Raw genomic sequence first — 56648 nt, 5'->3', positions numbered from 1 at the left:
CCGGTGCCGTCGTCGCTGACGAGATCGTGCGGCTGATCCGCGCGAACCCGGCCGTCGTCCTCGGCCTCGCCACCGGGTCGACCCCGCTGCCGGTCTACGAGGCGCTGCGCCCCCGCGTCGCCGGCGTCGACATGTCGCGCGTGCGCGGGTTCGCCCTCGACGAGTACGTCGGCATCGATCCGGCGCATCCCGAGAGCTATCGCTCGGTGATCGCGCGCGAGGTGGTGGGGCCGCTGGGTCTCGACCCGGCACTGGTCCGCGTGCCCGACGGATCGCTCGACGGCATCGAGCACGCCGGCGACGACTACGAGCGCGCGATCTCGGAGGCGGGCGGAGTGGATCTCCAGATCCTCGGCATCGGCACCGACGGGCACATCGGATTCAACGAGCCCGGCTCGTCGTTCGCGTCGCTGACCCGGGTGAAGACGCTCACGGAGCAGACGCGAGAGGACAACGCGCGCTTCTTCGACAGCGTCGACGACGTGCCGCGGCACTGCATCACGCAGGGACTCGGCACGATCATGCGCGCCCGGCACCTCGTGCTGCTGGCGTTCGGCGCGGGCAAGGCCGAAGCCGTCGCGGGTGCCGTGGAGGGTCCGCTGACGGCGTCCCTGCCCGGCTCGGCGATCCAGCTGCACCCGCACGCGACGGTCGTGGTCGACGAAGCCGCTGCCGCGCGCCTCGAGCACCGCGACTACTACCGCTACACCTTCGCCCACAAGCCGGCCTGGCAGGGCATCTGAGCCGTCCTGGGGGTGGCTAGGATTCGGCCATGACGGATGCCTCGGCCACCGCTGTCCGAGACGCCAGGACCACCTGGCTCGTCGGCGGCTCCCTTCTGATCGCCTACGCGGTGTTCCCGCTGCTCGCCCGAGGCGTCTTCCTGCCCGGCGGGGGATTCGTGAGCTCCCTGCTGTGGGCCGGTGCGCTCCTGGTGTTCGCCGTCGGGATCCGCGGGAGCGGAAGCGTAGTCGGCCGTCGCCCGCTCGGAGTCACGGCGTTCGCCGTGGCGGCGCTCCTTCCGCTCGCCACCACGGCTCTGTGGTCGTTCATCCCGATCGAAGCGTTCCCGTCCGGCGCCGCCGTGATGCTCGGTCAGGGCATCGGCGTCGTCTCCCTCGCCGCCCTCCTCATCGCGACGGTTCAGCTCGCGCGCGGCGGCGCGGTGCCGTCGCGATGGCGCTGGCTGCCCCTGATCCTGCTCGTGGCGTGCGCGCTCACTCAGGCGGCCGTCGAGGCAGCGGTGCTCGCCCAGCCCGACCTGACGCAGGATCCGTATGCGCTGCTCTTCCTCGTCGTGACCCTCGTGCCCACGGCCTCGACGCTGACGCTGGGCATCATGGCGATCATCCTCGCTCCACGGACCGATGCGCGCGCGGCATCCGACAGCGGCGTTCAGGTCTACCCGCCCGCGTCCTGACGAGTCAGCGCGCGAACACCTTTCCGGGATTGAGGATGCCCTGCGGGTCGAACTGGCGCACGATGCGCCGCTGGAGATCCCACTGATCCTCGCCGAGCTCGTCGACCAGCCAGCGCCGCTTGAGCACCCCGACCCCGTGCTCGCCCGTGAGTGTGCCGCCCAGGCGCAGGGCCGCGCGGAACAGGTCGTCGGCGGCATCCCAGATGTGCGCGGGCACGGTGACCGCGCCCGAGGCGCCGGGCTCGGCGTCGAAGATGAAGTTCGGATGGAGATTGCCGTCGCCGGCGTGGGCCACCGTGGGGATGACGAGCCCGTGCGCGCGCTCGACCCGTGCGATCTCGTCGAACATCGCGGGGAGGGCGCTTCGCGGCACGGAGACGTCCTCGATGAGCGCCGTGCCGAGGGCCTCCATGGCGGGGTGCATCGACCGGCGGATCGCGAGAAGGCGCTCGCCTTCCTCCCGGTCGTGCGAGAGCGCGACCGTGCCTCCCGTTGTGCGCAGGATGCCGGCGATCCGCTCGGCCTCGGCCGCGGCGACGGGTCCGTCGGTCTGGATCGTCAGTTGGGCGGTGCCCGGCGCCGGCGGCTCGAGAGCCAGCAGCGCGTGGACGGCGGCGAGGGATGCGGCATCCATCAGCTCCATGATCGCCGGCTGCGCCCCCGAGGCGGTGACCGCGGCGGATGCCTCGGCAGCCGCGCGCACGCCCGCGAAGGTCGCCGCGATCGTGCACACGTCGCCCCGCACGAGGCGGCGGAGCTTGAGCGTCGCCCCGACGATGACGCCGAGCGTGCCCTCCGAGCCGATCACGAGCGAGGTGAGGTCGAGCCCGGTGACACCCTTGACGGTGCGGTGGCCCAGATGCAGCAGGCGCCCGTCGGCGAGCACCAGGTCGACGCCCAGCACCGCGTCGCGGACGACGCCGTACTTGGCGCAGAGCAGCCCGCCCGCCCCAGTGGCGATGTTGCCGCCGACCGTCGAGATCGCGCGACTGGCAGGATCGGGCGCCCACCACAGGCCGTGCTCCGCGAGGGCGGCATTCAGGTCGCCGTTGAGGATGCCGGGCTCGACGACCGCCAGGAGATCGTCGGGGCGGATCTCGAGGACCCGGTCCATGCCGCGCACCGACAGTGCGATCTCGCCCGCACCCGCGTTCGCACCCCCCGCCAGTCCGGTGCCGGCGCCCCGGGTGACGACGGGCGTGCCGGTGGCCGTCGCCACGCGCAGCGTCTCCTGCACGTCCGCGACGGACGCGGCGTGGACCAGGGCGATCGGCGCGCCGGATGCGGCGTGCCCCGACTTGTCGGCGCGTGCGCTCTGCAGCGACTCCGGCGTCAGGTCGACGCGCTCCCCGAGCGCGGCGCGCAGACGCGCGACGACGTCGGGGGCGGTGCTCACGCGAACCGGCGGCGTCCGGCGATCACGCCGACGGTGACGGCGATGATGCCGAAGGCGAGGCCGATCCACGCCTGCCCGAGGCTCCACCACGCGATCGTCGCCGACGCGTAGACGAGGAGCTCCACGAGACCGCGCACGAACGGATGGACCGAGAACACGGCGCGGGGCGACACGAACAGCGCCCAGACCAGGATCGCGAGCACCGGGGCGCCGATCCCCGCGACGATGTTCCAGGGGAAGGGCCACGACGCGAACCCCCAGATCGCCAGGCTCGCGAACGCGAAGAGCTCGCAGACGAAGGCGAGGATGTCGATCGCCGACAGCGGCGCGCGGGTGCCGGGCGCGGGCTCGGCGGGTGACGCGGGGCGAACGGAGTCGGGCATGCGTCAAGTTTAGGCGCCGTCGTCCCCGCTCAGAGCCGGGCCGGGGTCAGAGCAGTTCGCTCAACCGCGCGCTCGACGGCGCTCCTGCGCGGGCGCCGTCGACGTAGCGGACCTCGACGCGGGCGTCGGTCGTGAGCTCCTGGGCGGTGGGCTGGACGACGAGCACCGCCGCGCCGCTCCCGTCGAGCGCGGCCGTCGCTCGCACGACACCGCGGATGCGGAGCTGCACCGTCGCACCGGGGGCGCCGCCGACCGTGATCTCGATTCTGGTCTCCGCACCCGACGTCGACGAGGTGCCCGACACGATCGCGACGCGAGCCTCGGGGATCGACGGGACGGCCGGACCGTTGCCTCCCGCGCTGCTGTTGCCGCTGCCGCTGTTCGCGTTGCCGCTCTGCGGCGTCCCGTTGTTCGCGCCGGTGCCGTCGTTGCCGTTGTTCGTCCCGGGGGTGCCGTTGGCGTTGCCGTTGCCGTTGCCGTTGCCGTTGCCGTTGGCGTTGGCGTTGGCGTTGGCGTTGGCGTTGGCGCCCGCCGCGGCGGTGCCGTTGTTCGTGCTGCCGGCCGCGGACGTGCCGCTGTTCGTGCGACCGGGGCTGGCGCCGCTGTTGGCGGCGCCGGTGCTGCCCGGAGCAGTGCTGCCGTTGCCCGCGGCGACTCCGCTTCCGGTGCTCCCGGGCGTCGGGTCGCCGTTCGTGCCGGTGCCCCGGTTGTCGGAATCGGCATTCTGGCCGTTGTCGGCGGCCGCGCTCCCGTTGCCGGCGTCCGCCGCAGGCTCGTCGCCGTCGATACCGCCGCCCTGCTCGGCGCGTGCCGAGTCCGCGGTCGTGGCGGACCGCTCGGGAAGGACGGGGATGTCGGACGGCGAGGGGCCGCCCGCCTCCGCAATCGGCAGGGTCGCCGCCGCGACCATCTCGAGCGGCGTGATCGGTCCGGGGGTCTCCGCGACGATCCGGGTGGACGATTCGCTCGCACCGGCCAGGTCGGCGGAGGCGGTCGGGATGGCGACGGCAGCGGCGACCGTGCCGGCCACCATGAGCCCTGCCGCAGCGAGCCCGGCGACACCCGCGCCGCTGAGGACGCCCCCGCTCGCGACGGCGGCGGCCGCCGCCGTCGCCACGGCGCCTGCGGCAGTGGTCCCGGCCGCTGCCGCTGCGGTGCCCGTCGCGGCTGCTCCTGCGGTCGCCGCCGACCCTGAGCCCGCGATCGCGGCGGATCCGGCGCCGGCGAGTGCCGACGTGCCGGCGGACGTGCCGCCGATCCCGACCGCCGATCCCGCGGTGCCCGCTCCGGCGCTCACCGCACCCTGCACGACCGACGACGGCATCGCGGCGATCGCGGCGATCGGCACACCGCCGCCCTGCAGCGTGGCGAGGTATCCGGCGGCGCCGGCGACACCGACAGTGAGGGGGATCAGCACGAGCGCAAGACGGCTCGACACCTCTCTGGCCTCGCTGGCGACGATGGCGCAGCGCGCGCAGCCGGCGAGATGCACCTCGAGCCGGGCGCGGTCTCGGCGGCCGAGGTTGTTCCGGGCATAGGCCCCGAGACGCTCGATCGCCCACGCGCAGTCGGAGCCGTCGGCCACCGAGAGCAGGTGCGCCTGGATCCACGCCTCGCGCAGCCCTTCGCGCGCGCGGAAGGTGAGCTGGGCGACCGCCGTCGCCTTCATGCCGAGCAGCGGCGCGATCTCGGACGGCTTCATGCCCTCGATCTCCGAGTACCAGAGCACCTCCTGCCACCGGCTGGGCAGACTGCGGAACGCCTGGTGCGTGAGGCTGCGGTCGAGCGATTCGGCGGTGGCCTGCTCGGTCGTGGCGGGATCCTCCATCGTCTCGAGCACATCGATGGCCGTCTCACGACGGGAGCGTCCCCAGCCGGCCGCGGTGTTGCGGATGCTCGTGAACAGGTAGGCGCGGAAAGAGCCCGTGGGACCGCCGCCTTTGAGGATCGACTGGTAGATCCTCGTGTACGCCTCTTGGACGAGGTCGTCTGCGTCGGTGCCGGGCGAGACATCGCGGGCGACGGCGATGCCCGAGCGGTAGTGGCGTCGCCACAGTTCTCCGAAGGCCCCCCGGTCGCCGGATCGCGTGCGCAGCACGAGGTCGGCGTCGCCGAGTCGGGTCGGCGCTCGGCTCGTTTCGTCGTCCAGATCGGTCACGCGTCTCCCCGGGTGGCTGGGCGGTCGTGATCGCTCCCCAATGGCGACCCAGCATGCGAGCCGTGCGAGAACAGCGCGCAGATCCCATTCTCACCGCCGATCTGGGATTTGACCAGATGCATCGAGGAAATCGGTCGTCCGCATGCGGGTTCGTGCGATCCACGTGCTGCGCGATTTCCTCGAACACGCGTAATAGAACGCCCCCTCCGCCGTCTCATGAGTCAGAGAACGTTGCTCGCCACTCGTGGGGACGCGGCGGGCATCGGCGAAGGGCGGGGTCACCTGTCCGTGTCGCCGGAGGCGGGGCTCGGTGGGAACTCGGGGGAGGGACCACCGGCCCCGCTCTACTCCGGACTGCGCGGCCGCAGCCCGGAGCGGCGATCCTCCTGATGCTCCGTCCGCCGCGCGACACCCCGGGTTGTGCGGCGGACGGCCCACTCTCAGAGCGCGACGCCGTCGATCCACACCCGCTGCACGCGGAGATCCCGGTCGAGCAGCACCGCGTCCGCCGCGGCCCCTGCCGACAGCGTGCCGAGGTCGTCGCGTCCGATCGCGTGCGCCGGTGTCGTGGTCAGGGCGCGCACGGCCGTGGCCAGTGGCGCGCCGCCGGTGACCACGCGGCGCAGCGCCTCGTCCTGGGTGAGGGTCGAGCCCGCGATGGCACCACCGTCGTCGAGCCGCGCGACGCCGTCGGTGACCGTGACGCCGAGACCGCCGAGGTCGTAGCGGCCGTCGTGGGAACCGGCCGCGGCCATGGCATCGGTGACGAGCGCCAGGCGATCGCCCGCGGCGGCGAACAGCACCGCGATCAGCTCATCGTCGACGTGCACGCCGTCGGCGATCACCTCGAGGGTCACGCGTTCGTCGCGAAGCGCCGCCACGACAGGTCCGGGCGCCCGGTGGTGAATGCCCGGCATCGCGTTGAACGCGTGGGTGAGGAGGGTCGCACCGGCCTCGAACGCGCGGCGCGTGGTCGCGGCATCCGCATCGGTGTGTCCCACGGCCACGGCCACGCCCGCGGCCACGAACCGCGCGATCGCGTCGTCGGCGCCGGGGAGTTCGGGGGCGAGGGTGACCTGGCGGATCGTGCCCCGTCCGGCCTCGAGCAGACGGTCGACCGACGCCGCATCGGGCGCCCGCAGGAGCGCGCGCGTGTGCGCGCCCTTGTGCCCCGGGTCGAGGTAGGGCCCCTCGAGGTGCGAGCCGAGGATCGTCGGATCGGACTCCGCGAGCTCGGCGACCATGGCCGCCCGCGCCGCGAGGTCGTCGAGTGACGCAGTCACGAGCGAGACCACCGCGCGGGTCGTGCCGTGGGCGCGGTGGAGCGCGCGAGCCGTGCGGATCGCATCGGGGCCGTCGTCGTAGCTCGCGCCCGCCCCGCCGTGTCCGTGGATGTCGACGAAGCCGGGGGTGAGGCATCCGCCCGCTCCGTCGACGGCCTCGTCGGCGCTCGGTCGCTCGGCGCCGGCGCCCGTGGCGCTCACGCGGCCGGCGTCGAACAGCACCCACGCGTCGTCCGTGATCCGCCCGCCGTCGACGAGCCGGACGGAGTGGACGAGGGTGCTCACTCGGTGACCCAGGGGATCTCGCCGGTCGGGTGGAAGCCGATGCCGAGGCTCGTCCACAGGGGGCCGAGCGCTCCGACACGGACGCGGAACGACTCCCACGTGCGCAGCTCGCTCGCCGTCGTGGCGGGCGACCACCCTGCTTCGGCGGCCGCCGCGATACGGGGGAAGGCCATGGTGTCGATGTCGGCCGCGGTGCGGATGGTCTCGGTCCACATCGGCGCCTCGACGCCGAGGATGTCGGTGTCGTCGATGCCGCGGATGATCGCCGAGGGCTCCCACGAGTAGGCGTCCTCGACGCTGGTCGGGCCGTTCGCCCACGTGAGTCCGAGGTCGGGTCCGGTCGGGTACTGCATGTCGAGGTAGATCGCGTCGGCGGGGGAGAGGATCAGCTGCCCGCCGTTGCGCACGAACTCGCGCGCCTTGCCGTCCATGCCGTCGGTCGGTGTGACGAAGCCCCAGTACTGTCCGACCGTCCCCTCCGCCAGATCCGCGGCCTCGCCGGCTTCGTGCCAGGCGACCGGGGTCTTGCCGAGGTCGGCGATGATCGCGCTGGCGCGGGAGACGAACAGCGCGAAGTCCTCGGGCTTCGTGCCGAGCGCCTCGTCGCCGCCGAGGTGCAGGTACGGGCCGGGAGTCATGCCCGCGAGCTCGCCGAACACATCGGCGACGAAGTCGTAGGTCGCCTCGTCGTGGATCTTCAGCGACGAGAAGCCCACCGCCATGCCGTCGTAGGGCTTGCCCGTCTCGGGCAGCTCGCCGCCGTAGTCGCGGGCGATCTCGATGATGTGGTCGCTCAGCACCGGCTCCTCGACGAGCTCGGGGTAGGCGAGTCCGACCGCGTGCGTGTGGCCGGGCATGTCGATCTCCGGCACGACGATCATGTGACGGGATGCCGCGTACTCGACGATCTCGGCGTAGTCGGCCTTCGTGTAGAAGCCGCCGGGATCGCCGCCGACCGAGGTGCCCGAGGCGAGCTCGGTGAGCTCCGGTCGCGAGTGCAGCTCGATGCGCCAGCCCTGGTCGTCGGCGAGGTGGAGGTGCAGCGCGTTGAACTTCAGACCCGACGCCCGATCGATGTACGCCTTCACCGTCTCGACCGGGTGGAAGTGGCGGGCGACGTCGAGCATCACGCCGCGGTACGCGAAGCGCGGGGCGTCGTCGATCGTGACCGCGGGGATGGTCCAGTCGTCGCCGTCGCGTGCGAGCAGCTGGCCGAGGGTCTGGACTCCGTAGAAGAGTCCGGCCGCGTCGGCGCCCGTGACGACGACGGATGCCTCGTCCGCGGCGAGCGTGTACGACTCGGCGGCGCCGCCCGGCTGGATCGCGAGAGTGACGGTCGCGCCGCCGCCGTCTGCGGCGACCTCGAGCCCGGTGCGGGCCTGGACCAGCGCGACGAGGGCGGCCGCGGCATCCGCGTCGCCCTCGATCCTCGTCGTCTCGGAGAGGCGGAACGGCGCACCCGACGCCTGCTCGAGCGAGGCGGGCGCGGGGACGACGGCGGGAAGCGAAGGCACAGTGTCTCCATTCTGGGCGGCGGGCGTGCAGCCTGCCAGCATCGCCGCGACGAGCGCGGCCAGCGTGATGGTCCGTCCTCGGCGACGATTCATGTAAAGAGTCCTAACAAAAGGGTGTGCCCAGCCTAGCAGGGCGTCATCGACGCCTGCCAGGGGCGACTCATCCGTTATGCTCGGGATGTCGCGACTGGCGTTGAGGTGGTCCACCACCGGGGAGCGGCTGACTACGGCATTCGACCGCACGCCTGGGCCGATGTGAATCCCGGCACCCCGTGCCGTGCACCCCGAAAGCCGTCGTCAAGGAGATCGTCATGACCGATCAGTACTTCAACGCCCCCCTCAGCGAGGTCGACCCCGAGATCGCCCAGGTGCTCGAGCGCGAGCTCGACCGCCAGCGCGGCTACCTCGAGATGATCGCGTCCGAGAACTTCGTCCCCGTATCCGTGCTGCAGTCGCAGGGCTCGGTGCTGACCAACAAGTACGCCGAGGGCTACCCGGGTCGCCGCTACTACGGCGGCTGCGAAGAGGTCGATGTCGCCGAAGAGCTCGCCATCGCCCGCGCCAAATCGCTGTTCGGCGCCGAGTTCGCGAACGTCCAGCCCCACTCCGGCGCCACCGCCAACGCCTCGGTGCTGCACGCCATCGCACGCCCCGGCGACACCCTCCTCGGGCTCTCGCTCGACCAGGGCGGCCACCTGACGCACGGCATGAAGATCAACTTCTCCGGCCGGCTGTTCAACATCGTCGCGTACGGCGTCGACCCCGAGACCTCGCTCATCGACATGGACGAGGTCCGGCGCCTGGCCATCGAGCACCAGCCCAAGGTCATCATCGCCGGCTGGTCGGCGTACCCGCGTCAGCTCGACTTCGCCGCGTTCCGCGCCATCGCCGACGAGGTCGGCGCGCTCCTGTGGGTCGACATGGCGCACTTCGCCGGACTGGTCGCCGCCGGACTGCACCCGAACCCGGTGCCCCACGCCCACGTCGTCTCGTCGACGGTGCACAAGACGATCGGCGGCCCCCGCTCGGGCTTCATCCTCACCAACGACGCCGACATCGCGAAGAAGATCAACTCCGCCGTCTTCCCGGGCCAGCAGGGCGGTCCGCTCATGCACGTGATCGCCGCCAAGGCGACCGCGTTCAAGCTCGCGGCCACGCCCGAGTTCAAGGAGCGCCAGGAGCGCGTCCTCAGCGGTGCGCACATCATCGCCGAGCGCCTCTCGCAGCAGGATGTGAAGGATGCCGGCATCGCGGTCCGCTCGGGCGGCACCGACGTGCACCTCGTGCTCGTCGACCTGCGCGACGCCGCGATCGACGGCAAGCAGGCCGAGGACCTCCTGCACGAGATCCACATCACGGTCAACCGCAACGCGGTCCCGAACGACCCGCGTCCGCCGATGGTCACGTCGGGCCTGCGCATCGGCACGCCCGCGCTCGCCACCCGCGGCTTCGGCGACGCCGAGTTCACCGAGGTCGCCGACGTCATCGCGCTCGCGCTGCTGCCCGGCGCCGACGTCGAGGCGCTGCGCGCGCGCGTCGCCGCGCTGACCGCCGCGTTCCCGCTCTACCCGGGTCTGCAGCAGTAGTGGTCGCGCAGAAGCTCGACGGCCGCGCGGCCGCGGCCGAGATCAAGGAAGAGCTGCGCGAGCGCGTCGCGGCGCTCAAGGAGCGGGGCATCGTCCCGGGCATCGCGACGGTGCTCGTGGGCGCAGACCCGGCGTCGCAGCTGTACGTCGGCATGAAGCACCGCGAGTCGGAGTCGATCGGGATGAACTCGATCCAGCGCGAGCTGCCGGCCGACGCCACGCAGGCCGAGGTCGAGGCGCTGATCGACGACCTCAACGCCGACCCGGCGTGCCACGGCTACATCGTGCAGCTGCCGCTCCCCACGCACGTCGACACCGACGCGATCCTCGAGCGCATCGACCCCGCGAAAGACGCCGACGGCCTGCATCCGACGAATCTCGGTCGTCTCGTGCTCAACGTGAATGCACCCATCACGTCACCCCTGCCGTGCACGCCGCGCGGCGTGATCGAGCTGCTGCTGCGCAACGGCTACGACCTCACCGGCAAGGACGTGGTCGTCGTCGGCCGCGGCGTCACGATCGGTCGCTCGATCGGCCTCCTGCTGACCCGTCGCGAGTACAACGCGACGGTGACTCTCACCCACACCGGCACCGTCGACCTCGCGCACCACCTGCGCCAGGCCGATGTGATCGTCGCGGCGGCGGGTGTCAGGCACATCGTGCGCGCCGAGGACGTCAAGCCCGGTGCGGCCGTGCTCGACGTCGGCGTGACCCGAGGGACCGACCCCGAGACGGGCAGGTCGAAGATCTACGGCGACGTGCACCCCGACGTCGCCGAGGTGGCCGGCTGGCTGTCGCCGAACCCCGGCGGCGTCGGCCCGATGACGGTCGCCCTCCTCATGACGAACGTCGTCGAGGCAGCCGAGCGCCTCTAGCGGAGGCGGTCGGCGTCAGGCCGGCACGAGCGCGTCGCGGTCGCGCGGAGCGACGGACTCGGCATCCGTCGACCCGAACGATGCCATGCCGCGCACCCAGCGCTCGCGGTCGGCGTCGGTGCGGTGGCGCACCTCCGACAGACGCGTGACTCCGCGCACCGTGATGCCGCAGTACTCGAGCGTCGCGTTGCGGAGCTGGCGGATCGCGGCATCCCGGTACACCCAGGCGTTCCACGGCGCGGGGGAGTCCATCGTCATCACGATGCGCGCGGTTCGTCCGGTGAGGAGCTTGTCCCAGAGTCGTCCGGTCGGCCGGTAGCGGTACGCGAAGCCGCTGAGGAATACGCGGTCGATGTACGCCTTCAGCGCGGCCGGGGTGCCGCCCCACCACTGCGGGAAGAAGAACGCGAGGTGGTCGGCCCACGCCACGTCCTCCGTCTGGGCGGCGATGTCGGCGGGGAGGGGCTCGTCGGCCTCGCTCCGCGGGTACTTCAGCTCCGCACGCGCGGAGGGATGCCCCGGCACCGGGTCATGTGCGAGATCGACGATGCGCACGTCGGCGCCGCCGGCGCGGGCGGCGTCCGCGTACGAGTGCGCGAGCGCGTGGGCGAGGCTGTCGGCGATCGGGTGTCCGATCACGACGAGGATGCGGGCGGGCGAGGTCATGGCTTCTCCTGCTGCTGCTGGACGAGGGTGGTCAGGGCGACGAGCTGGCGGTTCAGGCGGGAGGCGTCGATGGGGTCGTCCGCGAGCGCGGGATGGCCGAGCAGATCGGTGAACTCCTGTTCGAGCACTGCGCCGGCATCGCGGACGAGCGCAGCCCCCTTGGAGGTGAGCGAGAGCAGGATGCTGCGTCCCCGGCCGGGCTCGGACGCGATCCACCCGTCGGCGACGAGAGCGGGGACGCGCTTGCTGACGCCGGCCTTGGTGATGCCGAGGCATGCGGCGAGCGCGGTCATGTCGGAGGGCTCCACGTCGGCGAGGATCGCGAGGAACTGGAAGTGGTTGAACGACACCCCGTAGCGCGCGCGGAGCACGGCGTCGGCGTGCGCGTCGACGGCTGAGATCAGTTCGTGGAGCGTGAAGGTGATGCGTTCGGACACAGGTCTGAGTCAACCAGTTGACTCCAGGTAAGTCAACCAGTTGACACAGTGCGTTCTGCCATCGGCCCGACAGACCCCTTGGGCGGCGGCAGCGGCCGCGGTACTGTCGCGGTGTCGCCGGAAGTTCTCGCGGAAGAGGGGCGGTTACGCCATCGCCAGGACCGACGCAGCGCGCTCGCTGCCCACCCCGCGCCGAGTGCAGGGGACCTACTACACGCTCCTGCTCGGGAACACCCTCGCCGCATCGTTCATCTGGGGCATCAACACGCTGTTCCTGCTCGACGCCGGCCTCTCGAATCTCGAGGCCTTCTCGGCGAACGCGTTCTTCACCGCCGGGATGCTGGTCTTCGAGATCCCGACGGGCGTCGTGGCCGATACGGTCGGCCGCAGGGCCTCGTACCTGCTCGGCACGATCACGCTGGCGGTCACGACCGTCCTGTACTGGATGCTCTGGGTCTGGCAGTCCCCGTTCTGGGCGTGGGCGATCGTGTCGGTGCTGCTCGGGCTCGGCTTCACGTTCTTCTCCGGTGCGGTGGACGCGTGGCTCGTCGACGCGCTGAAGGCGACCGGCTACACGGGAAGCCTCGAGACGGTGTTCGGCCGGGCGCAGATCGTCGGCGGCATCGCGATGCTGTCCGGCTCGGTGCTCGGCGGCGTGATAGCGCAGGCGACGAACCTCGGCGTCCCTTTCCTGATCCGCGGCGCCATTCTGCTGGTGATGTTCCTGGTCGCCGTCCTGCTGATGCGCGATCTGGGCTTCACGCCGGACCGCAGCGAGAGCCCGCTGCGTGCGACGCGCACGGTCCTTCGTGCCTCGATCCGCTACGGACTCGGCGACCCGCCGGTGCGCTGGCTGATGCTCACGAGCCCCTTCACCGCAGGCGTCGGCATCTACGTGTTCTACGCGCTGCAGCCCTACCTGCTCGAACTGTGGGGCGACGAGGAGGCCTATTCGGTCGCCGGTCTCGCGGCGGCCCTCCTCGCCGGCGCCTCCATCGTCGGCGGCGCCCTGGCGCCCTGGGCACGCAGGCTGTTCCGCCGTCGCACCTCGACGATCCTTCTCTCGACCGTCGCGAGCGCGCTCGTGCTGATCGGTCTCGGGCTGGTGCGCAACTTCTGGGTCGCCATCGTGCTCGTGGCGCTGTGGGGCATCGCGGCGGCGATCGACGACCCCGTCCACCGGGCCTACCTCAACGACATGATCCCCTCGAAGCAGCGCGCCACGGTGCTCTCGTTCGACTCGCTGATGGGCTCGGGGGGCGGGGTCGTGTTCCAGCCTGTGCTGGGACGGGTGGCGGATGTCGGGGGCTACGGTGCGTCGATGCTCTGGAGCGGCGTGATCTCGGCCGTCGCCATCCCGTTCGTGCTGCTGAGCCGGGCTCAGCGGCCTCCCGCGGACACGGCTCGCGAGGTCGCCGAGCCTGCAGACGCCTGAAGCGGCGCGGGCTCCGGGCGAACGACGCCCTGACGGCCCGGGCCGAGTCGTCGTCGATCACGCTTCGGCCTTCCACCGGATCTCGCGCAGGCCTTGGCATGGAATCCGCCCGCGAGTACACAAGACCTATGACACGCGCGAGCGAATGGCTGAACGGCTACATCACGGCGTGGGCGTCGAAAGACCCGGCAGATGTCCGCGCGATCTTCACCGAGGACGCACAGTACTGGTTCCGACCCGACGACGACGACCCGGTCATCGGCATCGACGCCATCGTGGAGATGTGGGGCGACCCCGAACCGAGCGAGCCGGTCCACGAGCTCGCCGTCCTCATCGAGAACGACGAGATCGGGATCATCAAGGGCACGGTCGACTACCCCGGCGATCAGAGCTATTCGAACCTGTGGGAGGTGCGGTTCGCTCCGGACGGGCGGGCGACGTCCTTCGTCGAGTGGTTCATGACACCTCGTACGAAGGACGTATGACGCACAGGGAGAGATCACTCCCGCGGGCGGCACCGCCGTCCCTCTCGCCGAGCTCACCGCCGCAGGCGAACGACTCGCCGCCCATGTCGGCCGGCCGGCGCTCGCACACTCTTCACGGATGCCGCTCCCCGTCACCGGCGAGCGCACGGGCCTCGACGGCGGCCAGCGCCGCCTCCGCCCCCGCGGTCGGTGCGACGGCGACGAGCCCGCGGTAGAGCGTCACCAGCGCGTCGACGTCGAGTTCGCCCGTCCGGGCGCGGTCGCAGTGCACGGCCTGGATGGCCGCCTCCAGCTGGAACCGGCCGAGCGGGCGCCCGAGGGCGGAGGCCCGGCGGAGCAGGGCGGCACCCTCGGCGATGAGGGCGGCGTCCCACAGGGCCGGGTCCTGCTCGTCGAGCGGCGGCCAGGGCGCCGTGGTGCGCGCCGGCGCCCGGGACTGGGCGTAGGTGAGGAGCGCGGCGAGCCCCCAGGCCTCGGGCTCGTCGTCGAGCAGGCTTGCGGCGAGGACGGCCAGCCACCGCGCCTCGTCGGCCAGCGATTCGCGCGGCTCGTCGCCCTGATCGAGCCATCCGATCGCGTAGGCGCCGTAGATCGCCTCGAGCACGGCGGGCAGCCGAGTCGGCATGTCGGCGCGGGTCGGCACGGCGAAGGGGATGCCCGCGTCGCGGATGCGGCGCTTGGCTCGCACGAGCCGCTGCGCCATCGTCGCGGGTGGCACGTCGAACGCGCGGGCCACCTCGGCCGCGTCGAACCCGAGCACGGTCTGCAGCATGAGCGGCGTGCGCACCGCCGGGTCGATCGCCGGATGCGCGCAGGCGAAGAGCAGCTCGAGACGCTTGTCGGGGATCTCGTCGTGGCGTTCGAGCACGACGGCCGCGTCCACGGCACGCTCGTCGGCGAGGGTGGCGGCGATCGCCTCGTCGAGGGCGACGCCGGTGCGGCGCGCGGCCGAGCCGAAGGCATCGCGGAGGCGGTTGCGGGCCACGGTGAGGAGCCACCCTTCGGGGTTGGCGGGGATGCCGTCATCCGGCCACGTCTGCAATGCGCGCTCGAAGGCGTCGGCAAGGGCGTCCTCCGCGAGGGCGACGTCGTGCGTGCCCGACGCGACGAGCGCGAGGAGGTGGCCGTACGACGTGCGGGCCGCGCGTTCTGCGGCGGTCCGCACATCGTCGGCTGCGGACATGACTACGCGAACGGGGTCCAGGCGCCGTTCTCGAACCGCGTCGCCGTCGGACGGATCTCGACGGTTCCCCAGCCGATCGACGGCGCCTTCGCCGCCCAGCCGATCGCCGCGTCGAGGTCGTCGACGTCGATCACGAATGTGCCGCCCAGCTGCTCCTTCGTGTCGGCGAACGGGCCGTCCTGCACGCGCAGCGTGCCGTCTGGAGCGGTGACGGTGGTCGTCACGGCGGAGGGCTGGAGCACCTCGGCTGAGCGCAGCACCCCGGCAGCGTCGATCGCCTTGGCGTACTCGTCGAACTCCCGCATGCCCTCGGCCCAGGCATCCGGGCCCATGTCGTCGGGGGTCATCTCGGGGTAGTGGAGGAGGAGCGTGTACCGCATGATGTCGTCCTTTCGTCAGTGCTGCGACACTGCGATGACGATCGAGCGCGCCGCCGATCGACAGCCCGCGAGGTCTTCGTCAGCTCTTTCCGAGCTCGTCGAGCATGCGGCGCTGCTCGTCGGTGAGGCCGTCCTGCAGCTCGCGCCTGCCGGCGGCCGCCTCGGGAGTCGGGATGGCGGGGGCCGAGGCATCCGTCGCCGTCGTCGCCCTGCTGCCGGAGGCCTTGTCGTACAGGGCGCCGGCGTGCGCCTCGACCTTGTCGTCGACGGCATCGTAGATCGCCCAGCCGATCAGCAGGATCACCGGCGGGAGCACATAGCCCCAGAAGGCGCCGAAGAAGCCCCCGCCGATGACGACGCCCGAGAGCCATACGGTGACGATCCACACGAGGAATGCCACGGCGAACGCCAGGAGGAACTCGACGACCTTCTCGCCCGCCTTGGTGCGCTGGTTCGCCGACTTCGCGGCCATCGAGCGGAACCACTTGTGGACGGCGGGCTTGATCCAGATGACGAGCGCCGTCATCACGATGCCCGCCCACAGCGCCGACCAGCCGACCTTCGCCGGGGTCAGGAAGCCGATGACCAGCAGGACGACGATGTTGAAGACCAACAGCGACGCGAAACGCACGATCCACTTCTTCATGGATTCACTGTGCCACGTCCGGCCCGGCCTGCGGGAGGGTGGGGCTCACCAGATGGAGACGAGCTGGGTGACGTCGTCGTCGGGGAGCACGTCGGCGGTCGCGCTGACCTCGACCTGCACCAGGTCGGCGCGGCCGGACGCGACCGTCAGGAACGCCGTGTCGGCGGCATCCCGTCCGGTGGCGATGCGCACGAGGCTCGACCGCGGCGCGAGCGTGGTCGCATCGACGGCGCGCCAGGCGTCGTCGATCCACGCCTCGGCGACCGCGTGGAAGTCCATCGGGTACAGTCCCGGTGCGTACACGGCGACGCTGCGCGCCGGGATGCCGAGCCCTCGCAGCAGCGCCACACACAGGTGCGCATAGTCGCGGCACACGCCCTGACGTGCGAGGAGCGTGCGGGTCGCGCCGTCGGTCGGCAGCGACGAGCCCGACACGTACCGCAGCCGTGTGCCCACCCACGACGAGACGGAGTGGAGCAGCTCGGCGGGGTCGCGGATGCCCGCGAACTCTCCGGACGCGGTCGGAGCGAGGGCGTCGGACTCGGCATAGCGGCTCGGGCGCGTGTAGACGAGGAGGTCTGCTTCGCTGGCGGTGGCGATCGCGCCCTCGCCGTCGATGCGCGCGGCGTACTCGACGACGAGGTGGCCGGTGCCGCTCGTCAGGCGGTGCAGTCTCGTGCCGTGCGCATCGGAGACCACATGCCAGTCGACCGACTCGCCGTCGAGGGCGGCGGTGAAGCTCTCCCACGACGTCTCGTACTGATCCGCCGCGGCGATCGCGAAGATCAGGTCGGCCGGCTCGGTGACGTCCAGGACGATGCGGCTCGTGACGTCACGGTTCATGTTCTCAGCCTGGCATGCGGATGCCGCACGAGGGCCGGGCTTGACAGCGGATGCCTCGCCCCCCGTCGTCGAGCGTTTCGCCGAGCGTTCGTCGAGCGTTTCGCCGAGCGTTTCGCCGAGCGCTTCGCCGAGCGGTCGTCGAGCGTTCGCCGAGCGCTTCGCCGAGCGTTCGTCGAGATGTCGCCGAGGGGGCGCGAACGACGACGTGCCCGACCGTGCGCCGGTCATTCGTGCACTCTCGGCCGGGGCGGGCGGGCGGGGGCGGGGTCAGTAGCTCGGGCGGTCGAGGCGGGCGTTCGGGGCGAAACGCTCGGCCAGAGCCTCGGACCCGCGGGCGAGGAGCGCGACGTCGGCGCCGACGAGGACGAACGACGCGCCCGCGTCGAGGTAGGCCTGCGCCGCAGTGGGATCGAACGCGTTCACGCCGACCGGCTTGCCCGCGCCGCGCACGGCCTCGAAGGCACGCAGCACAGCGGCCACGACATCCGGATGCGTCTGCTGGCCGAGCGCTCCCATCGACGCCGCGAGGTCGCTGGGCCCGACGAAGACGCCGTCGACGCCGTCGACCGCGGCGATCTCGGCCGCGGCCTCGACCCCCTCGACGGTCTCGACCTGCACGAACAGCGAGACGTGGTCTTCGGCGTGGGCGAGGTAGTCGTCGACCCTGTTCCACCGGGCGGAGCGCGCGAGGGCCGATCCGACCCCGCGTCGCCCCCGCGGCGGGTACCGCACGGCCTCGACCATCTCGGCGGCCTGCGCTGCCGACGACACCATCGGAACGAGGATGTTCTGCGCGCCGAGGTCGAGCACCTGCTTGAGCGTCACGACGTCGCCGATCGGCACACGCACGACCGGCGTCACCGGGTACGCGCCGACGGCCTGCAGCTGCGAGAGCACCGACTCCAGACCGTTGGGGGAGTGCTCCATGTCGATCAGCAGCCAGTCGAGCCCGGCGCCCGCGCAGATCTCGGCGACGAGCGGCGATCCCGAGCACACCCACATGCCGGCGAGGGGCCGGTCGGCGGCCGCGAGCGCGTCACGGAAGGTCGGGCTCAAACGAATCGGCACGTGATGTCTCCCATCGGTCCGTAGTCGCAGCGGACGAGATCGCCGCGCGAGACCCACATGGGGCGAGTGAACGACCCCGCGAGGATGATCTCACCCGCCTCGAGGCGCGCGCCATGCTGGTGGAACTTGTTCGCGAGCCACGCGACGCCGGTCGCGGGGTGGCCGAGCACGCCCGCGGCGACACCGGTCTCCTCGATCTCGCCGTTGCGCGAGAGCACGCCGGGCACCCAGCGGAGGTCGATCTCGTCGGGGCGCTTGCGGACGGTGCCGAGCACCATCGCGCCGTAGGCCGCGTTGTCGGAGATCGTGTCGACGATCGTGCGCCCCTCCAGCTCGATGTGCGAGTTGAGCACCTCGAGCGCGGGGACCGCGTAGTCGATCGCCGCCAGGGCGTCGTCGAGGGTGCAGTCGGGTCCTTCGAGCGGATGCTTGAGCACGAACGCCAGCTCGACCTCGATGCGCACGTTCGAGAACAGGTCGACCGGGATCTCGGCGCCGCTCTCGTACACGGTGTCGTCGAACATGACGCCGTAGTCGGGCTCGGTGATGCCGGTCGCCTGCTGCATCGCCTTGGAGGTGAGGCCGATCTTGCGGCCGACCAGCGTGCGACCGGCCGCAAGGTTCGCGTCGCGCCACACCGCCTGGATCGCGTACGAGTCTTCGACCGTCGCCTCCGGATACCGAGCCGTGATCCGGGGGATCACGCCGTGCGTCCGGTCGGCCTCGGCGAGTTCCGCGGCGAGCTCTGCGATCACGTCGGGGTGCAGCATCCGCTCTCTTCTCCTCTTCCGTTGTCGATCATGTCCCACTTCAGCCCGCTTCGCGGGGCTGTATCCGGCACGAAGTGGGACATGAGCCCGGCGAAGTGGGACACAGGCCCGGTGAAGTGGGGCATAGGCCCGGTGAAGTGGGACACAGGGCCGGTGAAGGGGGGCACAGGGGTCAGAGCTGGTGGCCGAGCTTGTACTCGCCCTGCTTCCACGACGGCAGCGCGTCGGCCTCGTCCTCCTTGCGGGTGTACGAGAAGCCGTCGGCGCCGATCGTGACCTCCATCTCGGACGAGTCGGTGCGGGCCACGACCGCCTTCGGGTTGCCGTCGAGATCGAGCACGAGGGATGCCTCGGTGTACCACGACGGCACGACGGGGTTGCCCCACCAGTCGCGTCGCTGGTTGTCGTGGACGTCCCACGTGACGACCGGGTTGTCGGGGTCGCCCGTGTAGTAGTCCTGCGTGTAGATCTCCACGCGGTGGCCGTCGGGGTCGCGGAGGTAGAGGTAGAACGCATTGCTCACGCCATGGCGGCCGGGACCGCGCTCGATGGCGTCGGAGCGGCGGAGCGCGCCGAGCTTGTCGCAGATCGCGATGATGTTGTGCTTCTCGTGCGTGGCGAAGGCGACGTGGTGCATGCGGGGTCCGTCTCCGCCCGTCATCGCGGTGTCGTGCACGGTGGGCTTGCGGCGCATCCATGCGGCGTATACCGTTCCCTCGCCGTCCTGGATGTCCTCCGTCACCCGGAAGCCGAGGTCCTCCATGTACGCGACGGCACGGGGCACGTCGGGTGTCACCTGGTTGAAGTGGTCGAGCCGCACCAGCTCGCCGGGCGTGTGCAGGTCGTAGCGCCACGACAGGCGCTCGACGTGCTCGGTCTGGAAGAAGAACTCGTAGGGGAATCCGAGCGGGTCCTCGACGCGGACCGAATCGCCGATGCCCTTGGTGAAGCCGTCGGTGCGACGCTCGACGCGGCATCCGAGCTCCTCGTAGAACGCGACCGCCCGGTCGAGGTCCTCCGGCGTGCGCACGCGGTACGAGAATGCGGCGACGGCGGCGACAGGCCCCTGGCGCAGCACGAGGTTGTGGTGGATGAACTCCTCCGTCGACCGGAGGTAGACGGCCTCGTCGTCCTCTTCGGTGACGTAGAGCCCGAGCACGTCGACGTAGAACACCCGGGAGGCCGCGAGGTCGGTGACGATGAGCTCCATGTACGCGCAGCGGAGCACGTCGGGGGCCGGGACCGACGGCGTCGGGATGCGGTTGGCCGAGCGGATGGGGTCGTCGGCGGTGACGACGGGCTCGGAGGAGTCGGGGGTGATGGTGGTCATGTCAGCGTCCTTGCTTGAGGTCCGGGCTTGTGGTCCGGTCGGTTTGTGTGGAGTAGGTCGCGTTCTGCGCGGGGGCTGAGCGGCACCTTCTTCACACAAACGGAAAGTGGAAGGGGGAGGGGGAGAGGGAGGGGGTCAGGGGGCGGGGGAGGAGGCCTTGCCGAAGGTGGGGTTGTGGGCCGGGCCGAGCGTGATGTGCACAGCCTGCTGGTCGGTGTAGAAGTCGATCGAGCGGTAGCCGCCCTCGTGGCCGAGGCCGGAGGCCTTCACGCCGCCGAAGGGGGTGCGGAGGTCGCGCACGTTGTTCGAGTTGAGCCACACCATGCCGGCCTCGATGGCCTGCGAGAAGTTGTGCGCGCGGCGCAGGTCGCTCGTCCACACGTAGGCTGCGAGGCCGTACTTCACGCCGTTCGCCAGGGCGAGCGCCTCCTCGTCGGTGTCGAACGGCGTGATCGCCACGACCGGGCCGAAGATCTCCTCCTGGAAGATCCGCGCATCGGGCGCGACATCGGCGAACACGGTCGGGGCGACGTAGTTGCCTGTGGGGAAGCCCTCGGGCCGGCCGCCGCCGGCGACGAGGCGCCCCTCGGTCTTGCCGATCTCGATGTAGCTCATCACCTTGTCGTAGTGCTCGGGATGCACGAGCGCACCGACCTCGGTCGCGGGGTCCTGCGGGTCGCCGACGACCACGCGCGACGCCTGGGCGGCATAGCGCTCGACGAACTCGTCGTACACCTCGCGCTGCACGAGAATGCGCGACCCTGCGGTGCAGCGCTCGCCGTTGAGCGAGAAGACGCCGAAGATCGTGGCGTCGATCGCGGCGTCGAGGTCGGCGTCGGCGAACACGATCGCCGGCGACTTTCCACCGAGCTCCATCGACAGGCCCTTCAGGAAGGGCGCGGCGTTGGCGAAGATCAGCTGCCCGGTGCGGCTCTCGCCGGTGAAGGAGATGAGCGGGACATCGGGATGCTTCACCAGCGCGTCGCCGGCATCCTCGCCGAGTCCGTTCACGAGGTTGAAGACGCCCTTCGGGAGTCCTGCCTCCTCGAAGATCCCGGCCCACAGCGACGCCGACAGCGGCGTGAACTCGGCCGGCTTGAGCACGACGGTGTTGCCCGTCGCCAGCGCCGGGCCGAGCTTCCACGACTCCAGCATGAACGGGGTGTTCCACGGCGTGATCAGCCCGGCGACGCCGATCGGCTTGCGGTTGACGTAGTTGAGCTGGCGTCCTGGCACCTTGAACGCGTCGTCGGTCTGCGCCACGATCAGGTCGGCGAAGAAGCGGAAGTTCTCGGCCGCACGACGCGCCTGGCCGAGCGCCTGCGTGATGGGCAGGCCGGAGTCGAAGGACTCGAGCTCGGCGAGGCGCGCGTCACGCGACTCGACGAGGTCGGCGATGCGGTGGAGGATCCGGGAGCGCTCGCGCGGCAGCATCCGGGGCCACGGCCCTTCGGTGAACGCGCGTCGCGCCGCCGCGACGGCCCGGTCGATGTCGGCCGTCTTGCCGGCTGCGGCCTGCAGGTACGTCTCGTTCGTGACGGGGTCGAGGACGTCGAACGTGTCGCCGTCGACCGAGTCGACGAACTCGCCGTCGATGTAGTGCTGGATGTGCGCGGGCAGGTCGGCGGGCACGTGGCGCTCACCGGCGAGCGTGTCGGTGTCGGTCATGGGGCTCCTTCGGAGGGTCGGGTCAGAACGCCGGGAGGCCGAGGGCCTCGTCGGGGTGCTCGTGGATCATGTACGCGTCGAGGGTGGCTGAGCGATGGCGGCGGGCCGCCTTCTCGATCTCGCCGAGCGGGGCGCCCGTCTCGATGAGCTGCAGGATGTTCTCGTGCTCGCGCACGGACTCCTGCGCGCGGCCGGGGATGAAGCTGAAGGTCGAGTCACGCAGGTGGCCGAGGCGCGCCCATTCGCCGTGCACGAGGTCGAGGATGCGCGGATTGGCGCACTTCTCGAAGAGCGCTGCGTGGAACTCCTGGTTGAGCGCCGTGAAGGCGCGCGGGTCGAAGTGCTCGAGGGTCTCGATCATGAGCTCGTTGATGCGTCGCGCGTTGCGGATGTCGACCTCGGTCAGGCGACGGGCGGCCAGCGCGGTTGCGGCGCCCTCGAGGATCGAGAGCGACTGCATGCTGAAGCGGTACTGGGTGTCGTCGACCATCGACACCCGCGCCCCGACGTTGCGCTCGAACATCACGAGGCCCTCGGCCTCGAGCTGACGGATCGCCTCGCGCACGGGCACGACGCTCATGTCGAGCTCGCCGGCCAGCGAGCCGAGCACCAGGCGGTAGCCGGGCGTGAACTCCTGCGACGCGATGCGCTCCTTGATCCAGCGGTAGGCGCGCTGCGACTTGCTGAGCGTCGCGGCGTCGGCCGAGGCATCCGCTCCGGTCACTTCGATTCCCGCCATGCGCGGTACCTCGCCTTCCAGTCTTCGTTCATGGGGAACAGGCCGTCGATCGGATGCCCCTCCGCGACGCGCTGAGCGATCCAGGCGTCCTCGTCCTCCTGCGCGATCGCCGCGTCGACGACCTGCTCGACGAGCGTGGGCGGGATCACGATCACGCCGTCGGCGTCGCCCACGATGACGTCGCCGGGCTGCACGGTGGTGCCGCCGCATCCGATCGTCACGTCGTGGTCCCACGGCACGTGCCGGCGTCCGAGCACCGCGGGGTGCGCGCCGGCGGTGTACACCGGGATGCCGACGGCGGTCACCGCGTCGGAGTCGCGCACGCCGCCGTCGGTCACGATGCCGGCGGCGCCACGGGCGTGGGCGCGGACGGCGAGGATGTCGCCGAGCGTGCCCGAGCCGGTCTCACCGCGGGCCTCGATGACGATGACCTCGCCCTCGCCGACGGCGTCGAATGCGCGCTTCTGGGCGTTGTAGCCGCCGCCGTGCGAAGCGAAGAGGTCTTCGCGCAGGGGCACGAAGCGGAGGGTGCGCGCGGTGCCGACGAGTTTCGCCGCGGGATGCAGCGGCCGCACGCCGTCGATCGTGACGTCGTTCAGCCCGCGCTTGCGCAGCTGTGCGGAGAGCCCGGCGACGGGGACGGACGCGAGCTTGGCGCGCAGGGCCGGGGAGAGTCCGGACGTGGCCGGCGCCTCCGCGGGAAGCCCGGCCGCATCACGCGAGCCCCACGCCTCGGTGCGCTGCAGATCGTCGACGGCGGGGAGCGAGCCCAGCGCCGGATCGAACTCCGCATCGCCCGAGACGACTGTCGTGACGAGTCGGCCCGAGGTCGGTCCGCCGGGCACGTCGACCTCGACCTCGACGACATCGCCCGGGACGGCGACGGATGAGCCTGCCGGCGTGCCCGTGAGGATCACGTCGCCGGGCTCGAGCGTGAAGTGCTGCGACAGGTCGGCGACGAGTTGGGCGAGCGGGAAGATCAGGCCGCCGGCGCCGTCGTCCTGCACGACAGCTCCGTTGAGCCACGTGCGGACGCGGAGGTCGGCCGGGTCGATCGCCCGGGCGTCGATGAGCGACGGGCCGAGCGGGGTGTATCCGTCGCCGCCCTTCGAGCGGACGTTGGATCCCTTGTCGTTGGCGCGCAGGTCGTAGAGCCCGAAGTCGTTCGCCGCCGTGACCCAGGCGACGTGCCGCCAGGCGTCGCGGAGCGTCACGCGCCGGGCCGATGCGCCGATCACGAGCGCGATCTCGCCCTCGAAGGCGAGGAGCTCCGTGCCGGCGGGGCGCTCGATCGTGCCGGCCGATGCGGCGACCGAGCTCGAGGGCTTGAAGAAGTACGAGGGATGCTGCGGCCGGCGCCCCCGCTGATCGGCGCGGGACGCGTAGCTCAGGTGGATGGCGATGATCTTCCCGGGCCTCACGGGGAGGGCGCGGAAGCGGGGATCGGTGCCTGCGGCGCCGGTGGTCTCATCGGGGTCGGATGCGGCATCCGGGGTGTTCTCGTCCATCAGGAGCGTCCTCACTCTTGCGTCGTATCTGAAATCGTATATCATCGTGTCACATCCGGCAAGCATCCTCCCACGATGGTTCGCCGGTCGACGAAGTCGTCAGCCCAGACACAGGAGTCACCCATGAGCACACCACAGCCCGACCCGGGATTCACCCCCACCGGCACCATCGCCAGCCCCGTCGATCGACGCCGCGTCGTCTTCGCGACCGTGGTCGGAACCACCGTCGAGTGGTACGACTTCTTCATCTACGCGACGGCCGTCGGCCTCGTGTTCGGCCAGCTGTTCTTCGCGCCGCTCGGCCCGAACAGCGCGATCGTGGCCTTCGCCACCGTCGGCGTGAGCTTCCTCTTCCGGCCGCTCGGAGCGTTCCTCGCCGGCCACTTCGGCGACAAGTACGGCCGCAAGGTCGTGCTGATGTGGACGCTGATCCTCATGGGCGCCGCGACGGCGCTCATCGGCGTGCTGCCCACCTATGAGGCCATCGGGGTCTGGGCGCCGATCCTGCTCGTGCTCCTGCGCATCCTTCAGGGCATCTCGGCCGGCGGCGAATGGGGCGGTGCCGTCCTCATGGCCGTCGAGCACGCGCCCAAGAAGCGCCGCGGCGCGTTCGGCGCCTCGCCGCAGATCGGCGTGCCCCTCGGGCTCCTTCTCGCGTCGGGGGTCATGGCGATCATGGCGATGATCGCACCCGGCGACGCCTTCCTCGAGTGGGGCTGGCGCATCCCGTTCCTGCTCAGCGTCGTCCTGATCCTCATCGGCTGGTACGTCCGTCGTCGCGTCGAGGAGAGCCCGGTGTTCACCGAGCTCGCCGCCCGCAAGGAGAAGGCGAAGACGCCGATCATCCAGCTGTTCACCAAGCACGCGCTGCTCGTCTTCATCGCGGCGCTCGTGTTCGCGGGCAACAACGCGGTCGGCTACATGACGACCGGCGGCTACATCCAGGGCTACGCCACGAACCCCGACGGGCCGCTCGTGCTCGAGCGCGGACCGGTGCTGTGGGCGGTGGCGGGCTCGGCCGTGACGTGGCTGCTGTCGACCCTCGCGGCCGGCTTCGTGTCGGACCGCATCGGCCGTCGCACGACGTACATCATCGGCTGGATCCTGCAGCTCGTCGGCGTCTTCCTGCTGTTCCCGCTCGTCAACACCGGCGACATCTGGCTGCTGTTCCTCGGCCTCGCGATCCTGACGGTCGGCCTCGGCTTCACGTACGGCCCGCAGGCGGCGCTGTACTCGGAGCTCTTCCCGGCATCCATCCGCTTCTCGGGCGTCTCGATCTCGTACGCGATCGGCGCGATCCTCGGCGGCGCCTTCGCCCCGACCATCGCCACGGCGCTGGTGCAGGCCACCGGATCGACGCTGTCGGTCACGTGGTACCTCGCCGGCATGACGATCGTCGGCCTGATCGCAACGCTGCTGCTGCGTGATCGGTCGGGCATCCCGCTCGGCCCCGACCACGAGGCCGAGCAGTCGGTGTCGCCGATCCGCGGTCTGTCCAAGGCCTGACCCCGGGTCCGCCCCTCGCACTTCCTCACTCACGCGAGTAGGGAGGGGCGGGGGGCGGATGCTGCGGCTCAGCGGGTGCGCATGCCGTCGAGCACCACGGCCACGACGTCGTGCGCGAGACGCTCGCGGTCGACGGGGCCTCCGGGGCGGTACCACTCGACGATGGAGTTGACCATGCCGAAGATCAGTCGCGTGGCGACGGGGCCGTCGATGTCGCGACGCACCAGCCCGGCGGACTGGGCCTCCTCGACGAGTGCGGTCACGCGATGGTCGAACGCACGGCGCCGCGCCAGCGCGGCCCGCTCGATGTCGCTGTTGCCGCGCACGCGCAGCAGCAGGGTGACGTAGGGGAGGCGGTCGACGAGCACTCGGACGGCGCCGCGCAGCACCGCGCCCAGGCGCTCGGCGGCGGTGCCCGTGCGGGCGTCGGGCTCGTCGAGCACGCCCTCGAGACCGCTCAGCGCCTCGTCGAGAGCGAGGGCGAGCAGCTGCTCCTTCGAGTCGAAGTGGTGGTACAGCGCGGATTTCGTGAGTCCGAGACGGGTGGCCAGATCGGCGACCGAGGTGGCGTCGTAGCCCTGCTCGTTGAAGAGCGCGACGGCGATCTCGAGCACTTGCGCGCGGTCGTAGCCGGGGCGTCCGCGACGCGGCGCGGGGCCGTTCGCGCGGTCGACGTCGATGGCGGGCATGGCACCAGTGTCGCATCGCCGAGCGGCTGCGCCGTCGCCCGCGCCGTGGTAGCGGGGCGCCGGGCCGCACGAAGATTGGATTACTGAACGATCGGTTAGCTATCCTGGATGCCGGGGCCGCATCGACGCGGCCGCGGAAGGATGACGATGTCCGAGGCCTACCTCGTCGGAGGCGTGCGCACGCCGGTCGGCCGCTATGGCGGCGCGCTCGCGGGAGTGCGTCCCGACGACCTCGCCGCCCTCGTCGTGGGCGAGGCCGTCATCCGCGCCGGACTCCCCGCCGCAGCCGTCGAAGAGGTGATCCTCGGCGCGGCGAACCAGGCCGGTGAGGACAACCGCAACGTCGCCCGCATGGCCGCCCTCCTGGCGGGTCTCCCCGACGAGGTCGCGGGCCTCACCGTCAACCGCCTCTGTGCCTCCGGGATGTCCGCCATCGCGCTCGCCGCACAGGCGATCCGCGCGGGCGACGCCGACGCGATGGTAGCCGGCGGCGTCGAATCGATGACCCGCGCGCCATGGGTGCAGGCGAAGCCCGACCGCGCGTGGGGCAAGCCGGGCGAGGCGTTCGACACGTCGATCGGCTGGCGCTTCGTGAATCCGCGCATGGCCGCGCGCGACAAGGCGACGTTCTCGATGCCCGAGACGGCCGAGGAGGTCGCCCGGCTCGACGGGATCTCGCGCGCGGATGCCGATGCCTTCGCGCTCCGCAGCCACGAGCGCGCGATCGCGGCCATCGACGCCGGCCGGTTCGAGGCCGAGATCGTCGCCGTCCCGACCCGCGCCGGCGAGGTCTCCGTCGACGAGGGACCGCGCCGCGACACGTCGCTCGAAGCGCTCGGGCGCCTTCGCCCGGTCGTGACCGGCGGCGAGGTCGTCACCGCCGGCAATTCGAGCTCGCTCAACGACGGTGCATCGGCGATCGTCGTGGCATCGGCCGCGGCGGTCGAGCGTCATGGACTGCACCCCCGCGCGCGGATCGTCGCCACCGCGAACGCCGCCCTCGCCCCCGAGATCATGGGTCTCGGCCCCGTCCCGGCGACCGAGAAGGCGCTCGCGAAGGCCGGGCTGACCGTCGCCGACCTCGGCGCCGTCGAGCTGAACGAGGCGTTCGCGTCGCAGTCGCTCGCCTCGATGCGCCGGCTCGGCCTCGATCCGGAGATCGTCAACGCCGACGGCGGCGCGATCGCGCTCGGGCATCCGCTGGGCTCGAGCGGCAGCCGGCTGATCGTGACGCTCCTCGGACGCATGGAGCGCGACGGCGTCCGGTACGGCCTGGCGACGATGTGCGTCGGCGTGGGGCAGGGCACGGCGATGATCGTGGAGCGGACGGATGCCTGAGCCGCTGCTCGTCGAGAGCTCCGACGACCGCGTCGTGGCGACGCTGTCGCGCCCCGAGGTGCGCAATGCGATCGACCAGGCGATCATCGACCGGCTGCACGAGCTGTGCGCCGAGCTCGAAGAGCAGCCGCGCACACTGATCCTGATCGGCTCGGGGGGCGTGTTCGCATCGGGCGCCGACATCGCGCAGCTGCGCGACCGCCGAGCAGACGATGCCCGCCGGGGCATCAACACCCGCGCGTTCCAGCGGATCCGCGCTCTGCCGATGCCCGTGATCGCGGCGATCGACGGCTACGCTCTGGGCGGCGGCGCCGAGCTCGCGTACGCGGCCGATCTGCGCATCGGCACACCGCGCGTCAAGATCGGCAACCCCGAGACGGGCCTCGGCATCATCGCCGCCGCAGGTGCGACCTGGCGGCTTCCGCAGATCGTCGGCGACGCGCGTGCCGCCGAGCTGCTCCTCACGGGGCGGATCCTCGACGCGGACGATGCGCTGTCGTGGGGTCTCCTGTCGTCGGTGCACGAGCCGGAGGACCTCCTCGCCGCGGCGCACGGCCTCGCCGACCGCATCGCCGCGAACGACCCGCTGGCGACCCGGCACACCAAGACCGCGCTCGCCGCCTCGCCCGACGCCCATCCGGCGATCGAGCTCGAGCTGCAGGCCGAGCTGTTCGAGAGTCCCGAGAAGATCCGTCGCATGACGGCGTTCCTGGAGAGGCGGAAGCGATGAGCGGGTCCGGCACGGAGCCTCGCGTCCCGGCGCGCGTGGGCGTGATCGGCGGCGGCCGCATGGGCGCCGGGATCGCGCACGCGTTCGCACTCGCCGGCGCCGACGTGATCGTGGTCGAGCGCGACGCCGACGCGGCGGCCGCGGCATCCGCTCGTCTCCTCGAGAGTCTTCGCCGATCGGTCGAGCGCGGCACGACGTCGCGGACCTACGACGATCTCGCGGCCGCTGTGTCGACGGCGACGGATGCCTCGGCCCTCGCCGGCTGCGGGCTCGTCGTCGAGGCCGTGCCCGAGGATCGTGAGCTCAAGGTCGCGGCCCTCGCCCGCGCGGAGGGGGTGCTCGAGGCCGGTGCCGCCCTGGCGACGAACACGTCGTCCATCTCGATCGACGACCTCTCCGCGGGCCTCGCACGACCCGACCGGTTCCTGGGCCTGCACTTCTTCAATCCCGTGCCGGCATCGCTGCTGGTCGAGATCGTCGCCGGAGGGGCGACCGACGAGGCCCTGATCGAGGACGCCCGCGCGTGGATCGCCGCGATCGGCAAGACCCCGGTCGTCGTGCGCGATGCTCCCGGCTTCGCGTCGAGCCGCCTCGGCGTCGCGCTCGGCCTCGAAGCGATCCGCATGCTTGAGGAGGGCGTCGCCTCGGCCGCCGACATCGATGCGGCGATGGAGCTCGGGTACCGGCATCCCGTCGGCCCTCTCAAGACGACCGACCTGGTCGGACTGGATGTGCGCCTCGGAATCGCCGAGGAGCTGCACGCGCGCCTGGGCGACCGGTTCGCGCCGCCCGAGCTGCTGCGCCGCATGGTCGCCGATGGGCGCCTCGGACGCAAGAGCGGCCGCGGTTTCTACGAATGGAGCGAGTCATGACCGACGTCCTTCCCAGCTACGTGCTCGGCCGGTGGTGGACTCCGGCCGAGGGCGCGGACGCCGTCACGGTGGCGGATGCCTCCACCGGCGAGCCGGTCGTCCGGATCAGCACCGCGGGGCTCGACCTGGGTGCGGTGCTCGAGTTCGCGCGCACGAAGGGGCAGTCGAGCCTCGGCGCGCTGACGTTCCATCAGCGCGCGCTCCTCCTCAAGCAGTTCGCGATCGCGCTCACCGAGCGCAAGCAGGAGCTGTACGACCTGTCCAAGCGTGCGGGCGCCACCGAGCGGGACTCGCTCAACGACGTCGACGGCGGCATCGGCGTGCTCTTCACGTACTCGTCCAAGGGCCGACGTGAGCTGCCGAACGCCCAGGTCTATCTGGACGGGCCCGTCGAGCAGCTGTCGAAGGACGGTTCATTCCTCGCGCGGCATGTGTACACACGGCTGCCCGGCGTGGCCGTGCAGATCAACGCGTTCAACTTCCCGATGTGGGGTGCGCTCGAGAAGTTCGCGCCCGCGTTCCTCGCCGGGGTGCCGACCGTCGTCAAGCCCGCGACCCCGACGGCCTACGTGGCCGAGGCGTGGGTGCGGATCCTCGTCGAGACCGGGCTTCTGCCCGAAGGCTCGCTGCAGCTCGTGAGCGGCAGCATCCCGGGCATCTTCGACCACCTGCGGCTGGGCGACCTCGTCGGGTTCACCGGGAGCGCTTCGACGGCGGAGCGCCTGCGCTCGCACGAGTGCGTGCAGACCGGAGGCGTGCGGTTCACGAGCGAGACGGACTCGATCAACGCGTCCGTGCTCGGACCGGACGCGGTGCCGGGAACGCCGGAGTTTGACGCGTACGTGAAGCAGCTGCTCGTCGAGCTCACGACCAAGGCGGGGCAGAAGTGCACGGCGATCCGCCGGGCGATCGTGCCGGAGGGCTCGGTCGACGCCGTCGTCGAGGCACTGCGCGCCAAAATCGCCGAGCGCGTCGTGATCGGCGACCCGCACGCCGCGAACGTCACGATGGGACCGCTCGTCTCGCTCGCCCAGCGCGACGAGGTGCTGCGCGCCGTGTCGTCGCTCGAGGCGGCGGGTGGTCGTGTGCTGCTCGGATCGACCGTCGCGCCCGAGATCGTGCGTGCCGACGGCTCCGTCGGCGTGGCCGGCGACGGGGCGTTCGTCGAGCCCGTCCTCATCGGGTTCGCGGATGCCTCGGCCGATGCGGTTCACGAGATCGAGGCCTTCGGCCCGGTCGCCAGCGTCCTGGCCTACCGCACCGTCGACGAGGCGGCCGACCTCGTCGCCCGCGGCGGCGGCTCGCTGGTGACGAGCGTCGCCACGAACGACCCCGTCGTCGCGACGGCCCTCCTCTCTCGCATCGCCGCGTTCAACGGGCGCCTGCTGTTCCTCGACCGCGCCGACGCGCGCACATCGACCGGCCACGGCGCACCGGTGCCGCACCTCGTGCACGGCGGTCCGGGCCGGGCGGGCGGCGGCGAAGAGCTCGGCGGCATCCGGGCCGTGCTGCATCACATGCAGCGGACGGCTGTCCAGGGCTCGCCCGAGATGATGACGGCGCTGACCGGCGTGTGGCACCAGGGCGCGGCATCCCGCAGCGATCGCCACCCGTTCCGCAAGTCGCTCGCCGAACTGGCGATCGGCGACCAGCTCGCCTCTCCGCTCCGCGTCGTGACTCTCGACGACATCGAGACCTTCGCGAACTTCACCGGCGACCTCTTCTACGCGCACATGAACGAGGAGGCGGCCGCCGCCAACCCGTTCTTCCCCGGCAGGGTGGCGCACGGCTACCTGCTCGTGTCGTGGGCCGCCGGACTCTTCGTCGACCCCGATCCGGGTCCGGTGCTCGCGAACTACGGCCTCGAGAACCTCCGGTTCATCACGCCCGTGTCGCCCGGCGACGAGATCCGCGTCGTGCTCACCGCGAAGCAGATCACTCCGCGCGAGACCGACGAGTACGGCGAGGTGCGCTGGGACGCCGTCATCCTGAACCAGGACGACGAGATCGTCGCGACCTACGACGTGCTCACGCTCGTCGCGAAGGAGCTGGATGCCGCGTCCGCCCCGGGTGCGCCGGTGTCGATCGGGGCGGGGAGATGACGGTCCCCACGCCTCCGTCGCACGGTGCCGATGCGCCGCGCGGAGCCTCGGGGCGCGAGGGATCGATCCCCGGCGCCACGCCCCCGCCGGCGGTGACCGCGCCGACGCCCAGCGCGCATCCGGACGAAGGCGGGCCCGGGCACCCCGACCCGTCGACCTGGTTCGCGGGCCAACGACCCATGCTCCAGCGCGACAACGCCTCGGCCGCGCTGGGCATGGTCGTCGAGCGCGACGAGCCCGGCGAGGCGATCGTGTCGATGCGCGTGCGGGACGACATGCTCAACGGCTTCGCGATCACGCACGGCGGACTCGTGTTCGCGCTCGCCGACACGACGTTCGCGATCGCCTGCAACGAGGACGACGGGGTGACCGTCGCGGCGGGGGCCGACATCGCCTTCCTCGCGCCGACGCGCGTCGGTCAGACGCTCACCGCCCACGCGCGCCGCCGGACCCTCGTCGGCCGCGCGGGGCTCTACGACGTGACGGTCACCGACGAGACCGGAGCGGTGGTCGCGGAGTTCCGCGGCCGGTCGCTCGCGACCCGCCGCCCTGCGTCCGGCGCCGCCGGGGAGTGACCGCTCCGCCGCGGTTGTGGGCGCGGCATCCCGAAGCTAAACTTACTGAACGAACGGTCTGTAAATAAGGAGTCGATGATGACCACCGCACCCGACCTCGCCGTGGCTCAGCCCGACGAGGCCGCCGAGCAGGCGACGTTCGACGCGCTCATCGCGGCCGAGCAGCGCATCGAGCCGCGCGACTGGATGCCCGCGGCCTATCGCAAGACGCTGATCCGCCAGATCTCGCAGCACGCGCACTCCGAGATCATCGGCATGCAGCCCGAGGGCAACTGGATCACCCGGGCGCCGAGCCTCAAGCGCAAGGCGATCCTGATGGCGAAGGTGCAGGACGAGGCCGGCCACGGGCTCTACCTCTACTCCGCCGCGCAGACCCTCGGCATCACCCGTGACGAGATGACCGAGCAGCTCATCGAGGGGCGCGCGAAGTACTCGTCGATCTTCAACTACCCGACCCCGTCGTGGGCCGACATGGGCGCGATCGGCTGGCTCGTCGACGGCGCCGCGATCTGCAATCAGGTGCCGCTCTGCCGTGCCTCCTACGGACCTTACGGGCGCGCGATGGTGCGCATCTGCAAGGAGGAGTCGTTCCATCAGCGGCAGGGGTTCGAGATCCTGCTGGCCCTCATGCAGGGCTCGCCCGCGCAGCGCCGGATGGCCCAGGAATCCGTCGACCGCTGGTACTGGCCGAGCCTCATGATGTTCGGCCCGCCCGACGACGAGTCCCCGAACTCCGCGCAGTCGATGGCCTGGAAGATCAAGCGGTTCTCGAACGACGAGCTGCGCCAGCGGTTCATCGGGATGCTGGTGCCCCAGGCCGAGGTGCTGGGCGTGACGCTCCCCGACCCCGAGCTGCGGTGGGACGAAGCTGCGCAGCGCTGGCACACCAGCGAGATCGACTGGACCGAGTTCCACGAGGTGCTGCGCGGCCGCGGGCCGATGAACGCCGAGCGTCTGCGCAACCGTCGCAACGCCCACGAGGACGGCGCGTGGGTGCGTGAAGCGGCGGCGGAGTACGCCCGCAAGGAGGCCGCGCGCGTCGAAGGGAAGGTGGCATGATGACGACCCCCGGCGCATCCCCGCGCGAGACCTGGCCCCTGTGGGAGGTGTTCGTGCGCGCGAACCGCGGACTCAGCCACGTGCACGCCGGATCCCTGCATGCCCCCGATGCCGAGTTCGCGCTGCGCAACGCGCGAGACCTGTACACGCGCCGTGGCGAGGGCACGTCGGTGTGGGTCGTTCCCGCTGACGCGATCACGACGAGCGACCCCGATTCGAAAGGCGCGTTCTTCGAGAGCCCCGCGGGCAAGAACTACCGTCACGCGGTGTACTACACCGCGTCGGAGGGGGTGCCGCACCTGTGAGCGTCATCGACCCCCACGGCGAGGTCACCGTCGACCGCATCGAGCTCTCGGCGGAGCTCGCCGGCGAGGGCGGGCAGGCCGCCACGGCGGACGTCGCCGAATACGCCCTCCGGCTGGGCGACGACGCGCTCATCCTCGCCCAGCAGCTCGGTGCCTGGATCGCCCGCGCGCCCGAGCTCGAGGAGGACGTCGCCCTCGGAAACATCGCCCTCGACCTGCTCGGCCACGCCCGGTCGTTCCTCCGCTACGCGGGCACGTTCGACGGTCGCACCGAGGACGACCTGGCGTACTGGCGCGACGAGCCGGAGTTCCGCTGCGCGTGGCTCTTCGAACAGCCCAACGGCGACTTCGCGCAGACGATCGCCCGCCAGCTGGCGGCATCCGTCTTCCAGTTCGAGCTGTACACCGCGCTGCAGCGGTCGACCGACACGACCTTCGCCGCGATCGCGGCGAAAGCCGTGAAAGAGGTCGACTACCACCGCGACCACGCCGTGCAGTGGACGCTGCGCCTCGCCGGCGGCACCGACGAGTCGCGCGCGCGCATGATCCGCGCGGTCGGCGACGTCTGGCCGTACGTCGACGAGCTCTTCCGCGACGACCCGCTGATCGATCGGCTGGAAGGGGCCGCGGTCCGTCCGTCGTCGTTGCGCGCGGCCTTCGACGCGGTCATCGCCGCGGTGTTCGCGGAGGCCGAGCTGGACGTGCCCGCGGGGTTCGTCTCGTCGGGCGGCGGACGCGATGGCCGTCACTTCGCCACGCTCGGCTTTCTCCTCGCCGAGATGCAGGTGCTCGCACGACAGCACCCGGGGGCGACATGGTGACCCTCGCCGAACGGCAGACCCGCGCAGCGGAGACGGCCACGGCGGCCCGCGCGTGGCGGATCGCCGCCGCCGTGCCGGATCCCGAGGTCCCGGTCCTCAGCATCGAGGACCTCGGTGTGCTGCGCGACGTCGCGGTGGACGGCGACCGCGTGACGGTGACGATCACACCCACGTATTCGGGCTGCCCCGCGATGGACACGATCCGAGACGACGTCGTGCTCGCCCTCACCGACGCCGGGTTCGGGACGGTCGAGGTGCGCCTCACGCTGTCACCCGCATGGACGACGGATTGGATGAGCGACGTCGGCAAGGAGAAGCTCCGCGCGTACGGCATCGCCGCGCCGACCGGTCGGGCCGCGGCATCCGGACCGATCAGACTGCAGCTATCCGTGAAGTGCCCGCGCTGCGGATCGCTCGACACGAAGGAGCTCGCCCGCTTCGGCTCGACCTCGTGCAAGTCGCTCTACGAGTGCCGCGCATGCCTCGAGCCCTTCGACTACTTCAAGGTGCACTGATGGCCGCCGACGCCTCCGCGCCCTCCGCCGAGGGCTCCGTCCGGGAGGCCCCCGAACCGCAGGCGATCGCCGAGGCGCTGCTCGCGAGCGCGGTGGGCGGTCCGTCGACGCCGACCCGGCGCCGTACCCGGTTCCACACGCTCCGTGTCGCCGAGGTGCGGCCGCTGACGGATGCCGCCGTCGAGGTCACGTTCGACGTCCCCGCCGAGCTGCAGGGCGAGTTCGACTACCTCGCCGGGCAGCACGTCGCGCTGCGCGCCGTCGTCGACGGACACGAAGTGCGCCGGTCGTACTCGCTGTGCCGGCCCCCCGTGCCGGGCTCGATGAGCGTCGCGATCAAGCGCGACCTCGGCGGGCGCTTCTCGACCTGGGCCCAGTCCGAGCTCCGCCCCGGCGACGAGATCGACGTGATGAGCCCGCAGGGCACGTTCACCTCCACGCTCGCCGAGCTCGACGGCGCGCACGTCGCGGGCATCGCGGCCGGCTCGGGGATCACGCCGCTCATGGCGCTCGCCGCCACGGTGCTCGCGCGCTCCGAGTCGTCGCGTTTCACGCTCGTCTACACGAACCGCTCCACCAGCGACGTGATGTTCCTCGAAGACCTCGCCGACCTCAAGGACCGCTACCCGTCGCGCCTCGCGCTGCACCACGTGCTCTCGCGCGAGCAGCGTGCGGCACCGCTGCTGTCGGGGCGCATCGACGAGCCGCGGCTGCGCCGGATCCTCGACGCGCTCGTCCTCCCCGACACCGTCGACGAATGGTTCCTCTGCGGCCCGTTCGAGCTGGTCCAGCTGTGTCGCGACACCCTGGCCGACATCGGCGTCGCGCCGGAGCACGTGCGCTACGAGCTGTTCACGACCGGCGAGGGCGGCCGCGTCGAAGCGCCGTCGGGCCGGCCCGTCGAGGTCAGGGCCGATGAGCCGGTGCACCGCATCGAGGTGACGCTCGACGGCCAGTCCGCGTCGGTGGAGAGTCCCGTCGCCGCGCACGAGTCGATCCTCAACGCCGCGCTGCGGGTGCGGCCGGACGCCCCGTTCGCGTGCGCCGGCGGCGTGTGCGGCACGTGTCGTGCGCGCCTCGTCGAGGGGTCGGTCACGATGACCGAGAACTATGCGCTCGAACCCGACGAGCTGGAGCGCGGGTACATCCTCACGTGCCAGTCCCACCCCACGACCGACCGGGTCGTCGTCGACTACGACGTCTAGAGAGGCATCCGTGATCACGCTGAAGGTGGGCGACGACGTCGCCGAGATCGTCCTGAACGCTCCCGAGAAGCTCAACGCCCTCTCGCTCGACGCGATCGGCGAGCTGGATGCCGCGTACGCCGAGGCCGAGGCATCCGGTGTCCGTGCCCTCGTGCTCCGCGGCGAGGGCCGCGCGTTCTGCGCGGGACGCGACATCTCCGGCGTCGATCCCGCGACCGACGACGTCACCGGGTATCTCGGCGCGGTCGAGGCGCTCATGCGGCGCATGGCGGCGTTCCCCGCCCCGACCTTCGCCGCCGTCCAGGGCGCATGCCTCGGGGTCGGGCTCGGCCTCGCGATCGCGACGGACGTCGTCTACGTGTCCGAGACCGCGAAGGTCGGCTCGCCCTTCGTGAACATCGGGGCGATGCTCGACTCGGGTGGCCATGCGCTGCTGTACGAGCGGCTCGGCGCCCACCGCGCCCTCGACCTCATCTACACCGGCGATCTGCTGTCGGGTGCCGAGGCGGTGGCCGCGGGCCTGTTCAGCCGGGCGATGCCGACCGGCGAGCTGCAGGAGTTCACGCGCGAGCGGGCGGCGCGTGCGGCGACCGGTCCGACCCAGGCGTTCCTCGCGTCCAAGCACCTGATCGACCGCCTCCGCGACGAGCGCCTGTGGCGCGTGGTGGCGGAGGAGAACCGCGGCCAGGCCGAGCTGCGCGACACCGCCGACTACCGCGAGGGCTTCGCCGCGTTCCAAGCCAAGCGCACGCCCGGCTTCACGGGTTCCTGACCTCCCCCGGCGGCGGCTTCTCGCAAGGGCGCAGTCTTCTGCGAGGTCCTGGTTCCTGCGCCCTGAACACGCGCCGCCAGTGCGAAACCTGCGCACTCGCGAGCCGGACCGGGCTTGGCCGGGCCGGGCGCTACGAGTTCACGCGGATGATCTCCTCCTGGTACGGGGCCACCACGGTGCCCGAGATGCGGCAGTCGAGGAGGAGGAAGGGGCGGGATGCCGCGTCCTCCGCGGTCCACGACGCCAGGCGCTCGAGGTCGGCCAGGGTTCGCACGACGACGCCCTCAGCGCCGACGCCGGCGGCGAGCGCGGCGAAGTCGACCTCGGGGATGAGCATCGGCGCCTTCGCGAGCCCCTTGAGCCCGTAGAGGTTGACCTCGGCGCCGTAGGCGGCGTCGTTCCAGACCACGGCCATGCCGCGTCCTCCCGCGACGCGCACCGCGGACTCGAGGTCGGCAAGGGCCATGAGCCCGCCGCCGTCGCCCGTCGTCAGCACGACGGTCGCCTCGGGACGGGCCAGAGCGGCGCCCGCCACCGACGGGAACCCGAGGCCGATCGATTGGAACGCCGTGCCGACCATCATCATGCGGTCGGGCGAGGCGACCGGCCAGAACATGTTCGCCCAGCCGATGAAGTGGCCGCCGTCCGACACGACGACACGGTCCTCGGGCAGCAGGGCGCCGATCCGGGCGGCCACGGCGCGCGGGTCGAGGCGTCCGTCCGCCGCGAGCTCGACTCCCTCGTCGTAGCGTCGGGCGCCGGCGACGTCGACCGACTCGCGCCAGCCGGTCGGCTCCGTGCCCCGGTCGCGCAGACCCCGGATCAGCGAGCCTGCGACGGTCGCGGCATCCCCCCGCACGAAGCCGCCGACATGGGGATGCGTCGCCGCCGGAGCGACGTCGATCTGGAACACGCGGGTGCCGGGTGCGAACAGGTCGCCGAAGCGCATCGTGAACTGGTTCAGGGACGCTCCGAACACGACCGCGACGTCGGCCCGGCGGACGAGTTCCATGGCGCCCTCGGCGCCGAACCCGCCGGTCACGCCGAGGTCGAACTCGCCGCGGGGGAACACGCCCCTGCCGAGCGCGGTCGACGCGGTGAGCGCCCCCGTGAGGTCGGCCAGCTCGCCGAGAGCGCCGCTCGCGCCCGAGATCCACGCCCCGCGACCCGCCAGCAGGAACGGGCGCGATGCTCCCGCGAGCGCCGCGGCGATATCCGCGACGGCGCCCTCTGCGAAGGGGCCGGCGGGCGTCAGCGGGCCGGGGATCCGCGGCTCCGGCGCCTCGGGCACCGGGCCTGCGTCGCGCGCCGCGACGTCGTAGGGGATCGCGAGCACCGTCGGCACGCGGTAGGTCAGGGCGTGCTCGATCGCGATGACGGTGGTGGCCGCGGCATCCGCTCGCCCGACCGTGTACGTGCGGGCGCCGACCGCGGAAGCGAGGGCGATCTGGTCGACGTCCCACGGGCGCGGGCCCGATGTCGGCTCGTCGCCGACCACGAGCACGAGCGGGACGTGCGCCTGCACGGCCTCGGCGAGCGCGGTGAGGGTGTTCGTGAAGCCCGCGCCGTACGTCGCGGTGGCCGCGGCGAGTCGGCCCGACGCGCGGTGGAAGGCATCGGCGGCGACGACGCCGCCGGCCTCGTGCCGGACCGCCGTGAAGGCGACGTCGGTGGACCGCTCGAGGGCGTCGAGGAAGTACGCGTTGCCGTTGCCCATGACCCCGAACACATGGTCGATGTGGCGGGCGAGGGTGAGGGCGACGTGCGCGGACACGGTGGGCATGGGGAACTCCTGCGAGACGAACGGATGTGAGGCCGTATGTGTCTCGCGCGTTCGCGCTGCGTGCCCTTTTTTCGAGCACCGACGGGGACGTTCCCGCCGGACGACACGAGTATACGGGCGGCGATCCCGCCCAGCGTGCCCAATCGACGGCCGTTCACACCGCGAATCCGTCATTTGCGCTTCCTCGAGGGCAGTGCCCCATCCACGGCCGGGCAAGATGGACCCATGAGGACCATCCAGCTGCGCCGGTACACGCTCGTCGACGGGGAGTACGACGCCTTCGTGGCGTGGTGGGAGGGCTGCATGCCGCGCGTCCGTCCCGACGCCGGGTTCGCGATCGAGTTCGCCTACGGGCTGCCGGCGACGAACGAGTTCGTGTGGGCCGTCAGCGCCGAGGGAGACGAGGAGGCCTTCCTCGCCCTCGAGAAGGTGTACATGGCGTCGGATGCCCGTGCCGAGGCGTTCGCGGGAGTGCCGCAGCGCGTCGCGGCCTACGACGTCGCGTTCGTGGGGCAGCGGTTCGCCTGATCCCCGGGGCGCTCGCGGACGTCAGTCGCCGAGCGCCAGGCGGATGACCGCGGCGGAGCGCTCCAGCCGCCTCGCGATCTCGGCCGTGTCGTGCCGGCTCGCGAGGTAGACGACGGCGATCGCCGCGGGGCCGCGTCCGCGCACGACGAGGGGCACGGCGACCGATCGCAGGCTGGGGATGACCTCGTCGTGGCTCTCGAACCAGCCGCGGGGAGCGGCATCCGCCACCTCCTCGCGCAGATGCGCATCGGCGCCGTCGGGCCACGACGCTGCGGGCACGAGTGACAGGATCGCCTTGCCGGGGGCCCCGAGAGTGACCGGATGCCGCGTCCCCGGCCGCTGGGCGACGGACGCGACCGCGTGCCGCGGCTCGACGCTCGCGAGCGTGACGCACTCGTCGTGGTCGAGCACGCTGAGGAAGCAGGTCATGCCGAGCTCGTTGGCGACGTCGGTCAGCTCGGGGAGCGCCTCGGCCTGGAGATCGTGCGCGACGCCCGCCGCGAGGGCGGCCATGCGCGCGCCGAGGGCGATGCGGCCGGTGCCGTCGCGCGCGATGAGCCCGTGGTCCTCGAGGGTGCGCAGCAGCCGGTACGCGACGGATCGGTGCACGTCGAGGCGCCGGGCGATCTCGTCGATCGTGAGCGGCTCGCGGGCGTCGGCGAGCACTTCGAGGATCCGGATGCCGCGGCTCAGCGTCTGCGACGCGGGCGCCTTCTGGTCCGCCACGGCAGTCTCCTTCGTGCGCGAGCCCTTGCCGGTGCTCGCGAAGTCGTATACGATCTGTTCAATAGTAGAACGTGGTGTTCGAATATAGAACACGCACCATCTCATCGCAAGCACCGCCGCCGCGAGCACTCGACATCGCCGTCGGAACAGGAGTCAGGGTCATGCAGTTCCACCACCACGGGTACGTCTCCGGAGAGCCGCGCGTGCAGGACGCCGCCGGCACCGGCATCGACCGGCCCGCCGACCTCCCCGACGAGATGGACGTCCTCATCGTCGGATCGGGTCCCGCCGGCATGCTCCTCGCCGCTCAGATGTCGCAGTTCCCAGACGTCACCACCCGCATCATCGAGCGCCGCGACGGCCGGCTCGTTCTCGGGCAGGCCGACGGCATCCAGCCCCGCAGCGTCGAGACGTTCCAGGCATTCGGGTTCGCCGAGCGCATCGTCGCCGAGGCGTACAACATCGCCTACATGAACTTCTGGGGGCCCGACCCCGAGAACCCGGGCGACATCGTCCGCACCGCGCGCACCGAGGACTACGGCCTGAAGATCAGCGAGTTCCCGCACCTCATCGTCAACCAGGCGCGCGTGCTCGACTACTTCGCCGAAGCGGCCGCGCACGGCCCTGCCCGCGTCGCTCCCGACTATGGCGTCGAGTTCGTCGGCCTCACCGTCCACGACGAGGGCGACCACCCGGTCGAGGTCCGCGTGCGGCACACGGCGGGGGAGCGCGCGGGCGAGGAGCGCACCGTTCGGGCGAAGTACGTCGTCGGGTGCGACGGAGCTCGCAGCGGCGTGCGCGCGGCGATCGGCCGCCAGCACGTCGGCGGCATCTCCGCGCACGCCTGGGGGGTCATGGACGTCCTCGTGAACACCGACTTCCCCGACTGGCGCATCAAGTGCGCGATCACCTCGCGGGCCGGCAGCATCCTCCACATTCCGCGCGAGGGCGGCTACCTCAGCCGCATGTACATCGACCTGGGCGCCGTCGCGGCCGACGACGACCACCGTGTGCGCCAGACGCCCATCGAAGAGATCATCCGCCGGGCGAACGACATCCTCCACCCCTACTCGATCGATGTGAAGGAGGTGGCGTGGCACAGCGTGTACGAGGTGGGGCACCGCGTCACCGACGGGTTCGACGACGTCTCCGAGGGGACGGGCCGCGACCCCCGCGTCTTCCTCACCGGTGACGCGTGCCACACGCACAGCGCCAAGGCGGGGCAGGGCATGAACGTCTCGATGCAGGACGGGTTCAACCTGGGCTGGAAGCTCGGCCACGTCCTCACCGGGCTCAGCCCGTCGTCGCTGCTGTCGACCTACTCGGCGGAGCGCATGCCGGTGGCGCAGCAGCTCATCGACTTCGACAAGGAGTGGTCGGCGCTCATGGCACGCAAGCCGGAGGAGATCACCGATGCGCAGGACCTCGCGACGTACTACCTCGCGACGGCGGAGTTCCCGTCGGGATTCATGACGCAGTACGGCCCGTCGACGATCGTGGCGGATGCCGCGCACCAGAGCCTGGCCCCGGGATTCCCACTCGGCAAGCGGTTCACGTCCGTCGAGGTGACCCGTGTCTGCGACGGCAACGCCGTGCACCTCGGGCACCATGCGAAGGCCGACGGGCGGTGGCGCATCTACGCGTTCGCCGACGGGCCGGCGGCCGGCGACGACTCGGCGCTGGCCGCATGGGCGCAGTGGCTGACCTCGGCCGAGTCGCCCGTCGTTCGCTTCACGCCGGCGGGGGCCGACGCCGACGCCGTGTTCGACGTCAAGGCGATCTATCAGCAGCGCTTCGACGACGTCGACATCTCGCTCGTGCCGGCCGCCTTCCTCCCGCGCACCGGGCCGCTCGGTCTCACCGACTGGGAGAAGGTCTACGCGGCCGCGCCCAGCACCTGGGCGCGCGCCGACATCTTCGCCGAGCGCGAGCTCTCGCGCGACGGAGTGGTCGTCGTCGTGCGCCCCGATCAGTACGTCGCCGCGGTCCTGCCGCTCACCGCGACGCAGGAGCTCGCGGACTTCTTCGCCGGATCCCTGATCGATCAGCGAGCGATGGCGGAGCCCGACCGCTGAGAGTATCCGTCGCGGTGATAACCGCCTCGCAGCTGTACATCACGTATATCGGCCGCATCGGCGGCCAGCGGGCAGAATGGCCCCGAAAGCCATCGAGAGAGGGATGCCGCGGGCCGCGGCATCCGACGACGACGAGGGAGTCCCCGTGACCGAGAACCGTGAGACCGAGCTGCTGGCATCCGTCCCGGACGGGCTGTTCATCGGCGGCGAGTGGCGCGCGGCGGCAGGCGACCGCACGCTCAAGGTCTACGACCCGGCGACGGGCGCCACGGTCAAGGAGATCGCGGACGCGTCCGTCGAAGACGGCAAGGCCGCCCTCGACGCGGCGGTCGACGCGTTCCCCGCGTGGGCCGCGACGCCGGCCCGCGAACGCGCCGAGATCCTCCGCCGAGCATTCGACCTGCTGCAGGAGCGCAAGGAGGACTTCGCCCTCCTCATGACCATCGAGATGGGAAAGCCGCTCGCCGAGGCGCGCGGCGAAGTGGCCTACGGCGGCGAGTTCCTCCGCTGGTTCAGCGAGGAGACGGCGCGCGTGCAGGGCCGCTACGGCGCGAACCCCGAGGGCACCGGCCGCATGATCGTGTCGCAGCACCCGGTCGGCCCGTGCTTCCTCATCACGCCGTGGAACTTCCCGCTCGCGATGGCCACCCGCAAGATCGCGCCCGCGCTCGCCGCCGGCTGCACGGTCGTCATCAAGCCCGCTGAGCTCACGCCCCTCACCACCCTCGCCTTCGCGAAGCTGCTCGAGGACGCGGGACTCCCGAAGGGCGTCGTCAACGTCTTCACCACGTCGACGTCGGGCAAGGTCTCCGAGCCGATCATCCGCGACCCGCGCCTGCGCAAGCTGTCGTTCACCGGCTCCACCCAGGTCGGCCAGCGCCTGCTCGAGCAGGCCGCGCAGGGCGTGCTGCGCACCTCGATGGAGCTCGGTGGCAACGCCCCGTTCGTGGTGTTCGACGACGCCGATCTCGACAAGGCCGTCGAAGGTGCGATGCTCGCGAAGTTCCGCAACATCGGTCAGGCGTGCACGGCGGCGAATCGCTTCATCGTGCAGCGCTCGGTCCAAGGCGAGTTCGCGCGCCGTGTCACCGAGCGCGTCCAGTCGATGAAGATCGGCCGCGGCACCGAGGACGGCGTCACCATCGGCCCGCTCATCAACCAGGATGCCGTCGACAAGGCGCGCACGCTGGTCGACGACGCCGTCGAGCGAGGCGCCTCGGTGCAGACCGGCGGAAAGGAGCTCGAAGGCGCCGGCACGTTCTACGAGCCCACGGTCGTCACCGACGTCCGACCCGGCAGCGACATCCTCCGCGAGGAGATCTTCGGGCCGGTGCTCGCGATCATCCCGTTCGACGACGAGGACGACGCCGTGCGCATCGCCAACGACACCGAGTACGGACTGGTCTCGTACGTCTTCACCGAGAGCCTGTCGCGCGGCCAGCGCATGATCGAGCGCCTCGAGACCGGGATGATGGGCCTCAACATGGGCGTCGTCTCGAACGCGGCCGCGCCGTTCGGCGGCTGGAAGATGTCGGGTCTCGGGCGCGAGGGCGGCGCGGAGGGCATCCACGAGTACCTCCAGACGAAGTACACGCTGACGGCGAACCCGTTCGCCTGATCACGCGGGCGTCGGGGGCGCACGGCACAATGGCCTCGTGAGTCCCGCGCAGATCCTCGAACAGCGACTCCGCTCGCATCGTCTGAGCGCCCCCGCCCCCACGATCGCCGACGCCGCCTCGCACATGCTCGCCACCCAGGCGCAGGAGTTCTGGGGCGGGCGCTGGGCGATCGCCCAGCGCACCCGTGGGCGCGCCACGGTGCGCGATGTCGACGCGGCGTTCGACCGCGGCGAGATCGTTCGGTCGTGGACGCAGCGGGGCACCATCCACCTCCTTCCCGCCCGCGACCTCGCCTGGGTGCTGTCGATCACGGGGGAGCGCCAGGCGCGCCAGGTCGCAGCCGTCCGTCGGGCCGAGAGCATCGACGACGCCGAGATGGCGCGGGCCGAGACCCTCGCCCGCGGCGCGCTCCGCGGCGCCAACCGCCTGACCCGAAAAGAGCTGTTCGACGTGTTCGAGGCGGGCGGAGTCAGCACCGCGCGGCAGCGGGGCTATCACCTGCTCGTGTCGCTGTCGCTGCCCGGCGTCATCTGTCAGGGGCCGGTGGTGCCTCGCGAGAGCGGCCCCACACGCGAGCAGTACCTCGTGCTCACCGAGGAGTGGGTGACGGATCCCGTGTGGCCTTCGAATCCCCTCGGCGAGCTGTTCTTCCGCTACATCGCCTCGCACGGCCCGGCCGGGGCGCGCGACTTCGCGTGGTGGACGGGGCTGCCGCTCGGCGTCTCGCGCGCGGCGGCGGACGCGGCATCCGATCGCCTCGTCGTCGTGGACGACGAAGCCGAGCCGCTGTACGTGGCGGCCGGCCCCGCACCGCGGCGCGCCGCGGGGGCTCCCGAGGTGCTCGCGCTGCCGCCGTTCGAGGAGTACTACCTCTCCTACGTCGATCGCTCGGTGCCGTGCGCGCCCGAGTTCCTGAAGGCCATCGGCCCGAGCATGAACGGCATCGTGCGGCCGATCCTGGTCGCCCGCGGCGAGGTCATCGGAGTGTGGACGCACTCGGTCGCCGTCGGACGTCACGCCGATTCGCCGATCCCGGAGCTGTTCTCGACGGATGCCGCGACCGACGCGGAGGTCGCTGCGGCGCTCGACCGCTACCGCGACTTCATCACGGCCTGAGCGGCGACCCCGATTTGGCGGGTCCGCGGGCATCACGTAGACTCGTGGCAACCGAAGACCGCCGGTCATCGACGTGCGCGAAAGCACACGAAGATCGAAGCACTGCATCGCAGGGGCCCGCGCAGGACACGACCGATACGGCGAAAGCCGGATTCCGCCCCGTGCGCTTGCGCCGGGGCGTTTGTTTTGTCGTGGTGAGACCTGATGAGCGGATGTCGAGGCCGACGCCCCGCCATCGCGGAGCGTCTCATCCACACAAGGAGTGACCATGGCGCAGAAGGATGCATCGGTCGCCGAGCTCACGAAGAACTTCGAGAACTCGAACGCCGTTCTGCTGACCGAGTACCGCGGTCTGACGGTTGCCCAGCTCAAGCAGCTGCGCAACACCATCCGTCAGGACGCGGAATACGCCGTGGTGAAGAACACGCTGACCAAGATCGCCGCGAACAACGCGGGGATCACGTCGCTGGACGAGGACCTCAAGGGCCCCTCGGCCATCGCATTCGTGCACGGCGACTTCGTCGCCACTGCGAAGGCCCTGCGTGACTTCGCCAAGGCCAACCCGCTTCTCGTGATCAAGGGCGGCGTGTTCGAGGGCAACTCCCTCGACGCCGACGAGATCAACAAGTACGCCTCGCTCGAGAGCCGTGAGGTTCTGCTTGCGAAGGCCGCGGGCATGATGAAGGCGACGATGGGCAAGGCTGCCGCGACCATCGACGCGCTTCGCGAAAAGCTGGAGACCGCCGAGGCCGCGTAAGCGACCGGCGATCTCCTCCACACAAACCCCCATCTATCTAGGAGATACATCATGGCGAAGCTCACCACTGAGGAGCTGCTCCAGCAGTTCGCCGACCTGACCCTCATCGAGCTCAGCGAGTTCGTGAAGGCGTTCGAGGAGAAGTTCGACGTCACCGCTGCCGCTCCCGTCGCCGTTGCCGGCGCCGGTGGCGCGGGCGCCGAGGCCGCTGTCGAGGAGGAGAAGGACTCGTTCGACGTCATCCTCGAGGCTGCCGGCGACAAGAAGATCCAGGTCATCAAGACGGTCCGCGAGCTCACCTCGCTCGGCCTCGGCGAGGCCAAGGCCGTCGTCGACGGTGCCCCGAAGGCTGTCCTCGAGGGCGCCAACAAGGAGGCCGCAGAGAAGGCCAAGGCCGCTCTCGAAGAGGCCGGCGCGACGGTTACCCTCAAGTAATCACGCTCTTCTCACGAAGGCCCCGGATGCCTGGCATCCGGGGCCTTCGTCTTGCCCGGACGGCGCCGCTCCAGCCTGAGGCTGGCCGATTCGTGAATGCCCTTTCTCGCAGCTCCGTCACGGATCTGGGCTGATTTTCCGGCAGAGTATTGCATCCCGGCATCCGGCCTGTTAGAAAAGAAAGCGCATTCCAGAATGCGCTTTCTCACATCGAAGACGATGAACCGGAGGACACGGTGACGACGACGCACCGCCCCAGAACGCAGCCGCCCGGCCGCGCGCGTGGAGCAGCCGAATGAGCGCCATCAGCGAGCTCGGCAAGCTCAAGACCGCGAAGGCCGACGGCAAGAAGCAGAACAAGGCGGCGTACCTGTTCCTGCTGCCGTGGTTCGTGGGCCTCGTGCTCATCACGATCGGACCGATGGTCGCCTCGTTCGGACTGTCGTTCACGCGGTACAACCTGCTCGCCCCGCCGAAGTGGATCGGCCTGCAGAACTACGCCCGCATGTGGGAGGACGAGCGACTCCACACCGCGCTGCAGGTGACCTTCACCTACGTGTTCGTCTCGCTGCCGCTGCAGCTGGCCGCCGCCCTCGTGCTCGCGTTCGTCCTCGACCGTGGGCTGCGCGGACTCTCGTTCTACCGGTCCGCGTTCTACCTGCCGTCCCTGCTCGGCGGCAGTGTCGCGATCGCGATCCTGTGGCGGCAGATCTTCGGCATCGACGGCCTGGTCAACCAGGTGCTGCGCCTGTTCGGCATCGAGGGGCAGGGATGGATCTCCAACCCCGACACCGCCCTCGGCACCCTCATGATCCTCAACATCTGGACGTTCGGCTCGCCGATGGTGATCTTCCTGGCGGGGCTGCGCCAGATCCCGACCATGTACTACGAGGCCGCCTCGGTCGACGGCGCCAACAAGCGTCAGCAGCTGTTCCGGATCACCATCCCGCTCCTGACGCCGATCATCTTCTTCAACGCCGTCCTTCAGCTGATCGGCACGTTCCAGTCGTTCACGCAGGCGTACATCGTCTCGGGCGGCAGCGGCGGCCCTGTGGACTCGACGCTCTTCTACACGCTGTACCTCTACCAGCAGGGGTTCACCAACTACAACATGGGCTACGCATCGGCGATGGCGTGGCTCCTTCTCGTGATCATCGCCGTGCTCACCGTCCTGATGTTCTGGACCTCGAGGTATTGGGTTTTCTACGATGACCAGGATTGACGACGCCCCCATGGCCGTCCCGCTCGCAACCGAGACGATCGTCACCGGACGACCGCCGACCGGCCGCCGCCGCAACCCGTTCCGCAAGCCGATGACGAGCGTCGTGCGCCACGTGCTCCTCATCGCACTCGCGGCCGGGATGCTCTACCCGGTGATCTGGATGGTCGTCAGCTCGCTGCGACCCAACGAGGAGATCTTCCGCGACCCGGGCATCATCCTCGACAGCTTCGAGGTGTCGAACTACGTCGACGGCTGGAACGCGCTCACCTATCCGTTCAACGTCTACCTGTGGAACTCGGCGCTGATCGTGATCGGGTGCATCATCGGCAACCTGGTGTCGTGCTCGCTGGCGGCCTACGCCTTCGCGCGGCTGCAGTTCTCGGGCAAGCGCTTCTGGTTCGGCGTGATGCTGCTGAGCATCATGCTCCCGATCCACGTGATCATCGTCCCGCAGTACGTGCTCTTCTCCCAGCTGGGCTGGATCAACACGTTCCTGCCCCTCATCGTGCCGAAGATGCTGGCGGTCGATGCGTTCTTCATCTTCCTGATGGTGCAGTTCATCCGCGGCATCCCGAAAGAGCTCGACGAGGCGGCGCGCATCGACGGAGCCGGCCACCCCCGGATTTTCCTGCAGATCATCCTGCCGCTCATGGTCCCCGCACTCGCGACGACGGCGATCTTCACCTTCATCTGGACGTGGAACGACTTCTTCTCGCAGCTCGTGTTCCTGACCAAGCCCGAGCTCTACACCGTCCCGCTCGCGCTGCGCTCGTTCGAGGACTCGCAGGGGACGACCAACTACGCCCAGATGTTCGCGATGAGCGTGGTCTCGCTCATCCCGATCTTCCTGATCTTCCTGTTCGGCCAGAAGTTCCTCATCAAGGGAATCGCGACCACGGGAATCAAGTGACGTCCACGTCACACACCACTTCGCGGGCCCGCCGGGCCCACCCTCATCACACGCACCAATCACACAACCCGACTTCGGTCGAAAGGATGCAAGACATGCGACGCACCAGAACCGCACACCGCTGGTTGCTGTTCACCGCTGTCGGCGCAGCGACGACGCTGGCGCTGACGGCGTGTGCGGGGTCGACGGAGACCCCCAGCACCGCACCCACCCTGTCGGACGAGCCCGTCACGCTCAGCTTCACGTGGTGGGGCAACGACGTCCGTCACGAGATCACCGAGCAGCTCATCGCGGCGTTCGAGGCCGAGCACGAGAACATCACCATCGAGCCGCAGTACACGGACTGGGCCGGCTACTGGGACAAGCTCGCGACCACCGTCGCCGCGGGGGACGCCCCCGACATCATCCAGATGGACGAGAAGCAGCTGTCGACCTACGCCGCCAACGGCGTGCTGCTCGACCTCAGCGAGCTCGGGACGGCCCTGCCGACCGAGGACTTCCCGGCGCCCGTGCTCGGCACGGGCGCGCTGGACGGCGTGCAGTACGGCATCCCGGTCGGCATCAACAGCTACGCGATCATGGCCAACGCGGACCTGCTCGACGAGCTGGGCATCGAGATGCCCGACGACGAGACCTGGTCGTGGGACGACTTCGCCGATATCGCGGTCGAGGTCGGCACCGCGAGCGGCGGAGAGCTCGTGGGCTCGCAGTCGTGGGGCTTCGAGGACGGGGGCCTGAACAACTGGCTGCGTCAGCACGGCGAATCCCTCTACAACGAGGACGGCGAGGTCGCGGCGTCCGAAGACGTCGTCGCCTCGTGGTGGGACTTCCTCCTCGAGATCACCGAGGCGGGTGGGACGCCCGACCCGTCCGCGACGATCGAGCGCGAGGCGGCGGGTCTGGCCGAGTCGTTCACCGCGACCAACACGTCGGCCTTCGGCCCGTGGTGGTCGAACCAGGTGCCGGCCCTGCGCGAGGCCAGCGGCAGCAACCTCGTGCCGCTGATGGTCCCGACGCCCGATGAGGGCGCCGAGGCGAGCGCGTACTACAAGCCGTCGATGTTCTGGTCGGCCTCGGCCAAGACCGAGCACCCGGGCGAGGTCGCGCTGTTCCTCGACTGGCTGTCCAACAGCGAAGAGGCGGCCGACATCCTCCTCGCCGAGCGCGGTGTCCCCGCGAACGAGAAGATCCGCGAGTACATCACGCCGGAGCTCGACGCGACCAACCAGGAGGTCGTGGAGTTCCTCGCAGAGATCGAGCCCCGTGTGGGCGACGCCCCGCCGGCGACGCCCCCGGGCGGCGGCGCCATCGAGACGATCATCGAGCAGCACACCCAGAAGGTGCTCTTCGGCGACATGACGCCCGCCGACGCGGCGGCGAGTTTCCTCGCCGAGCTGCAGCTGGCGCTCGACGACGCAGCCATCTGAGCCGACGCGCGGGTCGGACTCCCCACGGTCCGACCCGCCCGTCACGAAGCCCGTACGGGGCCGGACCGAAGTGATGAGGGGTCCGGCCTCGTGCGGCACCGCCCCGGAAGGGCGCGAATGCGCCCCGCCGTGGTCTGCCACGCCCAGGATTGAGACAGGAAGCACGAGGAGGCCCTGTTGACCGAGGTCACGTCGCGCGCCATCACGATGGCGCAGGTCGCCCAGCACGCCGGCGTCTCGCAGGCGTCGGTGTCGCGCGTGCTCAACGGTGTCGCCACCGTCGACCCCGCCATCGTCGCGAAGGTGAACCGAGCGGTCGCCGCTCTGAACTACTCGCCCAGCGAGGCAGCGCGCAGCCTGGTGCGGGGGAGCAGCCACACGATCGCCCTCCTCGTGCCCGACCTCGAGAACCCCATGTTCCAGGGCGTCCTCAAGGGGCTGACGGTCGCGGCGGCGCGCGACGGCTATCGGGTGCTCGTCGCCGACAGCGCGGAAGCGGTCGGCGTCGAGGCCGAGATCGCGGTCGAGGCGCGGAGCAAGTGCGACGCCCTGGTGCTCGTCTCCCCCCGCATGCCCGATCCCGAGCTGCGGGAGCTCATCCAGCGCACCACGCCCGTGGTCGTCGTGAACCGTCGCGTCGACGACAGCCCCGCAGCCCAGCTCGCGGTGGACTACGGCACCGCCGTGAAGGAGCTCGGCGTCCACCTGCGCGGGTTCGGCCATCGCCGCATCGCCTATCTCGCCGGCCCGCCGCTGAGCTACGCCAACGAGCAGCGGGCGCAGGGGCTCGGTGAGCTCGCGCGCGAGTTCCCCGACCTCGAGTTCATCACGGTCGCCGCCGGCTCGAGCATGGAGGCCGGGTACGACGCGGCCGACGCCGTGCTCGAGACGGGCGCCACGGCCGCCATCGCCTTCAACGACCTCGTCGCCCTCGGCCTGCTGTCCCGCCTGGGAGAGATGGGCGTCGAGGTGCCCGAGCAGCTCTCCGTCGTCGGCATCGACGACATTCCCCAGTCCCGATTCGCCGCCCCGCCGCTCACGACCATGTCGGTCCCGCGGATCGAGATCGGGCGGCAGGCTTGGAATCGCATGCGTCAAGCACTGGAAGGCGAGAACGCCGACCACCCCCTGTTCTACCGTCCCGTCATCGTGGCCCGGCGCAGCTCCGGCCCCGCCTCGCACGCGAGCGGCTGGGTCGGTCCCGCGCGCCCGGTCCTGCGGCTGGGCTCCACCGTGGTGGCCCAGTACGAGGAGGGCACGAGCGTCGACTCGGTCCTCTCGCCGCGGCCGTTCCTCGACAACGTGGTCTCGCGCGGCGGGACTCCGCTGTCGGTGACGGAGCCGACCGACCACCCGCACCACCTCGGCGTGAGCCTCGCGATCCCCGACGTGAACGGCACCTCCTACTGGGGCGGTCGCACCTACGTCCGCGGCGAGGGGTCGATCATGGTGCCCAACCACGGACGACAGCGGCGCGACCACCTCCACATCGACGGGCACTCGCTCGACGAGCGCCTCAGCTGGGTCGACCACACCGGCACCACGCAGCTGGTCGAGGTGCGCGGGCTGCGGTCCGCCGAGCTCGAGAACGGCTGGGCCCTGCGCTGGCGCAGTCACCTCAAGGCGACCATGGCCGCGATCACGTTCGGCTCACCCGCCACCAACGGCCGGGCGGGCGCGGGCTACGGCGGCATCTTCTGGCGGTTCGCTCCCGAGATCGCCCGCGTCTTCAGCCCGGCGGGCGACACCGAACGCGACGTGCACGGTGCGGCGACCCCCTGGCTCGCCTTCACGTTCCCCGAGCGTCGGACGACGGTCGTCCTCGCGCAGGGCGACGATCCGCTGCCGTGGTTCGTCCGTTTCGCGGAGTACCTCGGCGCCGGCCCCGCGATCGCGTGGGACGAACCGCGCACGATCTCCGAGGGCGGCGAGCTCGACCTCGAGCTCACGGCATACGTGCTCGACGAGGAGCTCGACGGTGCAGCCGCCGTCGAGCGGGCGCTCCCCGGGCTCCGCGCACAGGCGGGGCTGTGAGCGCACGGCCGCGGGTCGGGATCGCCGGGGTGCACGGCCATGGCCGCAGCCACGTCGAGGCGGCCCTCGCGCTGGGCGCGGAGGTCGAGCTGGTCGCCGTCGCGGATCCGCGCGGCGGGGGAGAGCTGCCGGCGAGCGTGCGGGTGTTCGCCGACGCGGCCGCGATGCTCGATGCCGCCGAGCTCGACATCGCGATCCTGAGCACCCCCATCCCCACGCACGCGGACCTCGCCGTGCGCGCCCTCGAGTCCGGCGCGCATGTGCTCCTCGAGAAGCCCCCGGTCGTCTCGATCGCCGAGCACCGGAGAGTGGATGCCGCGGCCCGCGCCGCCGGGCGCTCGGTGCAGGTCGGCTTCCAGTCGCTCGCGAGCGCAGGCGTCGCCGGGGCGCGCGACCTCGTGTCGTCGGGGGGGATCGGCGACCTCGAGCACATCGGAGCGGTGGGCCTGTGGTCGAGGTCCGAGGAGTACTGGCGGCGAAGCCCGTGGGCGGGTCGGCGCCGCACGCCGGACGGGGGAGTGGTCGCCGACGGCGCGGTCACCAACCCGCTCGCGCACGCCGTCGCCACGGCCCTCGCGATCGCCGGCGCCCGTGAGCCCGGCGACGTGCGGGGCATCCGGACCGATCTGCGCCGTGCGAACGACATCGAGACCGACGACACGTCGTCGCTCGTGATCGACCTCGAGTCCGGCCCGCGCATCGCCGCAGCGCTGAGCGTCACCGCACCGCGTCGGCACGAGCCGTACGTCCTGCTGCGGGGGTCGCGCGGCCACGCCCTGTACTTCTACACGCTCGACCTGCTCCAGGTGCAGCCTTCCGGAGCCGCCCTCCCCCGGACGTACGAGTTCGCGCGCGTGGGCCTGCTCGCCGATCTCGCGGACCACGCGCGCAGCGGCACGCCGCTCGCCGTCCCTCTCGAGGCGACCGGCGCGTTCACCGCGGTGCTCGAGGCCGTCGTCGCGTCGCCCGAGCCGGCGGTCGTGGCATCCGATCAGGTCACCGTCGCCGTGAGCGGCGAAGAGCGGTTCCGCGTCGTCCGCGGTGTCGAGGAGTGGTCGGAGCGCGTCGCGTGGGAGGCGCGCACCTTCGCGGACCTGGGCGCCCCCTGGTAGGCGGCCCCGCCGCGGTCAGGGGCCGACGCCGATGATGGCGGACGCCGCGTCGTCGACGGCCGCGGTCGAACTGCGGACGATGAGGGGCGACGACTCGTAGATGCGATGGGTCGGCGCGTCGGGATCGTCGAGCTGCCACATCAGCAGCTGCACGGCGGCGCGTCCCTGCTGGTGCGGCTTCTGCTGGAGCGTCGTGAGGGAGAACATCTCGGCGTACGCGTGGTCGTCGATCCCGACGACGCTGAGCTGGTCGGGCACCCGGATGCCGAGGCGCCGCGCGGCGATCACCGTGCCGACGGCGACCTCGTCGCACACGCCGACGATCGCGGTGGGTCGCGTGAGGCGGTCGCCCAGCAGCTCGACCGCCGCGCCGTACCCGCCGGGCATGTTCACCTCGGACGGCGCATGGCGAGCGGATGCCTCGAGCCCCGCGCCGCGCATCGCCACGACGTAGCCGTCGAGCCGCTGACGGTCGCCGTAGCTCGTGCGCCGCCCGTCGGGGTCGCCGCCCACGAACGTGATCGCGCGGTGGCCGAGGCCGAGGAGATGCTCGGTCGCGATGCGCCCTGCCGCACCGTCGTCGATCGACACGGCGTTGGTGCCGACGTCGTACCCGCCGACGCTCACCACGGGCTTGCCGAACGCGACGAGCCGCTCGAGCTCGTGCGCGCTGGGTTCGATCCCGACCGCGATGAGCCCGTCGAACCGCTTGCGCGCGAGGAAGCTGTCGAACATCTCGCGGCGGGCGTCGGACTCCGGGCGCGCTCCGTAGAGCGCGAGATCGTAGCGGCGCTCGAGGAGCGCATCCTGGATGCCCTCGAGAACGTGGGCGAAGAACCATCGGTCGAGCGTCGGCATGATCACCCCGACGGTCTGGGTGCGGCCGGTCACGAGGCTGACCGCGCTCGTCGTCGGAACGTAGCCCAGTGCGGTCGCAGCATCCTGCACCCGCGTGCGCGTCTCGTCGGAGACGTAGCCCGCTCCGGTCAGCGCCCGGCTCGCGGTGGATTTCGACACGCCCGCGGCGCGCGCGACGTCGGCGATTCCCGCCATCGGCCCTCCTCGGCAGTGAGGCGGCTCCTTCGCTCAGCGACAGAAATGTGGAACCGGTTCCATGCACATTGTGCCGCTCGTTCGTCCGCCACGCCAGCCCCAATCCCGTATTTACCGAGTTGTGATGAAGGGCGATTGTGTCGTTACCGCGCATCCCCTAGCGTGAGCATGGAATCGGTTCCCTATGGTCCCAGCGCGGAGTCTCGGCCGATCGCCGGTCCGCGCCACTCAATGAGGAGGACGAATGAAGACAACCAATCGAGGCCGCATCCTCAGCGCTCTCGCGATGACCGGAGCGACCGGTCTCGCACTCGTCGCCTGCACGGGCGGTCCCGGCGTCGACAACGGCGGCGATGAAGGTGGCGACGGCGACAACGTCGTGACGGTCTACGGCACCATCGTCACTCCCGAGCAGGAGCTGCTCGAGGAGTCGTGGGCCGAGTGGGAAGAAGAGAACGACATCGACATCCAGTACGAGGGGTCGAAGGAGTTCGAGGCGCAGATCGCCGTGCGCGCACAGGGCGGCACGCCGCCCGACCTCGCGATCTTCCCGCAGCCTGGACTCCTCGCCGACATGGCCAGCCGCGATCTCGTCCTGCCCGCGCCGGAAGGCGTCGCGGCGAACGTCGCCGAGTACTGGACCGAGGACTGGGCCGGCTACGGCACGGTCGACGACACGCTCTACGGCGCTCCGCTGATGGCGAGCGTCAAGGGGTGGGTCTGGTACTCGCCGTCGCAGTTCGCCGAGAACGACTGGGAAGTGCCCACCGACTGGCAGGGCCTGCTCGACCTGACGGCGCAGATCCAGTCCGACACCGGCGAGCCGCCGTGGTGCATCGGCTTCAACTCCGACGCCGCCACCGGCTGGCCGGGCACCGACTGGGTCGAGGACATCGTCCTGCGCCAGTCCGGCACCGAGGTCTACGACCAGTGGGTGGCCAACGAGGTCGAGTTCACCGCGCCCGAGATCAAGTCCGCCTTCGAGGAGTTCGGCAAGATCGCCCTCAACGAGGACTACGTCAACGCCGGCTTCGGCGGCATCGACACGATCGTGACGACGCCGTTCGGCACCGACCCGGCGGCCGCGCTGGCCGACGGCTCGTGCGCGCTGCACCACCAGGCTTCCTTCTTCGACGGCTTCCTCGTCGATGCGGGTGTCGAGGTGGGCGAGGACGGTGACATCTGGGCGTTCCTGACGCCGCCGTTCACCGCAGGCGGCGAAGCCGCGGTCACGGGCGGCGGCGAGATCGTCGCCGCGTTCGACGACTCCGACGCGACGGTCAAGGTGCAGGAGTACCTGTCCAGCCCCGAGTGGGCCAACAGCCGCGTCTCGCTCGGCGGCGTGATCAGCGCCAACAAGGGTCTCGACCCGGAGAGCGCATCGAGCCCGATCCTGCAGGAGGCCATCTCGATCCTGCAGAGCGACTCGACCACGTTCCGCTTCGACGCATCCGACCTCATGCCGGGCGCGGTCGGCGCCGGAACCTTCTTCAAGGGGATGGTCGACTACGTCAACGGCACCGATCTCGACACGGTGCTGGAGCAGATCGAATCGGGCTGGCCGTCCGAATGATCCGCGGGTGAGCACAGGCGGGGCCGCCGTCGTCGGCGGCCCCGTCTCTCACCCGGGAAACGAACCCGAGTCCGACGCCGCACTCGAAAGGAACCCATGTCCGACTTCCTGAAATGGGTGAGCACGCTCAACCCGTGGCTGGAGATCCTCGTCATCGTCGGGGTCTTCCTGATCGTGGTGGCGCTCATCCTCTTCTTCGTCGAGATCGCCCCTCGCCCGGGCCGGATGTACACCATCATCCGACTGGCGGCCTGCGTGGCGTTCCCCGCCCTCTTCCTCTGGTTCCTGCAGTCCTACCAATGGGCGATCGCCGCGGCTGCCGTCCTCGGACTGATCTTCTTCTTCCTCGACAGACGCGCCAAGGGCGGCGCGGGCTCGCTCTTCCAGCTCTTCGGGTTCATGACGCCGGCGGTCCTTCTGATCGTCATCGGCCTGATCATCCCCACCATCCAGACGTGGTTCCAGGCGTTCATGAACTCTCGGGGGACGACGTTCGTCGGTCTGGACAACTTCGTCTGGATCTTCTCGCAGCCTCAGAACCTGCGCGTCGTCATCAACACCATCGTGTGGGTCCTCGTGGCCCCGCTCGTCTCGACGATCGCCGGCCTCGCCTACGCGTACTTCATCGACAAGACCCGGGGGGAGCGCTATTACAAGATCCTCGTCTTCATGCCGATGGCGATCTCGTTCGTCGGCGCATCGATCATCTGGCGATTCATGTACACGGCCCGCCCGGCCGGCCAGGAGCAGATCGGGTTCCTCAATCAGGTGATCGTCTGGTTCGGCGGCCAGCCGCTCAATTTCCTGGCGGTCGAGCCGTGGAACACGTTCTTCCTGATCGTCGTCCTCATCTGGATCCAGACCGGGTTCGCCATGGTGATCCTCTCGGCGGCGATCAAGGGCGTTCCCACCGAGCAGCTCGAGGCCGCCGAGCTCGACGGCACGAACGGCTGGCAGAAGTTCATCAACGTCATCGTGCCCGGCATCCGCCCGGCGCTCATCGTCGTGCTGACGACGATCTCGATCGCGTCGCTCAAGGTGTTCGACATCGTCCGCACCATGACGGCCGGCGCCAACAACACGTCGGTCATCGCGAACGAGATGTACACGCAGTTCAAGAGCTTCGAGGCGGGGCGGTCGGCGGCGTTCGCCGTGATCCTCTTCCTGCTCGTGATGCCGATCGTGATCTACAACGCCGTGCAGCTCAAGAAGCAGAGGGAGGCGCGCTGATGAGTGCTGTCATGCCGGTCGATCTGCCGCTCGACGACGAAGGCAAGAAAGAGCTCGCGCGAGGGGCCCGCCGGGCCGATCGCGACATGTTCGGCACGTCGAAGAAGCGTCTGACGTCGCGCTGGGCGACGTTCGCGGCGCTCATCATCGCGGTGCTCTGGACGATCCCCACCTTCGGTCTGCTGATCAGCTCGTTCCGCCCGCGGGAGCTCATCCAGACCACCGGCTGGTGGACGATCTTCGAGAACTGGGGCTGGACGCTCGAGAACTACACGACCGCGCTGCAGGCCGGCAACAGCCAGCTGACGATGGCGCAGGCCTTCGTCAACTCGTTCGCGATCACGATCCCCGCGACGATCATCCCGATCTCGATCGCCCTCCTGGCGGCGTACGCGTTCGCCTGGATGGACTTCCGCGGCAAGAACATGCTGTTCGTGCTCGTATTCGCGCTGCAGATCGTGCCGATCCAGATGGCGCTCGTGCCCTTGCTGCAGCTCTTCT

53 protein-coding genes and 1 riboswitch (2 of these 54 only partly in view) are annotated in these 56648 nt (G+C 70.8%); of the genes, 32 read left to right on the top strand and 21 right to left on the bottom strand.

The genetic code is table 11. The annotated features are described in order from the left end of the window. Positions 1-743: the 3' portion of a glucosamine-6-phosphate deaminase gene (locus EER34_RS16925; RefSeq protein WP_127476828.1), read on the top strand. The gene continues 37 nt to the left of window position 1, outside the view; only the last 743 of its 780 coding nucleotides appear in the window; its start codon lies off the left edge, out of view; the stop codon is at positions 741-743. A gap of 29 nt (positions 744-772) precedes the next feature. Then, the gene (locus EER34_RS16920) at positions 773-1420 is read left to right on the top strand and encodes a hypothetical protein (RefSeq protein WP_127476826.1); all 648 of its coding nucleotides are present in this window, start codon (positions 773-775) and stop codon (positions 1418-1420) included. Positions 1421-1424: 4 nt separating this feature from the next. Here the strand turns inward: EER34_RS16920 and EER34_RS16915 are convergent, their stop codons facing one another. The 5 genes from EER34_RS16915 to EER34_RS16895 all read right to left on the bottom strand — a co-directional run bounded on the left by EER34_RS16915 (position 1425) and on the right by EER34_RS16895 (position 8481). Next, on the bottom strand, positions 1425-2816 hold the full coding sequence (locus EER34_RS16915; protein WP_127476824.1) for an FAD-binding oxidoreductase: 1392 nt from the start codon (positions 2814-2816) through the stop codon (positions 1425-1427). Then, positions 2813-3199: a YrdB family protein gene (locus EER34_RS16910; protein WP_127476822.1), complete on the bottom strand. Its 387-nt coding sequence runs from the start codon at positions 3197-3199 to the stop codon at positions 2813-2815. Before EER34_RS16910 ends, EER34_RS16915 begins: the two co-directional genes overlap by 4 nt. A gap of 46 nt (positions 3200-3245) precedes the next feature. Beyond that, positions 3246-5357: a sigma-70 family RNA polymerase sigma factor gene (locus tag EER34_RS16905; protein WP_127476821.1), complete on the bottom strand. Its 2112-nt coding sequence runs from the start codon at positions 5355-5357 to the stop codon at positions 3246-3248. A 440-nt stretch (positions 5358-5797) separates the two neighbouring features. Continuing rightward, complete coding sequence (gene nagA, locus EER34_RS16900) at positions 5798-6925, bottom strand: N-acetylglucosamine-6-phosphate deacetylase (RefSeq protein WP_127476819.1); 1128 nt, start codon at positions 6923-6925, stop codon at positions 5798-5800. Then, positions 6922-8481 carry a beta-N-acetylhexosaminidase gene (locus EER34_RS16895; RefSeq protein ID WP_127477009.1) on the bottom strand — a complete coding sequence of 520 codons (1560 nt, stop codon included), beginning with the start codon at positions 8479-8481 and terminating at the stop codon, positions 6922-6924. The genes nagA and EER34_RS16895 overlap by 4 nt, the downstream gene beginning before the upstream one ends. 131 nt (positions 8482-8612) lie before the next feature. Next, a riboswitch (ZMP/ZTP riboswitch) is annotated at positions 8613-8697 on the top strand. A gap of 53 nt (positions 8698-8750) precedes the next feature. Between EER34_RS16895 and glyA the strand changes: the two genes are divergently transcribed. Continuing rightward, positions 8751-10025 (top strand): serine hydroxymethyltransferase, encoded by a 1275-nt coding sequence (glyA, locus tag EER34_RS16890; RefSeq protein ID WP_127476818.1) that lies wholly within the window; start codon positions 8751-8753, stop codon positions 10023-10025. Then, positions 10025-10900: a bifunctional methylenetetrahydrofolate dehydrogenase/methenyltetrahydrofolate cyclohydrolase gene (locus EER34_RS16885; protein WP_127476816.1), complete on the top strand. Its 876-nt coding sequence runs from the start codon at positions 10025-10027 to the stop codon at positions 10898-10900. Before glyA ends, EER34_RS16885 begins: the two co-directional genes overlap by 1 nt. Before the next feature lie 15 nt (positions 10901-10915). Here EER34_RS16885 and EER34_RS16880 read toward each other — a convergent pair whose 3' ends face one another. Further along, positions 10916-11566, bottom strand: coding sequence for an NAD(P)H-dependent oxidoreductase (locus EER34_RS16880; protein WP_127476815.1), 651 nt, complete (start codon positions 11564-11566; stop codon positions 10916-10918). Further along, positions 11563-12003, bottom strand: coding sequence for a MarR family winged helix-turn-helix transcriptional regulator (locus EER34_RS16875; protein ID WP_127476813.1), 441 nt, complete (start codon positions 12001-12003; stop codon positions 11563-11565). The genes EER34_RS16880 and EER34_RS16875 overlap by 4 nt, the downstream gene beginning before the upstream one ends. A 196-nt stretch (positions 12004-12199) precedes the next feature. Here EER34_RS16875 and EER34_RS16870 point away from each other — a divergent pair, with 196 nt between their 5' ends. Further along, entirely contained in the window at positions 12200-13438 is a 1239-nt protein-coding gene (locus EER34_RS16870; RefSeq protein WP_240642468.1) for an MFS transporter, read from the top strand. Between the two features lie 128 nt (positions 13439-13566). Beyond that, positions 13567-13923: a nuclear transport factor 2 family protein gene (locus EER34_RS16865; protein ID WP_127476812.1), complete on the top strand. Its 357-nt coding sequence runs from the start codon at positions 13567-13569 to the stop codon at positions 13921-13923. A 112-nt stretch (positions 13924-14035) separates the two neighbouring features. Here EER34_RS16865 and EER34_RS16860 read toward each other — a convergent pair whose 3' ends face one another. The 10 genes from EER34_RS16860 to EER34_RS16815 form a co-directional block, all read right to left on the bottom strand. Continuing rightward, the gene (locus EER34_RS16860; protein WP_127476810.1) at positions 14036-15106 is read right to left on the bottom strand and encodes an RNA polymerase sigma factor; all 1071 of its coding nucleotides are present in this window, start codon (positions 15104-15106) and stop codon (positions 14036-14038) included. Between the two features lie 2 nt (positions 15107-15108). After that, the gene (locus tag EER34_RS16855) at positions 15109-15486 is read right to left on the bottom strand and encodes a YciI family protein (RefSeq protein WP_127476809.1); all 378 of its coding nucleotides are present in this window, start codon (positions 15484-15486) and stop codon (positions 15109-15111) included. 79 nt (positions 15487-15565) lie between these two features. After that, positions 15566-16132, bottom strand: coding sequence for a hypothetical protein (locus tag EER34_RS16850; protein WP_127476807.1), 567 nt, complete (start codon positions 16130-16132; stop codon positions 15566-15568). Positions 16133-16177: 45 nt separating this feature from the next. After that, positions 16178-16975, bottom strand: coding sequence for a transglutaminase-like domain-containing protein (locus EER34_RS16845; RefSeq protein WP_127477006.1), 798 nt, complete (start codon positions 16973-16975; stop codon positions 16178-16180). Between the two features lie 267 nt (positions 16976-17242). Further along, the gene (locus tag EER34_RS16840; RefSeq protein WP_127476806.1) at positions 17243-18043 is read right to left on the bottom strand and encodes an HpcH/HpaI aldolase family protein; all 801 of its coding nucleotides are present in this window, start codon (positions 18041-18043) and stop codon (positions 17243-17245) included. After that, on the bottom strand, positions 18028-18813 hold the full coding sequence (locus tag EER34_RS16835; RefSeq protein WP_127476804.1) for a 2-keto-4-pentenoate hydratase: 786 nt from the start codon (positions 18811-18813) through the stop codon (positions 18028-18030). The genes EER34_RS16840 and EER34_RS16835 overlap by 16 nt, the downstream gene beginning before the upstream one ends. Before the next feature lie 172 nt (positions 18814-18985). Then, positions 18986-20143, bottom strand: a complete 1158-nt coding sequence (gene hpaD / locus EER34_RS16830; protein ID WP_127476802.1) for a 3,4-dihydroxyphenylacetate 2,3-dioxygenase — start codon at positions 20141-20143, stop codon at positions 18986-18988. 135 nt (positions 20144-20278) lie between these two features. After that, positions 20279-21811, bottom strand: a complete 1533-nt coding sequence (hpaE, locus tag EER34_RS16825) for a 5-carboxymethyl-2-hydroxymuconate semialdehyde dehydrogenase (protein WP_127476800.1) — start codon at positions 21809-21811, stop codon at positions 20279-20281. A gap of 22 nt (positions 21812-21833) precedes the next feature. Then, complete coding sequence (locus EER34_RS16820; protein WP_127476799.1) at positions 21834-22550, bottom strand: GntR family transcriptional regulator; 717 nt, start codon at positions 22548-22550, stop codon at positions 21834-21836. After that, positions 22532-24058 (bottom strand): fumarylacetoacetate hydrolase family protein, encoded by a 1527-nt coding sequence (locus tag EER34_RS16815; RefSeq protein WP_127476797.1) that lies wholly within the window; start codon positions 24056-24058, stop codon positions 22532-22534. Before EER34_RS16815 ends, EER34_RS16820 begins: the two co-directional genes overlap by 19 nt. Positions 24059-24181: 123 nt before the next feature. On the opposite strand from EER34_RS16815, the gene EER34_RS16810 reads away from it, so the two are divergent. Beyond that, positions 24182-25564 carry an MFS transporter gene (locus EER34_RS16810; RefSeq protein ID WP_127476795.1) on the top strand — a complete coding sequence of 461 codons (1383 nt, stop codon included), beginning with the start codon at positions 24182-24184 and terminating at the stop codon, positions 25562-25564. Between the two features lie 68 nt (positions 25565-25632). Here EER34_RS16810 and EER34_RS16805 read toward each other — a convergent pair whose 3' ends face one another. Beyond that, the gene (locus tag EER34_RS16805; RefSeq protein ID WP_127476793.1) at positions 25633-26253 is read right to left on the bottom strand and encodes a TetR/AcrR family transcriptional regulator; all 621 of its coding nucleotides are present in this window, start codon (positions 26251-26253) and stop codon (positions 25633-25635) included. A gap of 147 nt (positions 26254-26400) precedes the next feature. On the opposite strand from EER34_RS16805, the gene EER34_RS16800 reads away from it, so the two are divergent. From EER34_RS16800 to EER34_RS16750, 11 genes are all read left to right on the top strand, one after another. Next, complete coding sequence (locus EER34_RS16800) at positions 26401-27591, top strand: thiolase family protein (protein WP_127476791.1); 1191 nt, start codon at positions 26401-26403, stop codon at positions 27589-27591. Beyond that, positions 27584-28321: an enoyl-CoA hydratase/isomerase family protein gene (locus EER34_RS16795; protein ID WP_127476790.1), complete on the top strand. Its 738-nt coding sequence runs from the start codon at positions 27584-27586 to the stop codon at positions 28319-28321. The genes EER34_RS16800 and EER34_RS16795 overlap by 8 nt, the downstream gene beginning before the upstream one ends. After that, complete coding sequence (locus EER34_RS16790) at positions 28318-29193, top strand: 3-hydroxyacyl-CoA dehydrogenase family protein (RefSeq protein ID WP_127476788.1); 876 nt, start codon at positions 28318-28320, stop codon at positions 29191-29193. Before EER34_RS16795 ends, EER34_RS16790 begins: the two co-directional genes overlap by 4 nt. After that, positions 29190-31295: a phenylacetic acid degradation bifunctional protein PaaZ gene (gene paaZ, locus EER34_RS16785; protein ID WP_127476786.1), complete on the top strand. Its 2106-nt coding sequence runs from the start codon at positions 29190-29192 to the stop codon at positions 31293-31295. Before EER34_RS16790 ends, paaZ begins: the two co-directional genes overlap by 4 nt. Further along, positions 31292-31870 carry a hydroxyphenylacetyl-CoA thioesterase PaaI gene (paaI, locus tag EER34_RS16780; protein ID WP_240642467.1) on the top strand — a complete coding sequence of 193 codons (579 nt, stop codon included), beginning with the start codon at positions 31292-31294 and terminating at the stop codon, positions 31868-31870. The genes paaZ and paaI overlap by 4 nt, the downstream gene beginning before the upstream one ends. Positions 31871-31945: 75 nt before the next feature. Then, positions 31946-32929 carry a 1,2-phenylacetyl-CoA epoxidase subunit PaaA gene (paaA, locus tag EER34_RS16775; RefSeq protein WP_127476785.1) on the top strand — a complete coding sequence of 328 codons (984 nt, stop codon included), beginning with the start codon at positions 31946-31948 and terminating at the stop codon, positions 32927-32929. After that, positions 32929-33234, top strand: a complete 306-nt coding sequence (paaB, locus tag EER34_RS16770; protein ID WP_127477002.1) for a 1,2-phenylacetyl-CoA epoxidase subunit PaaB — start codon at positions 32929-32931, stop codon at positions 33232-33234. The genes paaA and paaB overlap by 1 nt, the downstream gene beginning before the upstream one ends. Further along, positions 33231-34055 carry a 1,2-phenylacetyl-CoA epoxidase subunit PaaC gene (paaC, locus tag EER34_RS16765; protein WP_127476783.1) on the top strand — a complete coding sequence of 275 codons (825 nt, stop codon included), beginning with the start codon at positions 33231-33233 and terminating at the stop codon, positions 34053-34055. The genes paaB and paaC overlap by 4 nt, the downstream gene beginning before the upstream one ends. Continuing rightward, positions 34049-34570 (top strand): 1,2-phenylacetyl-CoA epoxidase subunit PaaD, encoded by a 522-nt coding sequence (paaD, locus tag EER34_RS16760; protein WP_127476782.1) that lies wholly within the window; start codon positions 34049-34051, stop codon positions 34568-34570. The genes paaC and paaD overlap by 7 nt, the downstream gene beginning before the upstream one ends. Next, entirely contained in the window at positions 34570-35775 is a 1206-nt protein-coding gene (gene paaE / locus EER34_RS16755) for a 1,2-phenylacetyl-CoA epoxidase subunit PaaE (protein ID WP_127476780.1), read from the top strand. Before paaD ends, paaE begins: the two co-directional genes overlap by 1 nt. Positions 35776-35785: 10 nt before the next feature. Continuing rightward, a complete protein-coding gene (locus EER34_RS16750) occupies positions 35786-36547 on the top strand; it encodes an enoyl-CoA hydratase/isomerase family protein (RefSeq protein WP_127476778.1) in 762 nt (253 codons plus the stop codon). A gap of 130 nt (positions 36548-36677) precedes the next feature. Here EER34_RS16750 and EER34_RS16745 read toward each other — a convergent pair whose 3' ends face one another. Beyond that, positions 36678-38330, bottom strand: coding sequence for a thiamine pyrophosphate-binding protein (locus EER34_RS16745; RefSeq protein WP_127476777.1), 1653 nt, complete (start codon positions 38328-38330; stop codon positions 36678-36680). 225 nt (positions 38331-38555) lie between these two features. Here EER34_RS16745 and EER34_RS16740 point away from each other — a divergent pair, with 225 nt between their 5' ends. After that, complete coding sequence (locus EER34_RS16740) at positions 38556-38858, top strand: hypothetical protein (protein ID WP_127476775.1); 303 nt, start codon at positions 38556-38558, stop codon at positions 38856-38858. A gap of 21 nt (positions 38859-38879) precedes the next feature. On the opposite strand, the gene EER34_RS16735 is transcribed toward EER34_RS16740, so the two are convergent. Then, a complete protein-coding gene (locus EER34_RS16735; protein ID WP_240642466.1) occupies positions 38880-39584 on the bottom strand; it encodes an IclR family transcriptional regulator in 705 nt (234 codons plus the stop codon). Positions 39585-39745: 161 nt separating this feature from the next. Here EER34_RS16735 and EER34_RS16730 point away from each other — a divergent pair, with 161 nt between their 5' ends. The 10 genes from EER34_RS16730 (at position 39746) to EER34_RS16685 (ending at position 52291) form a co-directional block, all read left to right on the top strand. Further along, entirely contained in the window at positions 39746-41659 is a 1914-nt protein-coding gene (locus tag EER34_RS16730; RefSeq protein ID WP_127476771.1) for an FAD-dependent monooxygenase, read from the top strand. Positions 41660-41762: 103 nt separating this feature from the next. Next, positions 41763-43277: an NAD-dependent succinate-semialdehyde dehydrogenase gene (locus tag EER34_RS16725; RefSeq protein ID WP_164743608.1), complete on the top strand. Its 1515-nt coding sequence runs from the start codon at positions 41763-41765 to the stop codon at positions 43275-43277. Positions 43278-43314: 37 nt separating this feature from the next. Next, entirely contained in the window at positions 43315-44394 is a 1080-nt protein-coding gene (locus EER34_RS16720; RefSeq protein ID WP_240642464.1) for a winged helix DNA-binding domain-containing protein, read from the top strand. Positions 44395-44662: 268 nt separating this feature from the next. Next, positions 44663-45151, top strand: coding sequence for a 50S ribosomal protein L10 (gene rplJ / locus EER34_RS16715; protein WP_127476770.1), 489 nt, complete (start codon positions 44663-44665; stop codon positions 45149-45151). 51 nt (positions 45152-45202) lie between these two features. After that, a complete protein-coding gene (gene rplL / locus EER34_RS16710; protein WP_127476768.1) occupies positions 45203-45586 on the top strand; it encodes a 50S ribosomal protein L7/L12 in 384 nt (127 codons plus the stop codon). 295 nt (positions 45587-45881) lie between these two features. After that, positions 45882-46808 (top strand): carbohydrate ABC transporter permease, encoded by a 927-nt coding sequence (locus EER34_RS16705; protein ID WP_127476767.1) that lies wholly within the window; start codon positions 45882-45884, stop codon positions 46806-46808. Further along, complete coding sequence (locus EER34_RS16700; protein ID WP_240642462.1) at positions 46795-47718, top strand: carbohydrate ABC transporter permease; 924 nt, start codon at positions 46795-46797, stop codon at positions 47716-47718. The genes EER34_RS16705 and EER34_RS16700 overlap by 14 nt, the downstream gene beginning before the upstream one ends. 95 nt (positions 47719-47813) lie before the next feature. Beyond that, positions 47814-49145 (top strand): ABC transporter substrate-binding protein, encoded by a 1332-nt coding sequence (locus tag EER34_RS16695; RefSeq protein WP_127476765.1) that lies wholly within the window; start codon positions 47814-47816, stop codon positions 49143-49145. A 177-nt stretch (positions 49146-49322) separates the two neighbouring features. Continuing rightward, a complete protein-coding gene (locus EER34_RS16690; RefSeq protein ID WP_127476764.1) occupies positions 49323-51179 on the top strand; it encodes a DUF6807 family protein in 1857 nt (618 codons plus the stop codon). After that, on the top strand, positions 51176-52291 hold the full coding sequence (locus tag EER34_RS16685) for a Gfo/Idh/MocA family protein (RefSeq protein ID WP_164743601.1): 1116 nt from the start codon (positions 51176-51178) through the stop codon (positions 52289-52291). Before EER34_RS16690 ends, EER34_RS16685 begins: the two co-directional genes overlap by 4 nt. A gap of 15 nt (positions 52292-52306) precedes the next feature. Here the strand turns inward: EER34_RS16685 and EER34_RS16680 are convergent, their stop codons facing one another. Further along, the gene (locus tag EER34_RS16680; protein ID WP_127476760.1) at positions 52307-53344 is read right to left on the bottom strand and encodes a LacI family DNA-binding transcriptional regulator; all 1038 of its coding nucleotides are present in this window, start codon (positions 53342-53344) and stop codon (positions 52307-52309) included. 244 nt (positions 53345-53588) lie between these two features. Between EER34_RS16680 and EER34_RS16675 the strand changes: the two genes are divergently transcribed. From EER34_RS16675 to EER34_RS16665, 3 genes are all read left to right on the top strand, one after another. Then, positions 53589-54917, top strand: coding sequence for an ABC transporter substrate-binding protein (locus tag EER34_RS16675; RefSeq protein WP_127476759.1), 1329 nt, complete (start codon positions 53589-53591; stop codon positions 54915-54917). A 96-nt stretch (positions 54918-55013) separates the two neighbouring features. Then, complete coding sequence (locus tag EER34_RS16670; RefSeq protein WP_127476757.1) at positions 55014-56147, top strand: carbohydrate ABC transporter permease; 1134 nt, start codon at positions 55014-55016, stop codon at positions 56145-56147. Next, a protein-coding gene (locus EER34_RS16665; RefSeq protein WP_127476753.1) for a carbohydrate ABC transporter permease crosses the window boundary here: on the top strand, positions 56147-56648 show its 5' portion. Its footprint extends 470 nt past the window's final position; 502 of the gene's 972 nt are visible here — the first part of the coding sequence; it begins with the start codon at positions 56147-56149; its stop codon lies beyond the right edge, outside the window. The genes EER34_RS16670 and EER34_RS16665 overlap by 1 nt, the downstream gene beginning before the upstream one ends.

This window comes from Microbacterium sulfonylureivorans (assembly GCF_003999995.1).
GTDB lineage: Bacteria > Actinomycetota > Actinomycetes > Actinomycetales > Microbacteriaceae > Microbacterium > Microbacterium sulfonylureivorans.
This window is presented reverse-complemented; position numbering and strand designations above follow the sequence as displayed.

Coding starts and splice junctions, on each gene's coding strand:
- EER34_RS16865 (WP_127476812.1), top strand. CDS start 13,567: ATGACACGCGCGAGCGAATGGCTGAACGGCTACATCACGGCGTGGGCG.
- paaZ (WP_127476786.1), top strand. CDS start 29,190: ATGACCGACGTCCTTCCCAGCTACGTGCTCGGCCGGTGGTGGACTCCG.
- EER34_RS16845 (WP_127477006.1), bottom strand. CDS start 16,975: ATGAACCGTGACGTCACGAGCCGCATCGTCCTGGACGTCACCGAGCCG.
- EER34_RS16920 (WP_127476826.1), top strand. CDS start 773: ATGACGGATGCCTCGGCCACCGCTGTCCGAGACGCCAGGACCACCTGG.
- EER34_RS16805 (WP_127476793.1), bottom strand. CDS start 26,253: ATGCCCGCCATCGACGTCGACCGCGCGAACGGCCCCGCGCCGCGTCGC.
- rplJ (WP_127476770.1), top strand. CDS start 44,663: ATGGCGCAGAAGGATGCATCGGTCGCCGAGCTCACGAAGAACTTCGAG.
- EER34_RS16895 (WP_127477009.1), bottom strand. CDS start 8,481: ATGCTGGCAGGCTGCACGCCCGCCGCCCAGAATGGAGACACTGTGCCT.
- hpaE (WP_127476800.1), bottom strand. CDS start 21,811: ATGACCGACACCGACACGCTCGCCGGTGAGCGCCACGTGCCCGCCGAC.
- EER34_RS16880 (WP_127476815.1), bottom strand. CDS start 11,566: ATGACCTCGCCCGCCCGCATCCTCGTCGTGATCGGACACCCGATCGCC.
- paaI (WP_240642467.1), top strand. CDS start 31,292: ATGACGGTCCCCACGCCTCCGTCGCACGGTGCCGATGCGCCGCGCGGA.
- EER34_RS16820 (WP_127476799.1), bottom strand. CDS start 22,550: ATGGCGGGAATCGAAGTGACCGGAGCGGATGCCTCGGCCGACGCCGCG.
- EER34_RS16835 (WP_127476804.1), bottom strand. CDS start 18,813: ATGCTGCACCCCGACGTGATCGCAGAGCTCGCCGCGGAACTCGCCGAG.
- EER34_RS16910 (WP_127476822.1), bottom strand. CDS start 3,199: ATGCCCGACTCCGTTCGCCCCGCGTCACCCGCCGAGCCCGCGCCCGGC.
- EER34_RS16860 (WP_127476810.1), bottom strand. CDS start 15,106: ATGTCCGCAGCCGACGATGTGCGGACCGCCGCAGAACGCGCGGCCCGC.
- EER34_RS16815 (WP_127476797.1), bottom strand. CDS start 24,058: ATGGACGAGAACACCCCGGATGCCGCATCCGACCCCGATGAGACCACC.
- EER34_RS16725 (WP_164743608.1), top strand. CDS start 41,763: ATGCCGCGGGCCGCGGCATCCGACGACGACGAGGGAGTCCCCGTGACC.
- EER34_RS16855 (WP_127476809.1), bottom strand. CDS start 15,486: ATGCGGTACACGCTCCTCCTCCACTACCCCGAGATGACCCCCGACGAC.
- EER34_RS16700 (WP_240642462.1), top strand. CDS start 46,795: ATGACCAGGATTGACGACGCCCCCATGGCCGTCCCGCTCGCAACCGAG.
- EER34_RS16740 (WP_127476775.1), top strand. CDS start 38,556: ATGAGGACCATCCAGCTGCGCCGGTACACGCTCGTCGACGGGGAGTAC.
- glyA (WP_127476818.1), top strand. CDS start 8,751: ATGACCGATCAGTACTTCAACGCCCCCCTCAGCGAGGTCGACCCCGAG.
- EER34_RS16705 (WP_127476767.1), top strand. CDS start 45,882: ATGAGCGCCATCAGCGAGCTCGGCAAGCTCAAGACCGCGAAGGCCGAC.
- EER34_RS16850 (WP_127476807.1), bottom strand. CDS start 16,132: ATGAAGAAGTGGATCGTGCGTTTCGCGTCGCTGTTGGTCTTCAACATC.
- EER34_RS16745 (WP_127476777.1), bottom strand. CDS start 38,330: ATGCCCACCGTGTCCGCGCACGTCGCCCTCACCCTCGCCCGCCACATC.
- EER34_RS16790 (WP_127476788.1), top strand. CDS start 28,318: ATGAGCGGGTCCGGCACGGAGCCTCGCGTCCCGGCGCGCGTGGGCGTG.
- paaB (WP_127477002.1), top strand. CDS start 32,929: ATGACGACCCCCGGCGCATCCCCGCGCGAGACCTGGCCCCTGTGGGAG.
- EER34_RS16810 (WP_127476795.1), top strand. CDS start 24,182: ATGAGCACACCACAGCCCGACCCGGGATTCACCCCCACCGGCACCATC.
- paaD (WP_127476782.1), top strand. CDS start 34,049: ATGGTGACCCTCGCCGAACGGCAGACCCGCGCAGCGGAGACGGCCACG.
- hpaD (WP_127476802.1), bottom strand. CDS start 20,143: ATGACCACCATCACCCCCGACTCCTCCGAGCCCGTCGTCACCGCCGAC.
- paaA (WP_127476785.1), top strand. CDS start 31,946: ATGATGACCACCGCACCCGACCTCGCCGTGGCTCAGCCCGACGAGGCC.
- EER34_RS16800 (WP_127476791.1), top strand. CDS start 26,401: ATGTCCGAGGCCTACCTCGTCGGAGGCGTGCGCACGCCGGTCGGCCGC.
- EER34_RS16675 (WP_127476759.1), top strand. CDS start 53,589: ATGAAGACAACCAATCGAGGCCGCATCCTCAGCGCTCTCGCGATGACC.
- rplL (WP_127476768.1), top strand. CDS start 45,203: ATGGCGAAGCTCACCACTGAGGAGCTGCTCCAGCAGTTCGCCGACCTG.
- EER34_RS16795 (WP_127476790.1), top strand. CDS start 27,584: ATGCCTGAGCCGCTGCTCGTCGAGAGCTCCGACGACCGCGTCGTGGCG.
- EER34_RS16680 (WP_127476760.1), bottom strand. CDS start 53,344: ATGGCGGGAATCGCCGACGTCGCGCGCGCCGCGGGCGTGTCGAAATCC.
- EER34_RS16670 (WP_127476757.1), top strand. CDS start 55,014: ATGTCCGACTTCCTGAAATGGGTGAGCACGCTCAACCCGTGGCTGGAG.
- paaE (WP_127476780.1), top strand. CDS start 34,570: ATGGCCGCCGACGCCTCCGCGCCCTCCGCCGAGGGCTCCGTCCGGGAG.
- EER34_RS16695 (WP_127476765.1), top strand. CDS start 47,814: ATGCGACGCACCAGAACCGCACACCGCTGGTTGCTGTTCACCGCTGTC.
- EER34_RS16730 (WP_127476771.1), top strand. CDS start 39,746: ATGCAGTTCCACCACCACGGGTACGTCTCCGGAGAGCCGCGCGTGCAG.